Here is a 42,463-nt window from a genome sequence, read left to right on the forward strand (position 1 = left end):
GCTCTACACACTCGCTGTCGTCGGCAGCGTCAGTTGTGTATAAGAGACAGGGCGTCAGGTGGCCGGCAGCACCACGACCCGGTCGGGAGCGGCCGGATCGTACGCGATGGAGTCCCCCGGCCGGTGCCAGTGCAGCGCGAAGCGGTGGCCCGCCCGGTACGCCTCCAGCCCGGCCCGGCAGTAGGCGACCATGTCGTCGGGCAGCGCGTCCAGCGGGAACCAGTCGAGCTGCGAGCACTTGTCGGGCTCGGCGTTGACCGGCTCGCGCCCCTCCCCCGCCCACGCCTCGAAGAACCACCCCATCCGGGGATCCCCCGTCGGGGAGCGGTGCTGCATCACGAGGGCGACCTTCACGTCCCCGGGCGCGAGCCGCAGCCCGAGCTCCTCGTGCGCCTCCCGGATCATCGCCTCCCGCACGTCCTCGCCGTCCTCGGCGTGGCCGGACGGCGCGTTCAGCAGTCCGTCCGCGTAACCGGTGCCGGCCCGGCGCGCGAGCAGCACCTCGCCGCCGCGCCGCAGGACGAGATGGACGTCGACGACCTCGCTGTGCCGCCTTCTGCTCCACGGTCTCCTCATGCTCCTCATGGGGCGCGATCATCGCACCGGCCGCTGACAGCGGCGCCCCGCGGCGGGGCGTTCCTGTGGGGGCGCTCAACTCCGGCTCAACACCGCCATAAGGATCGGCCCGGCGGGCCGCGGAGCGGGGAATCGCCTGGTCACCGTGGTTAGCGTGCCGGTAGCCGGGGCCCGTTCGCGGGGGAGCGGCCCCGCCTCCCCGCGCATCCCCGCCCCCGTGGCCGAAGGAGAACCCCACGATGACCGTTCGCCGCAGGACCGCCGCCGCCCTCGCCGCCGCCGGGGCCGCGCCGCTCGCGCTGACCGCGCTGGCCGCCGGCCCCGCCGCCGCCCACGGCTCCCTGACCGACCCGGTCGGCAGGGTGGCGGCCTGCCACGCGGAAGGTCCGGAGAGCCCGAGGTCGGCGGCGTGCAGGGCGCTCGTCGCCGTCGGCGGGACCCAGCCGCTGTACGACTGGAACGAGGTCAACATCGGCGACGCCGCCGGACGGCACCGGGAGATCATTCCGGACGGGAAGCTGTGCAGCACGGGCCGCGACAAGTACAGGGGCCTGGACCTGCCGCGCGCCGACTGGCCCGCCACCCCCGTGAGCGCCGGGGAGCGCACCTTCCGGTACCGGGCGACCGCGCCGCACAGGGGCTCGTTCGAGCTGTACATCACCAGGGAGGGCTACGACCCGACCCGGCCGCTGACGTGGTCGGACCTGGAGCCGGAGCCGTTCGCGAAGGTCACCGACCCCGTGCTCCGGGACGGTTCCTACGTCTTCTCCGGGACGGTGCCCCAGCGGTCCGGCCGCCACCTGGTCCACGGCGTCTGGCAGCGCTCGGACAGCCCCGAGGCGTTCTACACCTGCTCGGACGTCACCTTCGGCGGTTCCGGGAGCGGCGGCGGCACGGCTCCCGCCGCCCCGACCGAGGAGCAGCTGGAGGAGGGCGCCGGGAAGTCCACCGTGAGCCACGGCGGGCACGGCGGCGACGGGCACGGTGAGGAACACGGTGACGGACACGGGCCCGCCGGGACCGGCGGGCCCGGCGAGTCAGGCGAGTCCGGTTCCGGGGCCTCCGCGCCGGCCGCCGGGCGGACCACCGGGCCGGCCGGGGCCGCCGCCCCGCTCCCCGGCGACGCCGAGGCGCCCGAGGGCGCCGGAAGGCCCGCCGCCGGCGGGGGCACCGCCCCGGCCGGCGAGCAGCCCATAGGCCTCGCCGACACCGGCGGCGACGAGGGCACCACCGCCGTCGCCCTCGGCGGCACCGCCGCCGTCGCCCTGGGCGGGGCGGTGCTGCTGGCGACCGCGCGCCGCCGCTCCCCGAGCCGCCGCCACCGCGCCTGACCGGCGCCCCCGGCCGCGCCGCCGTCGCCCTCACCCCGTCCGGGGCGACGGCGGCGCCGCGCGTCCGGACGCGGCGGGTACGCACGGGAGAAGCACCTCGGGGGAAGCGCCCGGAAGAAGGCGCTCGGGAGAAGGCGCTCAGGAGAAGTAGGACAGGCAGTTCACCGGCCGGGCGTTGGCCGGGTCGAGGGCGTTGGCCGTCAGGTGGAAGGTCAGCCGGTCGGACAGCGCGACGGCCAGGTGCTCGGAGAGGTCGACCGCGCACACGTCCTGGAGCAGGATGTTGCGGACGTTCGGCCCGTCGAGGAACTGCGTGCGCCAGGGCGTGACGACCTGGTCGTACCGGGTCGCGATCACGGTGTACGCCACGCCGGGCACGGTGTCGCCGCCCTCGTTGAGCCTCCGGAGGAAGTCGGAGCCGGCGATCTGGTCCCGCAGGGCGGGGGTGTGGGTGCCGAGCAGGTCCTCGGCGCCGGGGAAGTGGTCCAGCAGCCGGGTCAGGCCGTGCAGATCGGTGCCGTGGTTGCTCGGGGCGATGCCGACCAGGGCGTTCACCTTGCCGGCTCCGCCGAGGAACTTCAGGTAGTGGCGGGGCATCATCCCGCCCTGGGAGTGGCCGACGATGTCCACCTCCGCCGCCCCGGTCGCCTCCAGCACCCCGTCGACGTACGCGGCCAGCTGCCGGGCCGAGGCGTCGACCGGGCCGAGGCCGTGGAAGAGGGGCACGCCCGGCAGCCGGCCGTAGTCGAGGGAGAAGACGCAGTAACCGCGCGCGACCAGGTAGGGGGCCAGGCCGAGCCAGTTGTCGACGGAGTTGCCGAAGGTGCCGTGCACCAGCACCACGGGGCGGGGGTGCCGGGCGGAGGGGGTGCAGGAGTAGTCGTTCCAGCCGCTGCTGCCGGCCGCGGCGACGGCGGAGGCGGGGGCTGCGGCGGGGGTGGCGGCCTGGGCGGCCGTGGGCACGAGCGCGGCGGTGGCCGCGAGCACCAGCGCCGGGAGCAGTCTTCGTACGCGTTCCAGGGACGGCTTCATGGGGCCTCCTCGCCCTGTCTGCTATGTCCATGTCAACGTACTGGTGAGTAGGCGAGCTGCCCACCCCCCTCGCGGCACTTCGCCCCGCCGGAGACGACCGGAGGGGCCGGGCGCGAGGAGGCCGGGGGCGGTCCCCTCGCCCCCGGCCTCCTCGTGCGGCCCCCCGCGGCCCTGCCGGCCCCGGCCCCGGCCCGGCGTCAGCCCACCGGCGCCGGCAGGTCCACCAGGGCGGCGAGCGCGGCGCGGTGGCGGTCCGGGGTGCCCAGCGCGATCTGGTCGGCCTTGGCGCGCTTGAGGTACAGGTGCGCCGGGTGCTCCCAGGTCATGCCGATGCCGCCGTGGAGCTGCACGCACTCCTCGGCCGCCCGCACCGCCAGCTCGCCGCAGTGGGAGGCGGCCACCGCGACGGCCACCGGGGCGTCCGGGTCGCCGGTGGCGAGGGTGTCGGCGGCGTACCGGGCGGCGGCCCGCGCGCCCACCACCTCCAGCCAGAGGTCGGCGAGGCGGTGCTTGAGCGCCTGGAAGGAACCGAGCTGCCGCCCGAACTGCCGCCGCTCCGTGAGGTGCCCGACCGTGGCGGTCAGGCACCACTCGGCGATGCCGAGCTGCTCGGAGGCGAGCAGTCCGGCGCCGGTCAGCAGGGCGCGCTCCAGCGCGGCGGGGGCCCGCTCCGCCCCGGCCAGCCGCCGGGCGGCGGTGCCGCCGAAGGTCACGTCGGCCAGCGGCCGGGTGAGGTCGAGGGAGGTGCGCGGCACCACGGACAGGGCCGCGGCGCTCGTCTCGACCGCGTACAGCCCGGGTCCGTCCCGGCCCTCGGCCGGTACGAGCAGGACGTCGGCCGCCACCGCGTCCGCGACCGAGGTGACCGTGCCGGACAGGGTGCCCGCGCTGTCGGCCCGTACGGCGGAGGGGAAGGCTCCCGTCCCCGGCACCGCGGAGAGCGGCACCGCCGGCGCGGCGGTGCGCTCGCCGGCGGCGAGGGAGGCGAGCAGATCCGCCGCCTCGCCGCCGTCCGCGTCCTCCAGGGCGAGCAGGGCGGTGGTGGCCAGGACGGTGCTGCCCAGGTACGGCGTCGGCGCCGCCGCCCGGCCGAGCTCCTCCAGCACCACCGCGACCTCGCGGAGCGAGGCGCCGGCGCCCCCCGCCTTCTCCGGGACGGCGAGGGAGGCCGCGCCCAGGTCGCGGGCGAGGGTCCGCCACAGCCCCCGGTCGTACGGCTCGCCCGTCTCGCAGCGGGCCAGGACGCTCTCGGGCGGGCAGCGGTCGGCGAGCAGCGCGCGGACGCTCGCCCGCAGCTCCTCCTCGATCTCCGAGTAGAGAAGGTCCGTCATCGGGCGAGCTCCTTCCAGGGGACGTCCTTGTCGGTGCGGGGCTCGGCGGGCAGTCCCAGCACCCGCTCGGCGATGATGTTGCGCAGGATCTCCGAGGTGCCGCCCTCGATGGAGTTGCCCTTGGCGCGCAGATAGCGGTAGCCCGCCTCCCGGCCGGTGAAGTCCACCGCCTCCGGGCGGCGCAGGGTCCAGTCGTCGTAGGCCAGGCCCTCCTCGCCCAGCAGCTCGACCTCCAGGCCGCTGAGCTCCTGCGCCAGGCGGGCGAAGGCGAGCTTCGTCCCGGCGCCCTCGGGGCCGGGGTGCCCGGCGGTGAGCTGCTGGCGCAGCCGCTCGCCGGTGAGCCGGGCGACCTCCGCGCCGACCCAGCCCGCCAGCAGCCGCTGGTGGAGACCGTGGGTGCGCAGTTCGGGGCGCTCGCGCCAGGCGGCGGCGACCTTGCCGACCATGCCGCTCTCGCGCGGCATCCGCTGGCCGCCGATGGCGACGCGCTCGTTGTTGAGGGTGGTCTGGGCGACCTTCCAGCCCTCCCCCACCTCGCCGAGGCGGTGGGCGTCGGGGACGCGGACGCCGGTGAGGAAGACCTCGTTGAACTCCGCCTCGCCGGTGATCTGGCGCAGCGGCCTCACGTCGACCCCGGGGTCGGTCATGTCGCAGACGAAGTAGGTGATGCCGCGGTGCTTGGGAAGGCCCGGGTCGGTGCGGGCGATCAGGATGGCCCAGCGGGCGTTGTGCGCGCTGGAGGTCCACACCTTCTGGCCGTCGACCACCCAGGAGTCGCCGTCGCGCACCGCGCGGGTGGCCAGCGCCGCCAGGTCGGAGCCGGCGCCCGGCTCGCTGAACAGCTGGCACCACACCTCCTCGCCGGTCCACAGCGGACGCAGGAAGCGCTCCTTCTGCTCCTCGGTGCCGTACCGCAGGATCGTGGGCGCGGCCATGCCCAGGCCGATGCCGTTGCGGCCGGGGTCGTTGTCGGGGGCGCCGGCGGCGGCCAGTTCGGCGTCGACGACGGCCTGGAGCGCGCGGGGCGCGCCGAGCCCGCCGAGGCCGTGGGGGAAGTGCACCCAGGCCAGCCCCGCGTCGTAGCGGGCGCGGAGGAAGTCGAGCGGTTCGGTGACGGCCGGATCGTGCTCCGCGAGCAGCGTCCGGGTTCGGCGGCGCAGTTCGTCCGGATCGGTCACGGGGGCGTTCGCAGGGGGCACGGGATCTCCTTCGCGGGCCACGACTAAGCGCTTGCTTATACTCACGGCATACCGACCGGTACGTCAATGCCCCGGACGGCACGCCCCGCCGCCCGGGCGGGACCCCGGTCAAGGGCCGGTGATTTCACCGATGCGGAAGTCACCGCTCCGACTCCACGATGACGCCTGTCCGACCCCCCGGGAAAACCCTAGACAACGGGAGAAAACCCTCATGGAGCCGCAGCAGCACGAAGCGACCCCGAGCACGGCCGGAAGAGGGCGTGGGCGCACCCCCCGCCGCGTGACCAAGCTGGGCGTGGCGCTGGCGATGGTCCTCGGCGGCGTGGGCGTCGCCCTGCCCACCGCCCAGGCGTCCCAGTCCTCCCAGAACGCCGCCGCGTCCACCGCCGTGCAGGCGGCCGAGAACCCCTACGAGCGCGGCCCGGCCCCGACCGAGCGGAGCATCGAGGCCACCCGCGGCCCCTACGCGGTCTCCGAGGCCAGGGTGTCGTCCCTGTCCGTGACCGGCTTCGGCGGCGGGACGATCTACTACCCGACCACCACCAGCGACGGCACCTTCGGCGCGGTCGCGATCTCCCCCGGCTACACCGCCGACCAGTCCAGCATGGCCTGGTACGGCCCCCGCCTGGCCTCGCAGGGCTTCGTGGTCTTCACCATCGACACCAACAGCCGCTACGACCAGCCCGCCAGCCGCGGCGACCAGCTGCTGGCCGCGCTGGACTACCTCACCCAGCGCAGCTCGGTCCGGAGCCGCATCGACAGCAGCCGGCTGGCGGTCATGGGCCACTCCATGGGCGGCGGCGGCAGCCTGGAGGCCGCCAAGGACCGGCCGTCCCTGAAGGCGGCGATCCCGCTCACCCCCTGGAACCTCGACAAGACCTGGCGCGAGATCACCGTCCCGACCTTCATCGTCGGCGCCGACGGCGACAGCATCGCCTCGGTCAGCTCGCACGCGGAGCCGTTCTACGAGAGCCTGCCGACCTCCACGGACCGGGCGTACATGGAGCTCAACAACGCCAGCCACTTCACCCCGAACACCTCGAACACCGAGATCGCGAAGTACAGCATCTCCTGGCTGAAGCGCTTCGTGGACAACGACACCCGCTACGAGCAGTTCCTGTGCCCGCTCCCCCGGCCCAGCCTCGCCATCGAGGAGTTCCGCGGCAACTGCCCGCACTGACGCCGGCCCCCGGGGCCGCGCACGGGCCCCGGCACGAGGCGGCGGCCGCCGACGGCGGTCGCCGCCTCCGCGCGTCCCGGCGTCCCTCCCGCGCGCCTGCCGGGTGTGACGTGCGCCAAAGGGATTGGCGCCCGCGCGCCCGGCAAGGCAGGGTAGAGGGTTGACGCAGCGGGACACGCACGACAGAAGGAGCCCCATGAGAATCGGCATCGTCGGAGCCACCGGCCAGGTCGGCACAGTGATGCGCGAGATCCTGGCCGAGCGCGACTTCCCGGTGGAGCGGCTGCGGCTGTTCGCCTCGGCTCGCTCGGCCGGACGGACGCTGCCCTGGAAGGACGGCGAGGTCACCGTCGAGGACGCGGCCACCGCGGACTACGCGGGGCTGGACGTCGTGCTGTTCTCCGCGGGCGGCGCCACGTCCAAGGCCCTGGCCCCGAAGGTGGCCGCGGCCGGAGCCGTGGTCATCGACAACTCCTCCGCCTGGCGGCTGGACCCCCAGGTCCCGCTGGTGGTCTCCGAGGTGAACCCGCAGGCCGTCGCCGAGCGCCCCAAGGGCATCATCGCCAACCCGAACTGCACCACCATGGCCGCGATGCCGGTGCTGCGGCCGCTGCACGCCGAGGCCGGGCTGACCGCGCTGGTCGTCGCCACCTACCAGGCGGTGTCCGGCAGCGGTCTGGCCGGTGTCGCCGAGCTGGAGGAGCAGACCCGCAAGGCGGTCGAGGGCGACGCCGCCCGGCTGGCCTTCGACGGCTCGGCGGTCGAGTTCCCCGAGCCCGCCGCGTACGTGCGGCCCATCGCCTTCAACGTGCTGCCGATGGCGGGCTCCGTCGTCGACGACGGCCTGGGCGAGACCGACGAGGAGCAGAAGCTCCGCAACGAGAGCCGCAAGATCCTCGGCATTCCGGAGCTGAAGGTCTCGGGCACCTGTGTGCGCGTGCCGGTCTTCACCGGCCACTCGCTCCAGATCAACGCCCGCTTCGAGCGGCCGATCAGCGCCGAGCGCGCCCGGGAGCTGCTGGAGGGCGCTCCGGGCGTGGTCCTCTCCGAGATCCCCACCCCGCAGCAGGCCGCCGGCCAGGACCCGACCTACGTGGGCCGGATCCGCCCGGACGAGACCGTGGAGCACGGTCTGGCCCTGTTCTGCTCCGGTGACAACCTCCGCAAGGGCGCGGCGCTCAACGCCGTGCAGATCGCGGAGCTGGTCGCGGCCGAGTCCCGCTAGCCGCCCGGCGGGCCGCCGGACACGTACCGGTCAGCGTCGCCCGGTACGCGGCCCCTCACGCACCGCCCGGCCCCGGTCCCGCCTCGCGCGGGGCCGGGGCCTCGCCGTCGCTGCCGCCGTCGCTGCCGCCGGGCGGGGAGGCGGGTGAGGGTTCCGGAGGTCCGTGCGCGCCCGCCCCGGCCCGCCCACGCCGGGGCGGGCGGGCCGGGGCCGGACGGTCAGCCGAGCCGGGCGCCGTAGTCGCGCAGCGCCTCGGTCAGCGGCTGGTAGAAGGTCGTGCCGCCGGAGGAGCAGTTGCCGCTGCCGCCGGAGGTCAGGCCGTGGCCGGTGTCGCCGGAGAACAGCGGGCCGCCGCTGTCGCCGGGTTCGGCGCAGACGGTCGTCTGGATCAGGCCGTCGACCCTGCCCTGCGGATAGGTCACGGAGACGTTCAGCGCCGTGACCTCGCCGTCGCGGACCCGCGTGGTGCTGCCGCTGCGCCGCACCTCCTGGCCGACGATGGGGTCGGCCGCCCGGGCGATGGGCTGGCTGGACCCGTCGTACAGGTTCACCCGGCTCGGGTGGTCCGTACGGGCGGTGTACTGCACCAGGGCGTGGTCGTCACCGGGGAAGTCGCTCGCCACGGTGACGCCGGTGACCCTTCCGAACCGGGTCGTGGACCAGCCGTTGAAGAGCTCGGCGCAGTGGCCCGCGGTCAGGAAGTACGGCATGCCGTTCCGGACGACGTTGAAGCCGAGCGAGCAGCGCGCGCCGTCCCCGCGCCAGATCGCGTCGCCGCCGAGCGCCAGGGGCGCGAACCTCCCCTCCGAGCGCTTGAGGACGGCCGTGTCGCCCCGCTCGGCGACCCGCTTCCTCAGGTCGGCCAGGGCGTCGCCCCGCACCGTGCTGTCCGCGGTGACGACGACCTTGTTGAGCCGGTGGTCGACGGCGCGCGCGGTGCCGGGGACGCTCTTGGCCGCGAGGTCCTTCTGCACGGTGCCGAGCCGCGCGAGGGAGTACCGGACGATCCGGGGCTCGGCGCCGGCCCGCCGGACCTTCTCCGCCCCCGTTGCGCTGAGGACGTTGACCACCAGCGTGCGCGCCCCGGCGTCGTAGTAGGCCCCCGCCATGTCGTTCTTGAGGTCGCCCTCCAGGGTCGAGGCCAGTTCGCCCGCGGCGGCGGGGGTGAGCGGTCTGGGCGCGGGGGACGGGGTGTCCGCGCTCGCCGGGGCGAGGGGGCCGGAGAGGAGCGCCGCCACGCCCGCGCCCGCGATGGCGATGCGCCGTGTGAGTGTCCGTCGGTGTTTCAACACTGTGCCTCCCGTGGGGGTGGGACCCGCCCGCGAGGGCGCGGCCCCGGAGGAATGTCCGGCCCTGTCATCCTTTTCCTCCACCGACGGAGCTACACACCGAGAGTGTCCGTTCGATTTCGGAGGGTCACGGACTCGATGTCGGCCATCATCCCCGCGACGGCGCCGTCCGGCACCTCGGGCCCGCACTCCCGCGGCGCCCGCCCCGGCGCACACGGCGGAGCCCCCGCCCGGCGCGGCCGGACGGGGGCTCGTGGTGCGGTGAGGATCAGTGGACGTTCATGCCGTACGCGTTCAGCGCCTCCACGACCGGCTGGAAGAAGGTCGTGCCGCCGGTGCGGCAGTTGCCGCTGCCGCCGGAGGTGAGGCCGAAGGCGGTGGTGCCGTAGTACAGCGGGCCGCCGCTGTCGCCGGGCTCGGCGCAGACGTTGGTCTGGATCATGCCGTAGACGACGTCGCCGCCGCCGTAGTTGACGGTGGCGTTCAGGCCCGTGACGCGGCCGCTGTGGGTGCCGGTGGTGCTGCCGCGGCGGTAGACGGTCTGGCCCACGGACGGGTTGGCGGCCCGGGTGATGTCCTGGCTGCCGACCGTGCCGGGGCGGCTGACGGAGCTGGTGTAGCGGACGATGCCGTAGTCGTTCCCGGGGAAGCTGGTCCCGGCGGTCGAACCGAGGGTGGTGGAGCCGTTGGTCCAGGTGGAGGTGCCCTGGGTGCAGTGGCCGGCGGTCAGGAAGTAGTCCGCCCCGCTGCTGTTGCGGACGTTGAAGCCCAGCGAGCAGCGTCCGCCGCCGCTGTAGATGGCGTCGCCGCCGGAGATCAGCTTGTTGAACGTGCCGGGGGTGCGCTCGACGCGGATCGCGTCCGCGCCCGCGCCGGCGGTCCTCTTGATCTTGGCTATCTCGGCCTGGCTGACGGTGCTGTCCACCGTGACGACCAGGGTGTTGGTCGCCTTGTCGGTGTACCAGGCGGTACCCGCGACGTCCGCGGTCTTCATCGCCTTGTCCGCCATCGCGACCTGGGCCGCGGGCGAGGGCGTGGGGGCGGCGCTCGCCGAGGTCGGCAGGGCCATGGCGGCCGCGGCGACGACGGCGGAGGCCGCGGCGAGAAGACGGATGCGGCCTCGTCTGGCGGAAGCACCGTGGGGGGAGGTGCGCTGGGTCCTCACTGGCTGTTCCTCCTGTGAAGGATATGGGGGGAACCCGCGATGGGGGCGCGGGCGCAGAGGCGAGGGCAGGGACCCGCTGTGCGACGCGTCCCTGACAAACACCGGGACGGAGTATTCACACGTTCGTTCTGCGCGCGCAAGGGGGCCGTTGCGCCAAGTTGCATCGCTCAGCGCACCGGCCGCCCCGTATAGCGGACATGAGCGGACGTCAGCGGCGGCCTCAGCAGTCGCAGTTGCAGTTGCACCCGCCGCCGGAGCCGCCGGAACTCCCCGAACCGCCGGAGCTGTTGCAGCACTTGCAGCAGTCACCACAGCAACTGCAGCAGTCGCAGCACCCGGAGCAGTCGATGGAACGGCACAGCCCCTCGCGTCTGCGCCTCGACCAGGGGCCCTCGTACTCCTCGCGGCAGCAAATCTGACCGGTGCAGAACAGCCCCGTCCACACCGCGCAGCCCGCCAGCAGCCCCCGGCGCCGCGGCGGGCCGGGAAAGGGCGGGCCGGGGTGTCCGGGATGACCGGGGAGACCGGGATGCCCCGGACGTCCGGGGTGCGGCGGGCTGACGCGCGCCGCCGCGAAGGCCCGGTCCACCGCGTGCCGCAGCTCGTGGCCGAGCAGTACGCGCACCAGCGCGGCGCCCCCCTCGTCCCCGAACTCCACGTCCCGCAGCGCCAGCCGTACGCCGTGCGCGGCGTCGTCGCACAGCCGGCGCACCTCCGCCAGGGGCGTGCCGGTGACGGCTATCGGGTTCCAGGCGCCCGCCTCCTCGTCGGCGGCCAGGTCCTCCACGGCGTCCAGCAGGTGCGCCAGCCGGCCGAAGAGCCGGCCGGCCTCGGCCAGCGGCGCCGCGTTGCCGGGCCGCCCGGCCAGCACCGCGGTGTGGGCGAAGGCCGCGGCGGTGGCCGTCTCGGTCGGCTCGGTGACCGCGAGCAGCGAACCGCCCGGCCCCGTCGCGGCCTCCACCAGCGGCTGCCGTCCGACGGCCTCGGTCAGCACCGCGGTGTCGAAGCCCAGTTCCGCACCGGTGCGCGCCCCCGCCCGGTCCCAACCGGCCGCGACCCTGCGGGCCGCCGCCGCCACCGGGCGGCGCGCCATCGCGCCGTCCCCGTCGGCGACGTGGTCGCGCACCTTGGCCGAGGCCAGCACCAGGGAGACCGCCGCGGCCAGCCGGGCGCCCTCGCCGCGGGCCACGGAGGCGGTGCGCATCCCGCGCAGCGGGCACGGTCCGGCGGTGCGCCGCAGGCCGCCGGAGCCGCCGGCCGGGCGCGGCGTCTGCGCCTCGGTCAGCACGGAGACGACGAGTCCGTCGTAGTTGGTGACCACGCGCGCGAACTGGCCGTGGTCCCGGCGCAGCGCGAGGCAGAGCCCGCACAGGTGCGCCGTCCAGGCGGCCAGCAGTTCCCCGTTCAACCGGTGACGGCACGGCCTGACGATGCCGAACAAGTTTCCCCCCGTTACCCCTGACGCATGAGTGTCCGTCACGATACCGGGCACTTCACCCGTATGCCCTTGGTGACCACCCGTCCGGCGGGACCGCCCGGTTCCGCGCCGCGTCACCGCCCGCGCACGCCCCCGGCCCTCGCGCCGGGGGCGCGCCACGCGCCTCCTGTGCACCAGAACCGTCACGAATCCCGTGCGGAACGGGTAACTGTTTGGCGCGTTGTCAGCATCATGGACGACGATAGGGGTGCGGGCCCCGCGGCGGAGGCGCTGCCAGACACGGTGGACCGTGCATGTGAGAGGAGGCGTCCATGGGATCGGTGCGCAAGGCGAGTGCCTGGCTGGGCCTCGTCGACGACAGCGAGATGCGTTACTACGACGACGAGTACGCCGAGGGTTCCGAGTCCGAGGACGTCCGTGAGACCTGGGTCACCGACCCGCGCGTGCGCGTGACCGCCGAGACCGCCCAGGGGCAGGGCACCCGGATCGCGACGGTCACCCCCGACGGCTTCCGGGACGCCCGCGGCATCGGCGAGCTCTTCCGCGAGGGCGTCCCGGTGATCGTGAACCTCACGGCCATGGAGCCCGCCGACGCCAAGCGGGTCGTCGACTTCGCCGCCGGCCTGACCTTCGGGCTGCGCGGCTCGATCGAGCGCGTGGCCACCCGCGTCTTCCTGCTGACCCCTCCCGACTACCAGGTGATCAGCGGCGAGGAGCGCCGCAGCCCCGACGGCTTCTTCAACCAGAGCTGAGGCCCGGCCGCGCCCGGCCGGGCGCTCACCGGAACGCGTCGATGCCGGTGAGCGCCTTGCCCAGCACCAGCTGGTGCATCTCCACCGTGCCCTCGTAGGTCAGCACCGACTCCAGGTTCGTGGCGTGCCGCATCACCGGGTACTCCAGGGAGATCCCGTTGGCGCCGAGGATCGTGCGGGCGGTGCGGCAGATCTCGATCGCCTCGCGCACGTTGTTGAGCTTGCCGAAGCTGACCTGCTCCGCGCGCAGCCGCCCCGCGTCCATCCGCCGTCCCAGGTGGTGGGCGAGCAGGACGCCCTTGTGCAGTTCCAGCGCCATGTCGGCGAGCTTGGCCTGGGTGAGCTGGAAGCCGCCGATCGGCCGGCCGAACTGCTCCCGGGTGCGCGCGTACGCGAGGGCCGTCTCGAAGCAGGAGCGGGCCGCGCCCATCGCGCCCCAGACGATGCCGTAGCGGGCGTGGTTGAGGCAGCTCAGCGGGCCGCGCAGGCCGGTGACGCCCGGCAGCACCGCGTCGGCGGGCAGCCGTACGCCGTCCAGGACCAGCTCGCTGGTGACCGAGGCGCGCAGGGACCACTTGTGCCTGATCTCGGGCGCGGAGAAGCCCGGGGCGTCGGTGGGGACGACGAAGCCGCGCACGCCCTCGTCGGTACGGGCCCAGACGACGGCGACCGAGGCCACCGAGCCGTTGGTGATCCACATCTTGCGGCCGGTCAGCACCCAGTCGCCCCCGTCGCGCTTGGCGTGGGTGCGCATCCCGGCCGGGTCGGAGCCGTGGTCGGGCTCGGTGAGGCCGAAGCAGCCGATGGCCTCGCCGGAGGCCATGCGCGGCAGCCACTGCCGCTTCTGCTCCTCCGAGCCGTAGCGGTGGATGGCGTACATCGCCAGCGAGCCCTGCACCGAGACCAGCGAGCGGATGCCGGAGTCGGCGGCCTCCAGTTCCAGGCAGGCCAGCCCGTACTGGACGGCGGACGCCCCCGCGCAGCCGTAGCCCTGGAGCGACATGCCCAGGGCGCCGATCGAGCCGAGCTCGCGGGCCAGCTCCCGGATGCCGGGCAGCTCGCCGCGCTCGTACCACTCGGCGACGTGCGGCAGCACCCGGTCGGCGGCCCAGGAGCGGACGGTGTCGCGCACCGCCAGGTCCTCGGGCTCGAGCAGGTCGTCCAGGCCGAGCGGGTCGGCGGGGTCGAACGGGGGCGGGGCGGAGCTGGACACGGTGGCCTCCGGCTGGGGTTCCTCGAGGGTCGCGCCCGACGTTACGGCCGGGTAACCCCGGTGGACAAGAGGGGGCCGCCCTGCTGTCCGGGCAGCTCGGCGGGGGGCGCGGGGGCGTCCGCGCCGTCCCGGCCCGGCTTCCCGTCCGGCCCCTTTCCGGTCTCCTCGCCCGGCTCCACGGCACGCGCCCCGTCCCGCGCCCCGTCCCGCACCGTGGCCTCCACCGCGCGCGGCAGCCGCAGCGCGGCCAGCGCGCCGAGCAGCAGCAGCCCGGCGCTGACCAGCAGCGTCATCTGCAGCCCGTGGACGAAGGACTCCCGCGCCGCCGTGCGCAGCGCCTCGCCGGCCGGTCCCCCGAGCCGCTCGGCGACCTCGTACGCCTCCCCCAGCGAGTGGGCGGCGTCGCGCCCGGCCTCCTCCGGCACGCCCGGCGCCCGCCGCACCCCGGGGGCGTAGGCGGCGTTCATGACGGTGCCCAGGATCGCGATGCCCATCCCCGCGCCGAGCTGGTACGCGGTCTCGCCGATCGCGGCGGCGCCGCCCGCGTGCCGGGCCGGGGCCTCGCTGAGCATCGACTCGTAGGCGCCGAACAGCGTCGTCTCCAGCCCGAAGCCCAGCGCGACGAAGCCGCCGACCAGGAGGACGGGCTCGTCCCGCAGGCCGACGCCGGTCAGCGACAGCACGGCGGCGGCGGTGAGCAGGAAGCCCAGGGACACCATGGCGCGCGGCCCCAGGCGGCGCAGCATCCGGGAGCCGGCCAGCCCGGCGGCGATCGCGGCGAGGCTGAGCGGCAGCAGCCGCAGCCCGGTCTCCAGGGGGGTGAGGCCGAGGACCAGCTGGAGGTACTGGGCGGCGATCAGCGCCAGGCCCACCAGCGCCAGCACGGTCAGCACGATGCAGGCCACGGCCGTGCCGAAGGCGGGCCGGGCCAGGGTGGCGCAGTCCACCAGGGGATGCCGGCGGCGGAGCTGGCGGCGTACGAAGAGCGCGAGCAGCGCCGCTCCCAGCACCAGCGGCCCCAGCGTCCCGGCGTGCAGGACCTCGCCGCCGCCCGCCCGCTTCACGCCCAGGATGAGGGCGCACAGCCCGGTGGCGGCCACGAGGGCGCCGACCGCGTCCCAGGGGCCGTCGCGGTCGCCGGTGGACTCCGGCAGCAGCCGCCACCCGGCCGGGATGCACAGCAGCATCAGCGGGATGTTGACCAGGAAGACCGAGCCCCACCAGAAGTGCTCCAGCAGAAAGCCGCCGACCAGCGGCCCGACGGCGGCGCCGACCGCGGCGACGGCGCTCCACACGCCGATGGCCAGCGCCCGCTCGCGGCGGTCGGGGAAGACCTCGCGCAGGATCGACAGGGTGGCCGGCATGATCATCGCGCCGCCGACGCCCAGCAGGGCGCGCGCCGCGATCAGCGTCCCCGGCGTGTGCGCGTACGCCGCCAGCGCTGAGGCGACGCCGAAGATGGCGTATCCCCCCAGCAGCACCCTGCGCCGCCCCACCCGGTCCCCGAGGGTGCCGAAGAGGATCAGCAGGGAGGCGCAGACGAGCGGGTAGGCGTCGACGATCCACAGCAGCTCGATGGCGCCGGGCCGCAGCGCCTCGGAGACGGCGGGGACGGCGACGTGCAGCACGGTCGCGTCGACGGCCACCAGGAACAGGCTGACGCACAGGACGACGAGCACGGTCCAGCGGCTCGCGCCGCCGCCCCGGGCGGGGCCACCGCCCGTTCCGGCCGGCCGCCGCTGCCGTCCGGCCGTTCCCGTCCGTCGCGGTCCCTGCCGGGGGACGTCCGCCGCCCTGGTGGCTCCGGCCGTGGTCGTCCCGGACATGTACGCACCTCCTGTTGCGCTCGCGCCACCGCCGCCGTGGGGAATGCCGGGACGCCGGGGCAGCGTCCGGCCCGGTGGGGAGGGACGAGTAGTGCGCCAGCGTACGCGAGTCCTCCGCGCGGTCGCGTGGCTCACCTCACGTTGACACCGGCTCGGGATCCGCCCCGCCGCTTCTCCCCGGACCGATACCCTCCCCGTTCATGCCCGCGAGTGACACCGTGCCCCCCTTGCCCGCGCCGCGGGGACCCGCCCCGTCCACCGCCCTGCCCACGGCCCTGCCCGGGGTCCCGTCCACTGCCCTGCCTGGCGCCCTGCCCACCGCCCTGCCCCGGGCCCCGCTGCCGGCCGTCGGGCACCAGCCCGGTCCCCCGGGAGCCGGCCCCGGGGGCGGCCGGTCCGGGAGCCGGGGCCGTTCCGTCCGCGAGGCGGTCCGGTACGCGGCGCCCGCGCTGCTGGCCTACGCCGGGGTGCGGGCGCTGGGCCTGCTGGTGCTGGCCGCGTGGGCCGCGGCGGAGGGCGGGAGCGCGCACACGCTGCTGTCGGCCCGCTGGGACTCGCTGTGGTACGCCCGCATAGCGGAGGACGGCTACGGCTACACCGCCCGTCTGCCGGACGGCGGGGCCCATCCCGACCTCGCCTTCTTCCCACTGCTGCCCGCCCTGGAGCGGGGGGTGTCCGCCCTCACCCCGCTGGGCGCGCCCGACGCCGGGCTGTTCGTCAGCGCCGTCTCCTCGCTGTGCGCCGCGGCCGCCCTGTTCGCGATCGGCGACCGCCTCCACGGCAGACGGGCGGGCGTCACGCTGGCCGTGCTCTGGGGGGCCCTGCCCGTCGGGATCGTGCAGTCGATGGCCTACAGCGAGTCGCTGTTCACGGCGCTGGCCGCCTGGGCCGTGTACGCCGTGCTGACCGGCCGGTGGGTGTGGGCGGGCACGCTGGCCGCGTTCGCCGGGCTGACCCGCCCGGTGGGTGCGGCGGTGGTCGCGGCGGTGTGGCTCACCGCGGCCGAGCGGCTCCGGCGGGAGCGGCGGCCGGCGCCGCGCGTGGTGGCCGGGGCGGCCCTCGCCCCGCTCGGCTGGCTCGGCTACGTGGGCTGGGTGGGCCTGCGGACCGGCAGCCCCACCGGCTACCTGGAGGTGCAGGGGCAGTGGGGCAACGGCTTCGACGGCGGCCTGGCCTTCGCCGCCTTCATCGGGGAGCACCTCACCGGCTCGGTGGCCGGCGGCGTGGGACTGCTCGCCGGGGTGGCGCTGGTGGTCTGGCTGTACGTGCTGTGCGTACGCCGGGGGCAGCCGCTGCCGCTGCTGGCGTACGCGGGGACGGTCGTGCTGCTCGCGCTGTGCGCCAAGGGCTACTTCGGGTCCAAGCCCCGGCTCCTGATGCCCGCCTTCCCCCTGCTGCTGCCGGCCGCGGCCGTCCTGGCGCGGTGGCGCACGGCCGTCTCGGCGGCGGTCCTGGCCGCGGCCGCGCTCGGCTCGGCGGTGTACGGGGCGGTGTGGCTGCACGGCTCCGGACCGCCCTGACCGCGCCCGGCGGTACGCCGGTTAATGCCCGGTGGACTGCGCCCGTCTTTTGGGGAAAAGAACACGCAGAGCCACCTCGATAGCGGCCGGGGACGCGCCGGTCGGAAAATCCGCCGACTTCTCCCGGACGTGCGAGAACGGCCTCCTCGAGTACGCGCGGAAGACCGTTGCACATCACATAGGCATTACGAAGCAGGTGGCCGGTTCGGTGCCGCCCGTCACCGCCTGTAATCTCGTTGGAGTGCGTACCGACCGGATCTTCGCCCGCCTGGAACAGGAGCCAGCGAGGCCGCTCACTCCCCCGCCGGGGATGAGCGGCACCCGCAAGACGCTCTTCTTCACCACGCTGGGCCTCTACGCGACCATCGTGGCGGCGGTGCTGACCACCTCCCGGCTGGTCCGGCTGGACTGGCAGGTCATGCTCTTCCGCCCGTACAAGCAGTGGCCGGAGCTCCACGCCTTCCTCGACTACTTCGTGGTGCTCGGCCAGCGCGGCCCCACCGCGGTCCTGGTCGCCGCCTGGCTCGGCTGGCGCTCCTGGCGGCAGCGGACCCTGCGCCCGCTGCTGGCCCTGGGCACCTCCCTGCTGCTGCTGAACCTGACCGTGGGGGCGGCCAAGCTCGGCATGGGACGCGAGGGCCCGCACTACGCGAACCGCATCGGCGCGAACGAGATGTTCCTCAGCGGCGATATATTCCCCTCCGGCCACACGGCGAACGCCGTGGTCACCTGGGGCATCCTGGCCTACCTGGCCACCACGCCGCGGGCGAGGCGCTGGCTGTCGGTCGTCGCGGCGGTCTTCGCGCTCGGCGTCGGCGCCACCACCGTCTACATCGGCACCCACTGGGTCAGCGACGTGCTCCTGGGCTGGGCCGCGGGACTGCTCATCCTGCTGGCCCTGCCCTGGTTCGAGCCGCTGGTCACCCGTGTCGAGGCCTATCTGCTCAGCCGCTGGTACCGGCTCCGGGAGGGGGCCGCGTCCCTGCCGGGGCGCCTGTGGCCCGCCGGGGCGCGCACCTCGCCGGCCGCGCGGCTCGGCAGGGTGGAGGCGCGCCGGTCCGGCCGGTCCGAACCGTCCCTGTCCGCCCCGCTCCCCGCCGACCGGCCGGGCCGCGCGGCCGATCCCCGCTCCCACCACCCCGCCCACGCGCGGCAGCACTCGGTCCGCCCGGACCGCTCCCCCGCCACCCCCGGCGGCAGCCGCCGGCCGTACGGCGAGCGCACGGTGTCGCGGACCGCGCCGCTGGGACCGCGGAAGTGACGCCGCGGAAGTGAGGATGCCGTAGCGCCGTTCCGGCGCGCCGGGGGGGCGGACGGTACGCACCACTCTCCCCCTTCCCGCACGGCCCCCGCACGGCTCCCCCGCACGGCACGGCCCCCGCCGCCCTCCACGAGGGCGGCGGGGGCCGTCGTACGCGGTCAGCCCTTCCAGCAGCGGACCACGGTGCCGTCCTCCACGGTGAAGTTCAGCCGCCCCGACAGGTACTCCATGGTGATGACCGCGTCCGGCGGAAGGGACCTGACGGTGGTCCAGCCGCGGTCGCGGGCCTGCTGTTCGGCGGCGGAGGCGTCGAGTCCGACGTAGGTCTCGGGGTCGTCGTCCGGCGTGCGCGGGTTCGTGGGTACCGGTGCCATGCCAGCACCGTACGGTGTCGGCCGGGCAGCCGGAAGTTCCGGCCGGATCATGGCGCCGTCACGCTTGTGTCACAACGCTCCGCAGCGTGTCCGCCGCCGCCCGCACCGCCCGCGCGGGCCGTCCGCGGCGCACCGGATTCCGTCCGCCGGAATTCCCCTCCGCACGGCCGGAAACAGCTGGCAATCACAGGAAAGCGCTGGAAAAACGGTCCGCGCGCACGCGGGGAACACCGGACACCGATTCTCGAAAACCCTTCAATTCTCCTTCGCAACAGGCATGTTTACGGAAATCCTCTCGCGGTATCCGAGGGTGAGAGGAGCCTCATGACAGAGAAGACGAACGACGACAGCAAGCACGCGACGGAGGACACCCGCCGTCCGCTCCCGCTCGGCGAAGCGCTGCGCACGGCCCGGTCGGAGTTCACCGACCTCACGGGGCTGCGCGCCGAGAGCGTCTCCCGGTTCGAGCGGACCGGGGACGGCTGGGCACTGGAGGTGGAGGTCCTGGAACTCGAGCGGGTTCCGGACACGATGAGCCTGATGGCCTCGTACGAGGTGACCCTCGACGAGGACGGCCATCTCACCGGCTACCGCCGCGTCCGCCGCTACGAGCGCGGCCGGGCGGATCCTTCCCGCCGCGGCTGAGAGCTGCGACACCCGAGAGGAGTGGCTCCGTACATGACTACGGCAGTTCCCGCACAGCGGTCCACCGGAGGTGGAGGCGGCAGCAGCGGCCTCTACGACGTCCTGGAACTCATCCTGGACCGCGGACTGGTGATCGACGCGTTCGTCCGCGTCTCGCTGGTCGGCATCGAAATCCTGAAGATCGACGTACGCGTCGTGGTCGCGAGCGTCGACACGTATCTGCGATTCGCCGAGGCGTGCAACCGCCTCGACCTGGAGTCCGGGCCCAGGAAGTCGCCCGGACTGCCCGAGGTGCTGGAGAACGCCACCGAGAGCGGCGCCAGCAGCAAGACCAAGGGCGCCCTGGCCGGTGCCGCCGAGAGCATATCCGACGCCTTCCGCCAGGGACGCTCCGATGACGAGGAGCCGGAGTCCCGCAGGCGCCGCTCCTCCGCCCGTCGCAAGGAGGAGACGGAGTGAGCGTCTACGTCTACGGGATCGCGCGCTCGGACCACCCCGCGCTGCCCGAGAAGGCACCCGGGGTCGGCCAGCCGCCGCGCGAGGTCCGGATCGTCCGCGAGGGGGACCTCGCCGCGATCATCAGCGACTGCCCGGACGCCCTGCGCCCCAAGAGGCGCGATCTCCTGGCCCACCAGCAGGTGCTGACCGAGGTCGGCGCCAAGGGCCCGGTCCTGCCGCTGCGCTTCGGCAGCCTCTCCGAGGACGAGGGGACCGTGCGCGGGGTCCTCTCCGAGCACGCCGCGCACTACGCGCGGCAGTTGGAGGAGCTGGACGGCCGGTCCGAGTACAACGTGAAGGCCGTGCACCGCGAGGAGGAGGTGCTGCGCCTGGTGCTCTCGGAGGACACCGAGGCGCGGAGCCTGGCGGAGCGCAACCGGGCCGCCGGCGGCGGCTCGCACGAGGACAAGCTGCGGCTGGGCGAGCTGGTGGCCGGCGCCGTGCGCGAGCGCGAGGCGCTGGACGCCCGGCTGATCGAGGAGACGCTGGCCCCCCTGGCGGAGCGGTGCGTGCCGGGTCCGGAGGGCTCCGGCTGGCTGGCGAACCTCTCCTTCCTGCTCGGCCGCGAGGCGTCGGAGGAGTTCACCGCCGCCGTCGAGGAGCTGGGCCGCGGCAACCCCCACCTGGACATCCGCGCGACGGGCCCGCTGCCGCCGTACAGCTTCGTCGGCCGGCCGGACGAGGCCGGGCGGTCCGCCCGGGCCGTGTCCTCGCCCGCGGAGTGAGTGAGCCGGCGTGGGGCTGATCGGCGGGATCCTGAAGCTGCCCGCGGCGCCGTTCCACGGCGCCGGCTGGGTGCTGCGGCAGGTGGTGGCCGAGGCGGAGCGGCAGTACTACGACCCGTCGGCGATCCAGCGCGAACTCCACGCGCTGTCCGAGCAGTTGGACGAGGGCTTGATCGACGAGGAGGAGTTCGACCGCCGGGAGGACGAGCTGCTCGACCGGCTGGAAGCCGTGCAGGAGCAGAGACGGCGCGACCAAGGAGACTACTGAGATGACGAACCGGTCGGCACTGGCACTGGCCTTTGCCACGGGTTACGCGGTGGGCCGCAGCAGGATCAGACTGCCCCTCGGAGTGGGCGGGGCACTGCTGGTCAGGCGGCTCGGGCTGAAACCCGGCCAGCTCGGTGAACAGTTCAAGGAGAAGACCCCCCAGCTCGCCGAGGTCACCGGCCGGCTGCGGAACAACGTCAGGGAGGTCGGCAGGGCCGCCGGCGGCGTACTGCCCACCGAGCGCCTGGAGTCGCTGACCGGCGGCGTACGGGGACAGCTCGGCAGGGTGCCGTGGAAGAACGGCGGCGCCGACGGGGCGGACGAGCCGGAGGAGACGGACGGGACCGGCGGCAAGGGCGCCGCGGGATCCTCCGGTTCGGCCTCGCGGAAGAAGACGCAGAGTTCGGACGGCTCCGGCGGGAAGAGCACGGGCACCAGGGGCTCCCGGGCGTCCGGAAAGAGCGGGGGCACCGCCGCCCGGCGCGCCCCGGCGAAGAAGGCCGCGGCGCGGGGGGCCGCCAAGAAGACGGCCTCCGCACCCCGGAAGTCGGCCGGAACCGCCAAGAAGGCGGCGGGTACGGCGAAGAAGTCGGCCGGAAGCGGCGGGAAGACGACCGGCGCCGCCAAGCGCACGGGAGGCTCCGACCGTGGCTGACGGCACCGGTGGCCGGCTGAGGGCCGCCATCGGCGTCCCGGCCGTCGGCCGTCTCCAGGAGGCGGCCGGCGGCCGGGTCCCGGTGCGGGTCCGGCGCCTGCTGCGCGCCGCCGCCCGCGGGCTGGGCGAGGCCGGAGCCCGCGCCGGCGGCGCGCACCGGCCCGTGGCGGTCGGCGAGTCCGCCGACGTCGGCGTACCGGTGCGCGAGGCGTACGACCAGTGGCTGGAGTTCCTGGAGGCCGACGGCGACGGAGGACCGGGCCGCGCGAGGATCCTGTGGCCCGCGCGCGGCCGGAGGATCCGGGTCACCGACCGGATCCGGGACGACCTCGTCGCCTGGTCCGCGCGGGACGCCAGGGGCACGGCCCGGGGCGTGGCCACCTTCCACGGGCTGGCCGAGAACCTGACCCGGGTGCTGGTCGTCCTGGAGTACCGTCCCGGCGGCCTGCTGGAGAGGGCCGGGAACCTCTGGCACGTCCAGGCCCGCCGCACGCGCCTGGACCTCGCGGACTTCCAGCGTTCGGTGATCATGCGCGTCGAGGTCGACCACGGCGGCACGGACGCCGGCGGCCGGGAGGAGCCCGGGGACCCGGCCGGCGAGGACGAGTACGCGTACGAGGCGGACCGCGCGCGGTGACCGTACGGCCCGCCTCCCCCGGGCCTCAGCCCCTCCCCCCGGCCTCCCCGTCCGCCCGCCACGCCTCCGCCGCCCGGCCGAGGCGGTCCGCCAGCTCGCGGACGCGGTCGCCCAGCCCGGCGGGCTCGCGCACCTCGAAGTCGAAGCCCAGCATCAGGATGTGGACGGCCATCTCGTCCAGGGACCGGGCGCCGGTGCGCAGCACGCAGGTGTGCTCGTCGACCGGCTCCAGGACGCCGACCGTCGGCGCGATCCGCTCGGCGGCCCGGTCGGCCGGCACGTGCAGCAGCACGGTCGCGCGCTGGGAGTACGCCCCCGTGGAGACGCCCTCGGAGACATAGGCGGCCCAGTCCTCGGCGGGCGGCTCCCGGGGGGTGAAACGGGCTCCGTGCGGCGGGGTGAGGGTGAGGCGGTCGACGCGGAACGTGCGCCAGTCGGCGCGGCCGGCGTCCCAGCCCACCAGGTACCAGCGGTGGCTGCTGCACACCAGCCGGTACGGCTCGACGGTGCGGCACGAGTCGGAGCCGTCGTGGCCCCGGTAGGAGAAGCGCAGCCGGTACCGGTCGCGGCAGGCGTTCACCAGTTCGGTGATGGTGTCCACGTCGACGGCCGGACCGCGGCGGCCGCCGAGCGGGTCGGTGAAGGCGCTGAGGGCGCTCACCCGGCGGCGCAGCCGATGCGGCAGCACCTGCTCCAGCTTCGCCAGGGCGCGCGCCGAGGCCTCCCCCATCCCCTGCACCGCGTTGTCCGCGGCCGTGCGCAGCCCGACGGCGACGGCCACCGCCTCCTCGTCGTCCAGGAGCAGGGGCGGCAGCTCGGCGCCGGCGCCGAGCCGGTAGCCGCCTGCGGTTCCGGTGGTGGAGTGGACGGGGTAGCCCAGCGTCCGCAGCCGGTCGACGTCGCGGCGCACGGTCCGCGAGGTCACCCGCAGACGGTCGGCCAGTTCGGCGCCCGACCACTCGCGATGGGCCTGGAGCAGCGACAGCAGGCGCAGCAGTCGTGCCGATGTCTCCCTCATGCGGGCGAGTCTGCCACCCCCTGCGGACAGCCGCTGTCCTCGATCCGCGCGGGCGGCCGGTACCCGTGCCGCGCCCGCGGGGCCCGCGCCGGTACGGCGGGTCCCGCGGGCGGTCGCGCGGCCGGACCGGCGTCAGCCGCCGGACGGGTCGGCGCGCTCCAGCCGTACCGCCAGATCGTTGGCGCCGGTGTAGTACGGGCGGGCCGTCGGCGCCCCGTCCCCGCCCGGCGCCCCGTCCTTCCCGCCGGCCGCGACGGGGCGCGCCGGGTAGCGCAGGACCTTGTGCTTGTCGGCGATGTCGTCGAGGATGCGGGCGACGCGCACCGGTTCGGCGTCCTCGGCGGGGCGCAGCCACAGCTGCCAGTCGTCCGCCGCGCCGTCCTCCCGGAGCAGGTCGCCGTAGGCCAGCTTCGCCGTGAAGCCGTGCCCCTGGGCGGGCGTCCCGGTCGGGGTGACCTCGCCGGTGACGACCGGCGCCTCCCCGGTGTCCGGGGCCGCGGCTCGGCGGGGGCGGGCCTCCAGCCGCGCGGTGGGGGTCAGTTCGGCCCCGTACAGCCGCCCGTGGAGGGTCAGCCCGCCGTCCCGGGGCCAGAGGTCCCCCGCCTCGGCGTGCGGCCAGCGCAGCCAGGAGCGCACCGAGAGGTTGCCGTACTTGGTGGCGTACGGGATGCGCACGCCCAGCCAGGTCCGGTCGGTGCGCGGGACCCGGTCGACCAGCGAGCGCAGGTCGCCGCATCCGGGCAGCAGCCGCTGCGGCTCGCCCTCGCCGATCGCCAGATAGGCGTCCCAGCGCCCCTCGGCCAGCCGCACCGTGCTGGGCAGGACGGCGCGCAGCACGGAGTCGCCGGAGCCGTCCGCGCCGCCCGTCCCCTTCATGTCGTCCGTGCCGTCCGTGTCGTTCGTGCCGTCCGTGCCGTGGGAGAGCGGTTCCAGCGGCAGTCGCACCGACTCCTCCGGTTCGGAGTCGCGCAGGCGCAGCAGCAGGGCGGTGTCCCAGCGCTGCGCGGCGCCGGGCAGCGCGATGTCGAAGCTGAGGCCGCCCGCGCTGTCCGCCGTGCAGTCGGCTCGCGGCGCCGTCATCCCGGGGGTGTCGGGCGTACCGGCGGCTTTGCGGGTGGTCGCGGTCATGCGGTCCTTCCTCCTCTCAGGACGCCTCGGCGGGCGCGGACCAGGGCGTCCTTGGTGGCGTACGCCCCGCCGAGCAGGGCTCCTCGGGTGCGGTGCAGGGAGGAGCGCAGCCGACCGACCCCGGTCCGCCCGCCGCGGGCGACGAGTTCGGCGCAGAGCGTGGAGTACACCTCGCCGATCCGCGCGGGGTCGTAGCGGGCGGCGTCCGCGATCGCGGCGCGGCCCATCCGCTGCCGCAGCCCGTCGTCGTTGATCAGTTCCAGCAGGGCCGAGGCGATGGCGTCGACGTCGCCGGTGGGCACCAGCCGCCCGTCCACCCCGTCGGCGATGATCTCGCCCGGTCCGTGCGGGCAGGCGGTGGCCACCACCGGCAGGCCGCAGCGCATCGCCTCCACGATCGTCATGCCGAAGGACTCCAGGCTGGAGGTGACGGCGGCGACCGAGCCCTTGACCCACTCGGCCTCGATGGGGTGGGCCGGTCCCATCAGGAACGCGTGGTTGTAGAGGTCGAGTTCCTCCACCAGGGCCCGCAGCCGGGCCTCCTCGCGGCCGCCGCCGTAGAGCCTCAGCCGCCAGTCGGGCCGCTGCTCGACGACCTTGGCGAAGGCCCTCAGCAGGACGTCGTAGCGTTTGGCCGGGGCCAGCCGGCCGGCGGCGACCACCCACTTCGCGGTGCCGTCGGAGGGGCTCACCATCGGCGCCGGGACGCCGTTGGGCACCGCCTGCACCCGCACCCCGGGCAGGCGCATCATGCGCCGGTAGTCGCGCGCGTCGGCCTCGGTGACGGTGGTGAGGGCGTCCAGGCGCGGATAGGCGCCGCGCAGGGTCATCCGCAGGGCGCGCGAGTGGGTGGAGATCGTCAGGTGCTCCTGCCCCAGGCGCACCGGACCGGGCCGGGTGTGCAGGGCGAGCATGGTGTTGAGGCCGGGGCGGGTGCCGACGACGACGTCCGCGTCGGTGGTGGCCAGGTGCTCGGTGATCCGGCGGTCGGTGAGCGCGCTGTACTTGCGGTGGTTGCCGTCGGCGCGCGGGAACAGCTTGGACGGCCGGGCGTGCTCGGGGTCGTCCCCGTCGTAGTCCGGGCTGTGCCTGCGCATGTCCACCAGGTGGCGCAGGCGCACTCCCGGCCCGAGGTCGAAGACGGGACGGTCGCGGTGCCGGAAGACCGAGACGATCTCGACGTCGTGCTGCTCCGCGAGCGCGCACGCGAGGTTGTAGGTGGTCCGGATCGTTCCGCCGATGCCGTACCCGTGATGCAGAAGGAAAGAGATGTGCATCCGTCTCCATGTCCCACGGAAGCGCGCGGACAAGCCGTTCCCGGTGTCGCGGTTCCTGATGTCGCGTTCCACCGGGGAAGACTCCGGACGGCCGCCGGTGGTTGGGTCGTTTGACCACCTCGTACCCGAATGGTTCGCTCATCGTGAGCGTTCTCCGGGAACCCGGTGGCCCGGTCGGCCGTCCCGGCGGCGTCGGCGGCCCGGCCGGGGCCGGGCGGCTCGAACGCGCTTCCGCTGTTCTTCACCGGCGCGCGCGCCGTCCCGCCAGGTCCCTCGCCCGCTCCCCGCCCTGGCGGACGGCGGCGCGGAAGGGGCCGGACGGGGCGGCGGCGCCCCTGAGGATCAGTGCGTGGTCGTCGGGGACGGCCGCCGGCGGCGCCGGCCGCCGCGCGTCCCCTGTCGTGTGGGCCCTCTGGTCGGGGAACGCCTCCCCTGGCGGGAACGTACCCCGGTTCTCGCGGATCTCCCTCCCGGCCGCCTCCGTGTCCTCGGGCACGCCGGCGCGGTGGCCCCGGCGGCGTCGGACGGTACCGCGCCCGTCGCCGGTCCCGGACGGCCACGCGACCGCCGCTCCGCGGCGGCCGGCTCCGGTGGAGCGGCGCGGCGCGGGGCGGGGACGGAGGCGGCCCGGGAGCCGAGACGCGTGTGCGACACCACTCCACGCTAGGCCCGCACCGCCGCACCACCGGCGCAAACGCGCCAGGGCCGGAGGCGGTCCCCACCCGGTCGGCGGACCGCGCCCCGTGTTCCGCGCGCCCTCCCGCCGCCGTCGTCCCGCCACGCTCTCACGCTTCCTGGCGAGCGGTGGAACGGACCGGCGCGCGCCGCTCCCCACGCATCCGCCCGTGCGACCTGGCTCCCCCCGGCTCGTGACCACGGCCCCCGGTCCCCCGTTGTGCATGTGAACCAGAACCGAACGCCAGGAGTTCACCCGTGTCCCCCATGCTCGATGTCAGCGACGACGTCCGCGCCGAGATCGGCGAGGAGGAAGCCGCCCGGCTGATCGCCGGTGACAGCGCCCCCGGCAGCTACGACTGCACCTCGTGCCGCGCCCCCGGCGACCCCGAGCAGGAGCGCACCAGCACCGTGCTCTTCCTCGGCGGGGAGACGGCCGTGCTCGCCTTCGCCCACGCGAGCTGCATCCCCTCCCAGGTCGTCCCGGTCTCCGAGGAGCAGCTCAAGGACGCCGTGCGCACCATCACCGGCGACCGGCCCGGCGACGCCCCCGCGCCGGCCGGCGCCTCCCCGTCGTCCGTCCCCGCCGGCGCGCCCTCCGCCGGCGCCCGGCCCGCGCCCTCCTCCCGCCAGGCCGTCCTGGGCGTGACCTGCGGCCAGGTGCTCATCGACGACCAGCTCCACCCGGCCCTCGTCGTCGAGCCCACCGCGCCGATCGCCCGCCCCGGCTCCGACGGCCCCGGCGACGACTTCCTGCCGCTCCTCATCGAGCAGGGCTTCCTGCCGGTCCTCGACGTGGCCCGGGCCCCCCTCCCGGTCGCCGGCTGGTCCGTCCTGCTGGCCATGGGCCGGCTCCACGCCATCCTCCAGCCGGGCGCCGCCGGCGGGCAGCCGACCTCCTGGTGGCAGGCGCACCAGCCGCTGCCGGTCACCGACGACTGGCGGACGGCGGCCGGCCGGACGCGGACCGTCTACGTCTACGCCGCCCCGGTCGGCACCATCGGCCAGCAGCCGCGTGAGGACCTGCTGCGCGAGGCGCTGGAGAAGGCCGCCGCCGGCGGCGTCCTGGTGGCCGCCGCCATGCCGCTGGCGGGCACCTGAGGAATCCGTGATTCCGTTTCCCCCTGCCGGGCCCGCATCCGCCGGGCGGCGTGATCGTTGGCACTGACGTGCAGCCTTACGAACCTTCCCGCACCCACAACGCGCACCTCAATCGCGGCCAGATCCCGGGGATGCGCGTCCCCCACGAGCCCATGTCGGGCCACTTCTCGGCCACCCCGATCTACGACGCGCTGTACGCCGAGTACCGGCGCCTGTTCCGGGCCCTGCCCGGGGACCGGAGCGGTGAGGAGGAGCTGCGGTTCACGGGCTTCGGCACCGGGACGGCCCACTGGGACGGCGGGCGGCGGATCGGCGGCTTCCTCCCCGCCGTCCCCGCCGTCCTGCCCCCCGCCCCGCGGGACGGCCGCTCCTACGAGCGGTGAGGCCGTGCCCCGCGGCGGGACACGGCCTCACCGGCCACGACGGGCGACCGGGCCGGAGTCCTCCTCCGGCCCGGTCGCCCGCGGCCCGTCTCACCTCACTTCTTGCGCCCGCGCTTCTCGCGCACCCGCACCGAGATGTGGATGGGCGTCCCCTCGAAGTCGAACTCCTCGCGCAGCCGCCGCTCGACGAACCGGCGGTAGCCGGCCTCCAGGAAGCCGGAGGCGAAGAGGACGAAGCGCGGCGGGCGGGTGCCCGCCTGGGTGCCGAAGAGGATGCGGGGCTGCTTGCCGCCCCGGACCGGGTGGGGGTGGGCGGCGACCAGCTCGCCCAGGAAGGCGTTGAGGCGGCCGGTCGGCACCCGGGTCTCCCAGCCGGCCAACGCGGTCTCGATCGCCGGCACCAGCTTCTCCATGTGGCGTCCGGTGCGTGCCGAGACGTTCACCCGCGGCGCCCACTTCACCTGGCCGAGGTCGGTCTCGATCTCGCGCTCCAGGTAGTAGCGGCGCTCCTCGTCGAGGGTGTCCCACTTGTTGTACGCGATGACCAGCGCGCGTCCGGCGTCGACCGCCATCGTGAGGATGCGGGTGTCCTGCACGCTGATCGGCTCGCTGACGTCGATGAGGACGACCGCGACCTCGGCCTTCTCCAGGGCGGCGGCCGTGCGCAGCGAGGCGTAGTAGTCGGCGCCCTCGGTCAGGTGGACGCGGCGCCGGATGCCGGCGGTGTCGACGAACTTCCAGGTCTTGCCGCCGAGCTCGATCAGCTCGTCCACGGGGTCGCGGGTGGTGCCCGCCATCTCGTTGACGACCACCCGGTCCTCCCCCGCCAGCTTGTTGAGCAGGGAGGACTTGCCGACGTTCGGGCGACCGATCAGCGCCACCCGGCGCGGGCCGCCGACCCCGGCGCCGAAGGTCTGCGGCGGCGCCTCGGGCAGCACCTTCAGCACCTCGTCCAGCAGGTCGCCGGTGCCCCGGCCGTGCAGGGCGGAGACCGGATGGGGCTCGCCGAGGCCGAGCGACCACAGCATGGCGGCGTCGGCCTCGGCGGAGGGCCCGTCGACCTTGTTGGCGCACAGCACCACGGGCTTGCCCGCCTTGCGCAGCAGCCTCACCACGGCCTCGTCGGTGTCGGTCGCGCCGACGGTGGCGTCCACGACGAAGACCACCGCGTCGGCGGCCTCGATGGCGAACTCCGCCTGGGCCGCCACGGAGGCGTCGATGCCCAGGACGTCCTGCTCCCAGCCGCCGGTGTCGACCACCTTGAAGCGGCGGCCCGCCCACTCGGCCTCATAGGTGACCCGGTCCCGGGTGACGCCGGGGCGGTCCTCCACGACGGCCTCGCGGCGGCCGAGGATGCGGTTGACCAGGGTCGACTTGCCGACGTTCGGGCGGCCGACGACGGCCAGCACCGGCAGCGGGCCGTGCCCGGCCTCGCCGAGCGCGCCCTCGACGTCCTCGGCGTCGAACCCCTCCTGCGCGGCGAGCTCCATGAACTCCGCGTACTCGGCGTCGCCGAGCTCACCGTGCCCGTGCTCGTCGCCGACGTGGGTCTGCTCGTCCATGAGTCTCCTAGCGAGGGAACCACCGGATCCGACCGGTGGGGGAATCGCTTCCCTGGTTCGTGGTGCTTTCGGCCAGTCCCGCAAGGGATCGGACCGGGCCGGGCCGCGGCCTCCGGGCCGGGAGCCCCCTCCCCGCGGAGGGGGGCGGAGTCACGAAGCGCCGTCCCCGCTTCCGCGCCCCGCCCCGCGCGGAGCCCGCACGGGAGTGCCGGGCGGGAGTGCCGGGCGGAGCGCACCGCACCGCCGGGGCGTGGTGCGCAAAAGCCCATTATCTCCTAAGCGCGGCCGGTGCTGCGCCGGGCGTCGTCCAGGTGGGCCGTCAGCCGCTTCCGGATCAGCACCGTCGCCTCGTCCAGCGCCGCCCGTGTCCGTCTGCCGCTTCCGTCGCCCGCCTCGAAGGGCTCGCCGAACACGACGTCGACGCGGGCGCGCAACGGGGGCAGCGCGGGTATCGCCCGCCCCCGCGTCCCCGCCGTCCCCAGCACCGCGACGGGGACGACGGGCGCCCCCGACCGCAGCGCGAAGTAGGCCAGGCCCGAGCGGAGCGAGGCGAAGTCGCCCTCGCCCCGGGTGCCCTCCGGGAAGATCCCCAGCACGCCGCCGTTCCCCAGCACGGCCAGGGCCCGGGTGATGGCGTCGCGGTCGGCCCTCTCCCGGTCCACCCCTATCTGGCCGATGCCGGTCAGGAAGGGGTCGAGGGGGCCGGTGAACGCCTCCTTCTTGATCAGGAAGTGCACCGGCCGGGGGGCCGTCCCCATCAGCAGCGGGCCGTCCACGGCGTGCGTGTGGTTGACGGCGAGGATCAGCGGTCCGGCGGCCGGGACCCGCCAGGCGCCGAGCACCCTCGGCCGCCACAGCCCGTACATCAGGCCGATCCCGATGCGGCGCCCGACCGCGGCGCCCCGCGCGCTGGGCACGCCCGGAGCCCCGCCTCTGTCCTCCCTGCTCACCTGGCCTGCTGCTTCTCTTCGACCAGGGTGACGACGCACTCGATGACCTGCTCCAGGGTCAGCTCGGTGGTGTCCACCTCCACCGCGTCGTCCGCCTTGCGCAGCGGGGAGGTCTTGCGGCCGGCGTCGGCGGCGTCCCGCTTGAGCAGCGCCTCGCGGGTGGCGTCCAGGTCGACCGGCTGGTTGCCGCTGCTCTTCAGCTCGCCGCCGCGGCGGGCCGCGCGGGCCTCGGGCGAGGCGGTGAGGAAAATCTTCAGGTCGGCGTCGGGCAGGACGGTGGTGCCGATGTCCCGGCCCTCGACGACGATGCCGGTGGGGGCTCCCGCGGCGATGGCGCGCTGGAGTTCGGTGATCCGGCTCCGCACCTCGGGCACCGCGCTGACCGCGCTGACCGCCGCGGTGACCTCCTGGGTGCGGATCGGGCCGGAGGCGTCCGTGCCGTCCACGGTGATGGTCGGCTCGGCCGGGTCGGTGCCGGAGAGGATCTCGGGCCGGTCGGCGGCGGCCGCGACGGCCGCGGCGTCCCGGACGTCGACGCCGTGGGTCAGCATCCACCAGGTGATCGCGCGGTACTGCGCGCCGGTGTCCAGGTAGCTCAGGCCGAGCTTCGCCGCGACGGCCCTGGAGGTGCTCGACTTGCCCGTGCCGGAGGGGCCGTCGATGGCGACGATGACGGGGACCGGGGCGTCCGGGGACACGGAGGACGCCTGCCGGGAGGTTGCTGCCACGGTGTCGGGCACCTTTCTCGAACTGCTCGGAGCACGGGTCGGGACGCGGGCGCGGGGGCACCGGCGCGGGGGACGCCGGCACGGCCTCCCCGTCCGGCACCAGGCTACCGCCGGCCGGAACCCCCTACTGCTGCCGGATGGCCCAGCCCCTCTCGCGCAGCGCCGCCGTCACGACGGGGGCGGCGCTGGGCTCGACCATGAGCTGGACGTGGCCGGCCTGCTGGCCGGTGGCGTGCTCGATCCGGACGTCCTCGATGTTGACGCCGGCCCGCCCGGCGTCGGCGAAGATGCGGGCCAGCTCGCCCGGCCGGTCGCTGATGAGCACGGCCACGGTCTCGTACGCGGCCGGGGCCTGCCCGTGCTTGCCCGGGATCCGGGCGCGGCCGCTGTTGCCGCGGCGCAGCACGTCCTCGATGCCCGCCGCCCCGTCGGTGCGCTTGGCGTCGTCGGCGGACTGCAGGGCGCGCAGCGCCCGCACCGTCTCCTCCAGGTCGCCGGCCACGGCGGCCAGGACGTCGGCCACGGGGCCGGGGTTGGCGGAGAGGATGTCGATCCACATGCGCGGGTCGGAGGCGGCGATCCGCGTCACGTCGCGGATGCCCTGGCCGCACAGGCGCACGGCCGTCTCGTCGGCGCCCTCCAGCCGGGCCGCGACCAGGCTGGACAGCAGCTGCGGGGTGTGCGAGACCAGGGCGACGGCCCGGTCGTGGGCGTCGGCGTCCATCACCACCGGGACGGCGCGGCAGAGCGAGACCAGCTCCAGCGCGAGGTTGAGCACCTCGGTGTCGGTCTCCGGGGTGGGCGTGAGCACCCAGGGGCGCCCCTCGAAGAGGTCGGCGGTGGCGCCCAGCGGGCCGGAGATCTCGCGCCCGGACATCGGGTGCGTGCCCAGGTAGGTGGTCAGGTCACAGCCCAGCGCCTCGGCCTCCCGGCGCGGTCCGCCCTTGACGCTGCCGACGTCCAGGTAGCCCCGGGCCGCCTTCCGGCGCTGGGCCGCGGCGAGGACGGCGGGGATGTGCGCGGGCGGCACGGCCACGACGGCGAGGTCCACCGGCCCCTCGGGCGGCTGGTCGGTCCCCGCGCCCAGGGCGGCGGCGGTACGGGCCTGGTCGGCGTCGTGGTCCTCCAGGTGCACCCGCACCCCGCGCCCGGCGAGCGACAGTGCGATGGACGTGCCGATCAGTCCGGTGCCGATGACGAGGGCGGTCCTCACTGGGCGACGTCCTCGCGCAGGGCCGCGGCGGCGCCGAGGTGGACGTGGGAGATCCCGGCCTTCGCCGGCGCGGTCTCGACGTGGGCGGGGACGCGGACCACGCGCGGCATGGCGCCGGTGACGTCCATCTCCTGCGCGCAGATCAGCGGCACGTCCACGATGCCCGGCCTGCGGGCCGCGGCGGCGGGGAAGTCGCTGCGCAGGTCGGGGGTGGCGGCGAACCAGACGCTGGTCAGGTCCTCGGCCGTCAGCGCGTTGCGCTCCAGGATCGCGGTGAGCAGTTCCGAGACCCGCTCGTCCGTGTGCCCGGCCTCGTCCCTGTCCAACTGCACGGCGCCCCGCACCGCTCGTACCGTCACCTGCTCGCTCCCCTGCGTCCGCGGCTGTGCTGCTGTCCCGACCAGCGTAGGGGCGTGCCGCGGCTGCCGTGTCCACCGCCCGCCCTGCGAGACGGCCGCGCGTGCCACAATCGCGGCCGTGTTCCCCGCGTCCTCCGCGTCTCCCGCGTCCTCCGCGTTCCCCGCGTCCGGCGTGCCCTCCGCCCCTCCGGCTCCCGCGCCGGCCGTCGTTCCGCACGACCTGGTGCGCGACCACACCGTCTACGCCTGCGTGATGGGCTCGCGCGCCTTCGGGCTGGCGACCGAGGACAGCGACACCGACCGGCGCGGTGTGTACGTGGCCCCGACGGCGCTGTTCTGGCGCCTGGACAAGCCGCCGACGCACGTGGACGGCCCGCGCCCGGAGGAGTTCTCCTGGGAGCTGGAGCGCTTCTGCTCGCTGGGGCTGCGCGCCAATCCCGGCATCCTGGAGTGCCTGCACTCCCCCCTGGTCGAGCGCGTCGACGACACCGGCCGGGAGTTCCTCGCCCTGCGCGGCGCCTTCCTCTCCCGGCAGGCGCACGGCACCTTCACCGGGTACGCCGAGGGACAGCGCCGCAGGCTGCGGGCGCGTCTGCGGACGCACGGCGAGGTGCGCTAGAAGCAGGTGACGCACCTGGCGCGACTGCTGCTGTCCTGCCGCGACCTGCTGCGCACCGGCGAACTCGTCCTCGACGTGGGCGCCCACCGCGACCGCCTGCTGGCGGTCCGGCGCGGCGAGGTGCCCTGGCCCGAGGTCGAGTCCTGGCTCGCCCGCCTCCGCGAGGAGGCGGACGGGGCCGCGGCCCGCAGTCCGCTGCCCGCCGAGCCGGACCGCGCCCGGGTGGAGGACTTCCTGGTCCGCGTCCGCCGCGCCCGCGTCTGAGCCGCCTGCCCGGCGGCCGTACGGGCGCGTACGGCCGGGGGCGGCGCTGCCCGGCGAGGGCGGGGCGCGGGTCGGGGAGACCGGCGGCCGGGACGGCCATGCCGCCCGTCCCGGCGGGCGCCCGGCGGCCCCGGCCAGGGATGTCCGGGGCCGGGGCCGGAAGCCGGGCGGGGCTGAACGGCGTTGGGACTAGAGGTCGACCTCCCGCATCAACATGCCGACCTCGGTGTTGGTCAGACGGCGCAGCCAGCCGGACTTCTGGTCGCCGAGCGCGATGGGGCCGAAACGGGTGCGCACCAGCTTGTCGACCGGGAAGCCGGTCTCGGCGAGCATGCGGCGGACGATGTGCTTGCGGCCCTCGTGGAGGGTGACCTCGACGAGGTAGTTCTTGCCGGTGTTCTCCACGACCTTGAAGTGGTCGGCGCGGGCGTAGCCGTCCTCCAGCTTCACGCCGTCCTTGAGCCGCTTGCCCAGGTCGCGCGGGATGGGGCCCTGGATGGCGGCGAGGTAGGTCTTCTGGACGCCGTAGCGGGGGTGGGTGAGGCGGTGGGCCAGCTCGCCGTGGTTGGTGAGCAGGATCAGGCCCTCGGTCTCGGTGTCGAGACGGCCGACGTGGAAGAGCCGGGTCTCGCGGTTGGTGACGTAGTCGCCCAGGCACTGGCGGCCCTCCGGGTCCTCCATGGAGGAGACGACGCCGGCGGGCTTGTTGAGCGCGAAGAACAGGTACGACTGCGTGGCGATCGTCAGGCCGTCGACCTTGATCTCGTCCTTCTCCGGGTCCACGCGCAGGCCCTGCTCGGTGACGATCTCGCCGTTGACCTCCACGCGGCGCTGGTCGATCAGCTCCTCGCAGGCGCGGCGCGAGCCCATGCCGGCGCGGGCCAGGACCTTCTGCAGCCGCTCGCCCTCCGCCTCGCCGAAGGTCTTGGGGAGCTTGAGCGCCGGCTTGGCGTGCCGGGCGCGGTTGCGCTCCTCGATCTGCGCCTCGTACTCGCGGGGGCGGGACGGGGCCGAGCGCCCGCGGTCGCCGCTCCGGGCGCCGCCCTTGCCTCCGGCTCCGGGCCCCCCGGTCCTGGCTCCGGGCCTGCCCCCGGTCCCGGCCCCGGACTTGGCCCCGGTCCTGGGACCGCCCTGGGAGGCGCCCCTGGGCGCCTGTCCCTGTCCCTGCCCTTGTCCCTGCCCCTTGGGCCTGCCGGGCCTGTCGGGTCCGCCGCCGGTGCCGGCGTCGTACCGGCGCTCCTCGGGGCGGGGGCGTCCCGCGCGCTTCTGCCTGTCGTCGCGGCTGTTGCCCGCGCCCCGGTAGTTCCGGTTGCTGTTCCTGCCGCTGCTTCGCATCAAGGTTTCCGTCTAACTGTCTCTACGTCTGGGAATCGCCGCTGTCGTCCACGTCGAACGACGGCACACCCTCCTGGCTCTCCGCCTCGACCGCGTCCGCCTCCGGGAGGAAGGGCGCCAGCTCCGGAAGCTCGTCCAGACCGCGCAGGCCCATCCGCTCCAGGAAGTAGTTCGTCGTCCTGTACAGGATCGCACCTGTTTCGGGTTCCGTGCCCGCCTCCTCGACCAGACCGCGCTGGAGGAGGGTGCGCATGACCCCGTCGCAGTTCACGCCGCGCACCGCCGAGACCCGCGAGCGGCTGACCGGTTGACGGTACGCGACCACGGCCAGGGTCTCCAGCGCGGCCTGGGTGAGCCGGGCCTGCTGGCCGTCCAGGACGAAGCCCTCGACGGCGTCGGCGTACGCGGGGCGGGTGTAGAACCGCCAGCCGCCCGCGACCAGCCGCAGGTCGAAGCCGCGGCCCTGCCGGGTGTACTCGTCGGACAGCTCGCGCAGCGCCACGGCGACCGCGCGGCGGGGCCGCTGGAGGACCCTGGACAGGTGCTCCTCGGTGGCCGGCTCGTCGACGACCATCAGCACCGCCTCCAGGGCGGGCTTGAGGTCCAGCTCGGCGACGGCGGAGGCACCGGTCGGCGGGCGGGGCTCCTTCCCCGGCGTCCCCGGCACCCCTGACACCCCCGGTTCGCCCGTGTCCGTGCCCGTGCCCGTGCCCGTGTTCATCTGCGGCCGTCCTTCCCGTCGCCGTCGCCGTCGCCCCCGTCTGTGCCGTCGCCCGCGTCGAACTCGTCGGTGACCAGCGGTCGCGTCTCCTCCCCGCCGCTCCAGCGCACGGTGAGGGTGCCCAGGGCCTCCTCCTGGTCGAGGACGACCACGCGCTCCCGGTACAGCTCCAGCAGCGCCAGGAAGCGGGCGACGACGGTGAGGGTGTCGCCCGCGTCCTCGGTGAGCGCCGCGAAGCTCGCCTCGCCCAGCTCCCGCAGCCGGGCCACCACGATCTCCGCCTGTTCGCGCACGCTGACCAGGGGGGCGTGGATGTGGTCGACGTACACCTGCGGTTCCGGTCTGGGCTGCATCGCCTTGACCGCGAGCCGGGCGAAGCCCTCGGGGCCGATGCTGATGACCACCTCGGGCAGCAGTTCGGCGTGGTGCGGTTCCAGTCCCACCGTACGGGGGTGGCGGCGGGACTCGGCGGCCAGGCGCTCGCCGAAGACCGCGGCGACCTGCTTGTAGGCGCGGTACTGCAGCAGCCGGGCAAAGAGCAGGTCGCGCGCCTCGAGCAGGGCGAGGTCGGCCTCGTCCTCGACCTCGGCGGCGGGCAGCAGCCGCGCGGCCTTCAGGTCGAGCAGGGTGGCGGCGACGACCAGGAACTCGGTGGCCTGGTCCAGGTCCCAGTCGGGGCCCATGGCCCGGATGTGGGCCGTGAACTCGTCGGTGACCTTCGACAGCGCCACCTCCGTGACGTCCAGCTTGTGCTTGGAGATGAGCTGGAGGAGCAGGTCGAAGGGGCCCTCGAAGTTGTCCAGGACGACCTTGAAGCGGCCGTCGTCCGGCTCGGCCCCGCCCTCGGCGGGGCCGCCGCCGGGATCACCGCCGGAATCGCCACCGGGATCGCCACCGGAATCACCGCCGGGTTCCGCGGGCTCCGGGACGCGCCCGGCCTCGGGAGGGCTCTCCGGCCGCTGTTCCGGCGCCGCTACGGGCTCCCCCGTTGCCGGCTCGGGCACGGGCCCGGGACCGGCCGGTCCGGCCGTGTCCGGCTCCCCCGCCGGTCCGCGCTCGGGCACGGGCTCCGGTGACGGTGGCGGTGGCGGCGGGGCGGCGGGGGCGGCCGGTGCCGCCCCCGGCCCCCGGCCCAGTGGGCGGCGGGAGCGCCGGGGGTTCGGCACGGGGTCGTCGGCGGTCGGCATCGCGGGGCAGGCTACCGCCCCGCGGATCAGCGCCCGCGCAGGCGGCGTACCAGGATGCTCGCGTCGCCGCGCGACTCCAGGTCGGCGAGGACCACGGCGACCGCCTCGCGGACGATCCGGCCGCGGTCCACGGCCAGGCCGTGCTCGCCGCGGAGCACCAGCCGGGCGTGTTCGAGGTCCATCAGCTCCTCGGCGGAGACGTAGACCGTGATCTTCTCGTCGTGGCGCTCGCGTCCGCTGGGGCGCCGGGCCGCGGGCCTGCCGCGCCGGGGCGCCGCCGCACCCACCGCCGTACGGCCCCGGGCCTGGCCCCGGGCGCCGCCCGCGGCGGGCTGGGCCGGAGGCTGGGCCGTGCCCCGGCGGCCCTCGGCCGCGTCGCGGCCGTCGCCGCGCCCGGCGTTCTGGCCGGGCACCGGGGCCTGGCGGGGGCCGCGGCCGCTGTGGCCGCCGGCGTCCGGGGCGTCGGCGGTGTCCGCCGCGCGCTCCGGGCCGTCGCCGTCGCCCGCCGGGGCGTGTTCGCCCGCGGTGCCCTGCCCGCCCGCCGGAGCGGGGAGCCGGGAGGCGGCGGAGGAGTCGCCGCCGGTGTGCTGGTGGGGGGTCGACGGCTGGACCGGGGACCCCCCGGTGGAACGGAACAGTTCGTCGGCTGCCGGGAGACTCACTCGGCGTGGCACCGGGCGAGCACCTCCCTGGCGAGCTGGCGGTAGGCGGCGGCGCCGACGGAGTTGGAGGCGTACGTGGTGATCGGCTCGCCGGCGACCGTGGTCTCCGGGAAGCGGACCGTGCGCCCGATGACGGTGTGGTACACGTTGTCGTCGAACGCCTCGACCACGCGCGCGAGCACCTCCCTGCTGTGCACGGTGCGCGAGTCGTACATCGTCGCCAGGATGCCGTCGAGCTCCAGCTCCGGGTTGAGCCGCTCCTGGACCTTCTCGATCGTCTCGGTCAGCAGCGCCACACCGCGCAGCGCGAAGAACTCGCACTCCAGCGGCACGATCACCTTGTGCGCGGCGGTCAGCGCGTTGACGGTGAGCAGACCGAGGGACGGCTGGCAGTCGATGACGATGAAGTCGTAGTCGGGCAGCAGCGGCGCCAGGGCGCGCTGGAGCGTCGACTCGCGGGCGACCTCGCTGACGAGCTGCACCTCGGCCGCGGACAGGTCGATGTTGCTGGGCAGCAGGTCCATGCCCGCCACCGCCGTCTTCAGCAGCACCTCGTCCGCCGACATGCCCCGCTCCATGAGCAGGTTGTAGACGGTCAGGTCCAGCTCCATCGGGTTGACGCCGAGGCCGACGGAGAGGGCGCCCTGGGGGTCGAAGTCCACCAGCAGCACCCGGCGGCCGTACTCGGCGAGCGCGGCGCCCAGGTTGATGGTCGAGGTGGTCTTGCCGACCCCGCCCTTCTGGTTGCACATCGCGATGATCTTCGCCGGGCCGTGCTCGGTGACCGGGCCGGGGATCGGGAAGTACGGCAGCGGACGGCCCGTGGGGCCGATGCGCTCGCGGCGCTGCCGCGCGGCGTCGGGCGCGAGGGTGGCCGCGTACTCGGGGTCGGGTTCGTACTCCGCGTCGGGGTCGTAGAAGTGCCCCTCGGGGAGTTCTTCGTACCGGGGTTCCGCGTGGTCGGCCGGCCGGCCGGTCTCGCCGCCCCGGTGGTCGGCGGCCATGGCGTTCGCTTGGTGGCCGTCCATGCTCTGATGGGCTGTCATGCTCGCCTGGTTCTGGTGGGCTGCGAAAGTCTGGACAGCGACGGAGCCGACGGCCTTGAGTCCCGAGGGGCCGTGGCCCCGCGAAGGCATTCCTGGTTGACCACCCCGGGGAGTAAATGTCGACTCATTCACAAGTCGTCCTACCTCCTTGGTGACCAGGAAACTTCTAGACAGGTCAGCGTGGCACCATGCCGATGATTGGCGACTCTATGGCGTGTCGGCGGTCCGCAGCAACACAATCCGCCGTAGACGGCCGGATGTGTCGGCGACCATGTACCCGTCTGTCAAGGGCGTAACAGCCGCGCGGGCAGGGTCGCACAGAGGCGCGAAAGGGGCAAAGGGCGACGATCGCGGCGAGTTGACGGCGCGTCGGCCGCGTCGAGCCGGGTCGGCCCGGGGCCGGCGGGCGTACGGGAGAGGCAGCCGGCCGGAACCCGGGGGCGCCCGGGTTCCGGCCGGTGATGCGGCGGTGACGGCGTTGACGGGTGACGTTGACGTACGCCGTTGACCGTCACCGGCGCTCCGTATGACGACTTGTCTACCGGATCGTCAGCCGAGCAGCGTGCCCGGCTCGCGCGCCGGAAGCCCGTGCGCCTCGGCGACCGGACCGTAGGTGATCTCGCCGTCGTGGACGTTGAGCCCCTTGGCGAGCGCGGGGTCGCGGCGCAGGGCGTCGCGCCAGCCGCGGTTGGCCAGCTCGACGATGTAGGGCAGCGTGGCGTTGGTGAGCGCGTAGGTGGAGGTGCTCGGCACCGCGCCGGGCATGTTGGCCACGCAGTAGAAGACCGAGTCGTGGACGGTGAAGGTCGGCTCCGCGTGCGTGGTGGGGCGCGAGTCCTCGAAGCAGCCGCCCTGGTCGATCGCGATGTCGACAAGGACACTGCCCGGCTTCATCCGCGACACCAGCTCGTTGGTGACCAGCTTCGGCGCCTTGGCGCCCGGGATCAGCACGGCGCCGACGACCAGGTCGGCGTCGAGGACGGCCCTCTCCAGCTCGTACGCGTTGGAGGTGATCGTCCGCACCCGGGTGCCGAAGATCCGGTCGGCCTCGCGCAGCTTGCGCACGTCCTTGTCGAGCAGGGTGACGTGGAAGCCCATGCCGATCGCGATCTGGGTGGCGTTCCAGCCGGAGACGCCGCCGCCGATGACCACGGCCCGGCTCGGCGCGACGCCCGGCACGCCGCCGGGCAGCACGCCGCGGCCGCCGGCCGAGCGCATCAGGTGGTACGCGCCGACCTGCGGGGCGATCCGGCCGGCGACCTCCGACATCGGCGCCAGCAGCGGCAGCGCGCGGTCGGCGGTCTCCACCGTCTCGTAGGCGATGGCCGTGGTGCCCGAGCGCAGCAGGGCCTCGGTGCACTCGCGGGAGGCGGCCAGGTGGAGGTAGGTGAAGAGCGTCTGGTCCTTGCGCAGCCGGTGGTACTCCTCGGCGACCGGCTCCTTGACCTTCAGCAGCAGGTCGGCGGTGGCCCACACCTCGTCGGCGGTGTCCAGGATGACGGCGCCGGCGTCGGTGTACTCCCGGTCGGGGATGGAGGAGCCCAGACCTGCGCTCCGCTCCACGTGGACCTGGTGCCCGTTGCGTACGAGCTCGTGCACACCGGCCGGGGTGATGGCCACGCGGAACTCGTTGTTCTTGACTTCGCGGGGGATGCCGACCTTCACGTCGATCACGGTCCTTGTCTCATGGGGGTGTCATGGGTTGCGGAGTGGACCGGGGCACACTCCGCCGCACCAGCACATGGGGGTAGATGTCGGATGCGAGGGAGCAGCCGCAGCTCGGCCAGTTTAATGAAGGGTTTCGCCCTGTCCAGCCTTGCAAAGGGTCAATTTTTACGAGGATCGCTGTCTATTTCGCAGGCAGGCCTGCCGCGGTCGGCAGCGCCCGGCACCTCTTCCAGCATCCACCGCGCCGCCGTACGGCGCGAGCGGGCTCCCAACTCGCCCTCCAGCGGCCCGCGCACGTCCCGCGGGCCCCCTCCCGGCCGCTCCTCCCGGCCCGTACCGGGACGCGCCCAGCGCAGGGCCCGGCGGCGGGTGCGCAGCGCCTCCTCGGCACGGCCCGCGTACTCCTGGACCCTGGCGACCTCCTCCAGCGCCCGCGCGTACGCCTCGCCGTCCCGCAGTCTCCGGCAGGCCGCGGCGGCGGCCCGCCACGCGCGCAGGGCCTCCTCCCAGCGCCCCTCGCTCAGGTGCCCGGCGCCGATCAGCCCGTTGAGCCGGGCCTCGTCCGCCAGCCCGCCGCGGGTCTGGCTCAGCGCCAGCGCCCGGCCGTACCAGTCGCCGGCCCGCTGCCGGTCGCCCAGGCGCGCGTAGGTGTCGCCGAGGGACTCCAGCGCCCGCGCCGCCGTCCCGACGCTCCGGCCGCCGCCGCGTGCGCCGTCGGCGCGGGCGGCCTCCAGGGCGGTGCGGTAGCGCGCCAGCGCCCGGTGCGGGCGGCCCGCGCGGGCGTCCAGGTCGCCGAGGTCGAGCAGGAGCGCGGCGTGCTCGCCGTGCAGGCCCCGCCGCTCGGTGACGGTCAGCAGCAGCTCGTGGAGCCGGTAGAGCTCGGGGGCGGCGGCCTCGGGGCCGAGGTGCGCGGTCAGCGCCCCGGCCAGGGCGGCGGCCAGCCGCCGGGCGAGGGTGTCCAGCTCCCCGTCCGCCACGGCCGCGCGGGCGGCGGCCCGCAGGGCCGGCAGCCGGGAGCCGAGCCAGGCGGCAGCGGCGGCGCGGGTCTCGAAGCGCAGGGCGCGCGGCAGCTCGGCCGCCGCCCTGCGCGCCGGTGAGCCGGGCGGTTCGGCCGCGGCCCGGCAGGACCGCAGCAGCCGCACCGACCGCTCCAGCGCCCTGGCCCGCGCCAGCCGTGCCTCGGCGGGGCGCTCCCACCGCGCCAGTACGGCCGCGAGCACGGGGGCGAGGCAGCCCGGGACGGCGTACAGCCCGGGGGTGGCGGTGGCGCGCAGCAGACCGAGCCGGCCGAGGCCCTCCAGCACGGCGGCGGCCTCGCCCACCGGGCACCCGGCCAGCGCCGCGGCGGTGTGGGCGTCGGCGAGGCCGGCCGGGGCGAGGGCCAGCAGGCGCAGGAGGCGGGCGGCGGGGGGCGGCAGGGAGCCGTGGACCAGGTGGAAGGCGCGGACCAGCGGCCGGGTGACCTCGGCGGGACGCGTACGGGGCCCGGGGACGGCGGCGGGGAAGCCCCCGGGCACCCGCCCCGACGCGTCGTCGGGGACTCCGGCGTCGTCCGCCGCGCCGCCGGGCAGGTCGTCGGGGAGTTCGCCGAACCGCCGGGCCGCCTCGGCGACGGACGCCGTGGGGTGGGCCGCCAGCCAGCCGCCGACCAGGACGAGCGCGGCGGGCCGGCCGCCGCACGCCTCGGCCAGTGACTCGGCGGCGCGCGGGTCGACGGTGACGCGGGGGGTGTCCCCGGCCCACCGGTCCAGCAGGGTGACGGCCGAGGCGGTGTCGAGCCCGCCGAGCGTGCAGGGCAGCACGTCCGGGACGCCGGTCAGCGGTCCCCGGGAGACGGCCAGGACGAGGCAGTCCCGGCTGTCGGGGAGCAGCTCGTGGAGCTGCTCGGGACCGGCCACCTCGTCCAGGAGCAGCAGGACGCGGCGGCCGGCCAGGGCGGCGCGCAGCGCCTGCGCGAGCTCCCCGTCCCCCGCCCCGGCGGGAGGGGCGGGAACGGAGCCGCCGGCCGCGCCGAGCAGGTCCCGGACGGTGCGCTCGGTGGGGACGGGGGCGCCGTCCGGATCGGTGAGCCGGGCGCGCAGGACCCCGTCGGGGTAGCCGGCGGCCACCCGCCGCGCGAACTCCTCCGCCAGCGCGGTGCGGCCGGAGCCGGGGCGGCCCGCGACGAGCAGGACGCGGCAGCGGGCGGCGGGGCGGCCGGAGAGGGTGGCGAGCCCGGCGCGCTCGATGTCGGCGCACAGCTGGGCCAGCTCGCGCCGCCGCCCGACGAAACCGCCCGCTGCCGCGCCCCCGTCCACGGCTCCGGCGGACGGGGCCGGTCCGCCGGAGTGCACCGCCTGATCCGTCACGGCTGGAAGGGTAGTTCACACCGGACGGTCCGCACCGGGGCCTGAACGCGCTCCGGGCGCCGGGCCGGCCGTCCGGCGC

The 42,463-nt window shown here is 75.2% G+C and carries 39 protein-coding genes and 2 pseudogenes; 15 read left to right on the forward strand and 26 right to left on the reverse strand.

Going from position 1 to position 42,463, the window contains the following annotated elements; translation table 11 throughout:
• Positions 1-54: 54 nt before the first annotated feature.
• Positions 55-552, reverse strand: a pseudogene (locus QC029_RS24590) (NUDIX domain-containing protein); the annotation flags it as partial.
• A 263-nt stretch (positions 553-815) separates the two neighbouring features.
• Between QC029_RS24590 and QC029_RS24595 the strand changes: the two are divergent.
• Entirely contained in the window at positions 816-1,907 is a 1,092-nt protein-coding gene (locus QC029_RS24595; protein WP_279557966.1) for a lytic polysaccharide monooxygenase, read from the forward strand.
• Positions 1,908-2,045: 138 nt separating this feature from the next.
• Here QC029_RS24595 and QC029_RS24600 read toward each other — a convergent pair whose 3' ends face one another.
• From QC029_RS24600 to QC029_RS24610, 3 genes are all read right to left on the reverse strand, one after another.
• Positions 2,046-2,939 (reverse strand): triacylglycerol lipase, encoded by an 894-nt coding sequence (locus QC029_RS24600; protein WP_279557967.1) that lies wholly within the window; start codon positions 2,937-2,939, stop codon positions 2,046-2,048.
• 197 nt (positions 2,940-3,136) lie between these two features.
• Positions 3,137-4,270 carry an acyl-CoA dehydrogenase family protein gene (locus tag QC029_RS24605; RefSeq protein WP_279557968.1) on the reverse strand — a complete coding sequence of 378 codons (1,134 nt, stop codon included), beginning with the start codon at positions 4,268-4,270 and terminating at the stop codon, positions 3,137-3,139.
• The gene (locus tag QC029_RS24610) at positions 4,267-5,448 is read right to left on the reverse strand and encodes an acyl-CoA dehydrogenase family protein (protein ID WP_279558000.1); all 1,182 of its coding nucleotides are present in this window, start codon (positions 5,446-5,448) and stop codon (positions 4,267-4,269) included. The genes QC029_RS24605 and QC029_RS24610 overlap by 4 nt, the downstream gene beginning before the upstream one ends.
• Before the next feature lie 301 nt (positions 5,449-5,749).
• On the opposite strand from QC029_RS24610, the gene QC029_RS24615 reads away from it, so the two are divergent.
• Entirely contained in the window at positions 5,750-6,649 is a 900-nt protein-coding gene (locus QC029_RS24615; protein ID WP_279557969.1) for an alpha/beta hydrolase, read from the forward strand.
• 196 nt (positions 6,650-6,845) lie between these two features.
• Entirely contained in the window at positions 6,846-7,874 is a 1,029-nt protein-coding gene (locus QC029_RS24620; protein ID WP_279557970.1) for an aspartate-semialdehyde dehydrogenase, read from the forward strand.
• A 218-nt stretch (positions 7,875-8,092) separates the two neighbouring features.
• On the opposite strand, the gene QC029_RS24625 is transcribed toward QC029_RS24620, so the two are convergent.
• The 3 genes from QC029_RS24625 to QC029_RS24635 all read right to left on the reverse strand — a co-directional run bounded on the left by QC029_RS24625 (position 8,093) and on the right by QC029_RS24635 (position 11,769).
• Positions 8,093-9,163: a S1 family peptidase gene (locus QC029_RS24625; protein WP_279558001.1), complete on the reverse strand. Its 1,071-nt coding sequence runs from the start codon at positions 9,161-9,163 to the stop codon at positions 8,093-8,095.
• 268 nt (positions 9,164-9,431) lie between these two features.
• Positions 9,432-10,328: a S1 family peptidase gene (locus QC029_RS24630; RefSeq protein ID WP_279557971.1), complete on the reverse strand. Its 897-nt coding sequence runs from the start codon at positions 10,326-10,328 to the stop codon at positions 9,432-9,434.
• Between the two features lie 220 nt (positions 10,329-10,548).
• The gene (locus QC029_RS24635; RefSeq protein ID WP_279557972.1) at positions 10,549-11,769 is read right to left on the reverse strand and encodes a DUF5685 family protein; all 1,221 of its coding nucleotides are present in this window, start codon (positions 11,767-11,769) and stop codon (positions 10,549-10,551) included.
• Positions 11,770-12,077: 308 nt separating this feature from the next.
• Between QC029_RS24635 and QC029_RS24640 the strand changes: the two genes are divergently transcribed.
• Positions 12,078-12,518, forward strand: coding sequence for a cell division protein SepF (locus QC029_RS24640; protein ID WP_279557973.1), 441 nt, complete (start codon positions 12,078-12,080; stop codon positions 12,516-12,518).
• A 25-nt stretch (positions 12,519-12,543) separates the two neighbouring features.
• Here QC029_RS24640 and QC029_RS24645 read toward each other — a convergent pair whose 3' ends face one another.
• The gene (locus QC029_RS24645) at positions 12,544-13,731 is read right to left on the reverse strand and encodes an acyl-CoA dehydrogenase family protein (protein WP_279557974.1); all 1,188 of its coding nucleotides are present in this window, start codon (positions 13,729-13,731) and stop codon (positions 12,544-12,546) included.
• A gap of 41 nt (positions 13,732-13,772) precedes the next feature.
• Positions 13,773-15,557, reverse strand: a complete 1,785-nt coding sequence (locus QC029_RS24650; RefSeq protein WP_279557975.1) for an MFS transporter — start codon at positions 15,555-15,557, stop codon at positions 13,773-13,775.
• A 200-nt stretch (positions 15,558-15,757) separates the two neighbouring features.
• Here QC029_RS24650 and QC029_RS24655 point away from each other — a divergent pair, with 200 nt between their 5' ends.
• The gene (locus tag QC029_RS24655; protein WP_279557976.1) at positions 15,758-17,077 is read left to right on the forward strand and encodes a mannosyltransferase family protein; all 1,320 of its coding nucleotides are present in this window, start codon (positions 15,758-15,760) and stop codon (positions 17,075-17,077) included.
• 241 nt (positions 17,078-17,318) lie between these two features.
• The gene (locus QC029_RS24660) at positions 17,319-18,338 is read left to right on the forward strand and encodes a phosphatase PAP2 family protein (protein ID WP_279557977.1); all 1,020 of its coding nucleotides are present in this window, start codon (positions 17,319-17,321) and stop codon (positions 18,336-18,338) included.
• A 158-nt stretch (positions 18,339-18,496) separates the two neighbouring features.
• Here the strand turns inward: QC029_RS24660 and QC029_RS24665 are convergent, their stop codons facing one another.
• Positions 18,497-18,712 (reverse strand): I78 family peptidase inhibitor, encoded by a 216-nt coding sequence (locus QC029_RS24665; protein ID WP_279557978.1) that lies wholly within the window; start codon positions 18,710-18,712, stop codon positions 18,497-18,499.
• A gap of 324 nt (positions 18,713-19,036) precedes the next feature.
• Here QC029_RS24665 and QC029_RS24670 point away from each other — a divergent pair, with 324 nt between their 5' ends.
• Genes QC029_RS24670 through QC029_RS24695 form a run of 6 tightly spaced genes read left to right on the forward strand, consistent with a single transcriptional unit; the run spans position 19,037 to position 22,140 of the window.
• The gene (locus QC029_RS24670) at positions 19,037-19,357 is read left to right on the forward strand and encodes a gas vesicle protein (protein ID WP_279557979.1); all 321 of its coding nucleotides are present in this window, start codon (positions 19,037-19,039) and stop codon (positions 19,355-19,357) included.
• 33 nt (positions 19,358-19,390) lie between these two features.
• Positions 19,391-19,816, forward strand: coding sequence for a gas vesicle structural protein GvpA (locus tag QC029_RS24675; RefSeq protein WP_279557980.1), 426 nt, complete (start codon positions 19,391-19,393; stop codon positions 19,814-19,816).
• The gene (locus QC029_RS24680) at positions 19,813-20,580 is read left to right on the forward strand and encodes a GvpL/GvpF family gas vesicle protein (RefSeq protein WP_279557981.1); all 768 of its coding nucleotides are present in this window, start codon (positions 19,813-19,815) and stop codon (positions 20,578-20,580) included. Before QC029_RS24675 ends, QC029_RS24680 begins: the two co-directional genes overlap by 4 nt.
• A gap of 10 nt (positions 20,581-20,590) precedes the next feature.
• Complete coding sequence (locus tag QC029_RS24685) at positions 20,591-20,848, forward strand: gas vesicle protein GvpG (RefSeq protein ID WP_279557982.1); 258 nt, start codon at positions 20,591-20,593, stop codon at positions 20,846-20,848.
• Between the two features lies 1 nt (position 20,849).
• A complete protein-coding gene (locus QC029_RS24690; protein ID WP_279557983.1) occupies positions 20,850-21,503 on the forward strand; it encodes a hypothetical protein in 654 nt (217 codons plus the stop codon).
• The gene (locus QC029_RS24695) at positions 21,496-22,140 is read left to right on the forward strand and encodes a hypothetical protein (RefSeq protein ID WP_279557984.1); all 645 of its coding nucleotides are present in this window, start codon (positions 21,496-21,498) and stop codon (positions 22,138-22,140) included. The genes QC029_RS24690 and QC029_RS24695 overlap by 8 nt, the downstream gene beginning before the upstream one ends.
• A gap of 25 nt (positions 22,141-22,165) precedes the next feature.
• On the opposite strand, the gene QC029_RS24700 is transcribed toward QC029_RS24695, so the two are convergent.
• The 4 genes from QC029_RS24700 to QC029_RS24715 all read right to left on the reverse strand — a co-directional run bounded on the left by QC029_RS24700 (position 22,166) and on the right by QC029_RS24715 (position 26,059).
• A complete protein-coding gene (locus QC029_RS24700; RefSeq protein WP_279557985.1) occupies positions 22,166-23,158 on the reverse strand; it encodes a YafY family protein in 993 nt (330 codons plus the stop codon).
• A gap of 132 nt (positions 23,159-23,290) precedes the next feature.
• Positions 23,291-24,286: a hypothetical protein gene (locus QC029_RS24705; protein ID WP_279557986.1), complete on the reverse strand. Its 996-nt coding sequence runs from the start codon at positions 24,284-24,286 to the stop codon at positions 23,291-23,293.
• Positions 24,283-25,563 carry a glycosyltransferase family 4 protein gene (locus QC029_RS24710; protein ID WP_279557987.1) on the reverse strand — a complete coding sequence of 427 codons (1,281 nt, stop codon included), beginning with the start codon at positions 25,561-25,563 and terminating at the stop codon, positions 24,283-24,285. The genes QC029_RS24705 and QC029_RS24710 overlap by 4 nt, the downstream gene beginning before the upstream one ends.
• A 241-nt stretch (positions 25,564-25,804) precedes the next feature.
• Entirely contained in the window at positions 25,805-26,059 is a 255-nt protein-coding gene (locus tag QC029_RS24715; RefSeq protein WP_279557988.1) for a hypothetical protein, read from the reverse strand.
• Between the two features lie 446 nt (positions 26,060-26,505).
• Here QC029_RS24715 and QC029_RS24720 point away from each other — a divergent pair, with 446 nt between their 5' ends.
• Entirely contained in the window at positions 26,506-27,339 is an 834-nt protein-coding gene (locus tag QC029_RS24720) for a hypothetical protein (protein ID WP_279558002.1), read from the forward strand.
• Between the two features lie 68 nt (positions 27,340-27,407).
• On the forward strand, positions 27,408-27,722 hold the full coding sequence (locus tag QC029_RS24725) for a hypothetical protein (RefSeq protein WP_279557989.1): 315 nt from the start codon (positions 27,408-27,410) through the stop codon (positions 27,720-27,722).
• 95 nt (positions 27,723-27,817) lie between these two features.
• Here QC029_RS24725 and der read toward each other — a convergent pair whose 3' ends face one another.
• The 5 genes from der to aroH all read right to left on the reverse strand — a co-directional run bounded on the left by der (position 27,818) and on the right by aroH (position 32,534).
• Positions 27,818-29,284, reverse strand: coding sequence for a ribosome biogenesis GTPase Der (gene der / locus QC029_RS24730; RefSeq protein ID WP_279557990.1), 1,467 nt, complete (start codon positions 29,282-29,284; stop codon positions 27,818-27,820).
• Positions 29,285-29,559: 275 nt separating this feature from the next.
• Positions 29,560-30,150, reverse strand: coding sequence for a 1-acyl-sn-glycerol-3-phosphate acyltransferase (locus tag QC029_RS24735; RefSeq protein WP_279558003.1), 591 nt, complete (start codon positions 30,148-30,150; stop codon positions 29,560-29,562).
• Positions 30,151-30,230: 80 nt separating this feature from the next.
• Positions 30,231-30,962 carry a (d)CMP kinase gene (gene cmk / locus QC029_RS24740; protein ID WP_279557991.1) on the reverse strand — a complete coding sequence of 244 codons (732 nt, stop codon included), beginning with the start codon at positions 30,960-30,962 and terminating at the stop codon, positions 30,231-30,233.
• Positions 30,963-31,086: 124 nt separating this feature from the next.
• Positions 31,087-32,175 (reverse strand): prephenate dehydrogenase, encoded by a 1,089-nt coding sequence (locus QC029_RS24745; protein WP_279557992.1) that lies wholly within the window; start codon positions 32,173-32,175, stop codon positions 31,087-31,089.
• Positions 32,172-32,534, reverse strand: a complete 363-nt coding sequence (gene aroH / locus QC029_RS24750) for a chorismate mutase (protein ID WP_279557993.1) — start codon at positions 32,532-32,534, stop codon at positions 32,172-32,174. Before aroH ends, QC029_RS24745 begins: the two co-directional genes overlap by 4 nt.
• A 172-nt stretch (positions 32,535-32,706) precedes the next feature.
• On the opposite strand from aroH, the pseudogene QC029_RS24755 reads away from it, so the two are divergent.
• A pseudogene (locus QC029_RS24755) lies at positions 32,707-33,417 on the forward strand (nucleotidyltransferase domain-containing protein).
• 189 nt (positions 33,418-33,606) lie between these two features.
• Here QC029_RS24755 and QC029_RS24760 read toward each other — a convergent pair.
• From QC029_RS24760 to QC029_RS24790, 7 genes are all read right to left on the reverse strand, one after another.
• A complete protein-coding gene (locus tag QC029_RS24760) occupies positions 33,607-34,752 on the reverse strand; it encodes a pseudouridine synthase (protein WP_279557994.1) in 1,146 nt (381 codons plus the stop codon).
• A 22-nt stretch (positions 34,753-34,774) separates the two neighbouring features.
• Positions 34,775-35,473: an SMC-Scp complex subunit ScpB gene (gene scpB, locus QC029_RS24765; RefSeq protein WP_279557995.1), complete on the reverse strand. Its 699-nt coding sequence runs from the start codon at positions 35,471-35,473 to the stop codon at positions 34,775-34,777.
• Positions 35,470-36,660 carry a segregation/condensation protein A gene (locus QC029_RS24770; protein WP_279557996.1) on the reverse strand — a complete coding sequence of 397 codons (1,191 nt, stop codon included), beginning with the start codon at positions 36,658-36,660 and terminating at the stop codon, positions 35,470-35,472. The genes scpB and QC029_RS24770 overlap by 4 nt, the downstream gene beginning before the upstream one ends.
• Positions 36,661-36,686: 26 nt before the next feature.
• Positions 36,687-37,322, reverse strand: a complete 636-nt coding sequence (locus tag QC029_RS24775) for a hypothetical protein (RefSeq protein ID WP_279557997.1) — start codon at positions 37,320-37,322, stop codon at positions 36,687-36,689.
• Complete coding sequence (locus QC029_RS24780) at positions 37,319-38,458, reverse strand: ParA family protein (protein WP_279557998.1); 1,140 nt, start codon at positions 38,456-38,458, stop codon at positions 37,319-37,321. Before QC029_RS24780 ends, QC029_RS24775 begins: the two co-directional genes overlap by 4 nt.
• 459 nt (positions 38,459-38,917) lie before the next feature.
• On the reverse strand, positions 38,918-40,033 hold the full coding sequence (gene ald / locus QC029_RS24785; protein ID WP_279558004.1) for an alanine dehydrogenase: 1,116 nt from the start codon (positions 40,031-40,033) through the stop codon (positions 38,918-38,920).
• A gap of 161 nt (positions 40,034-40,194) precedes the next feature.
• The gene (locus QC029_RS24790) at positions 40,195-42,384 is read right to left on the reverse strand and encodes an NB-ARC domain-containing protein (RefSeq protein WP_279557999.1); all 2,190 of its coding nucleotides are present in this window, start codon (positions 42,382-42,384) and stop codon (positions 40,195-40,197) included.
• Positions 42,385-42,463 lie beyond the last annotated feature (79 nt).

It is taken from the genome of Streptomyces sp. DH37 (assembly GCF_029813835.1).
Classification (GTDB): Bacteria; Actinomycetota; Actinomycetes; order Streptomycetales; family Streptomycetaceae; genus Streptomyces.

What these genes read in the sequence shown, in the direction of transcription:
- QC029_RS24665 (WP_279557978.1), bottom strand. Translation starts at nt 18,712, where the DNA reads ATGGCACCGGTACCCACGAACCCGCGCACGCCGGACGACGACCCCGAG.
- QC029_RS24600 (WP_279557967.1), bottom strand. Translation starts at nt 2,939, where the DNA reads ATGAAGCCGTCCCTGGAACGCGTACGAAGACTGCTCCCGGCGCTGGTG.
- QC029_RS24705 (WP_279557986.1), bottom strand. Translation starts at nt 24,286, where the DNA reads ATGACCGCGACCACCCGCAAAGCCGCCGGTACGCCCGACACCCCCGGG.
- QC029_RS24710 (WP_279557987.1), bottom strand. Translation starts at nt 25,563, where the DNA reads ATGCACATCTCTTTCCTTCTGCATCACGGGTACGGCATCGGCGGAACG.
- QC029_RS24700 (WP_279557985.1), bottom strand. Translation starts at nt 23,158, where the DNA reads ATGAGGGAGACATCGGCACGACTGCTGCGCCTGCTGTCGCTGCTCCAG.
- QC029_RS24605 (WP_279557968.1), bottom strand. Translation starts at nt 4,270, where the DNA reads ATGACGGACCTTCTCTACTCGGAGATCGAGGAGGAGCTGCGGGCGAGC.
- QC029_RS24655 (WP_279557976.1), top strand. Translation starts at nt 15,758, where the DNA reads ATGCCCGCGAGTGACACCGTGCCCCCCTTGCCCGCGCCGCGGGGACCC.
- QC029_RS24735 (WP_279558003.1), bottom strand. Translation starts at nt 30,150, where the DNA reads ATGTACGGGCTGTGGCGGCCGAGGGTGCTCGGCGCCTGGCGGGTCCCG.
- QC029_RS24675 (WP_279557980.1), top strand. Translation starts at nt 19,391, where the DNA reads ATGACTACGGCAGTTCCCGCACAGCGGTCCACCGGAGGTGGAGGCGGC.
- QC029_RS24770 (WP_279557996.1), bottom strand. Translation starts at nt 36,660, where the DNA reads ATGCCGACCGCCGACGACCCCGTGCCGAACCCCCGGCGCTCCCGCCGC.
- QC029_RS24690 (WP_279557983.1), top strand. Translation starts at nt 20,850, where the DNA reads ATGACGAACCGGTCGGCACTGGCACTGGCCTTTGCCACGGGTTACGCG.
- QC029_RS24650 (WP_279557975.1), bottom strand. Translation starts at nt 15,557, where the DNA reads ATGTCCGGGACGACCACGGCCGGAGCCACCAGGGCGGCGGACGTCCCC.
- QC029_RS24670 (WP_279557979.1), top strand. Translation starts at nt 19,037, where the DNA reads ATGACAGAGAAGACGAACGACGACAGCAAGCACGCGACGGAGGACACC.
- QC029_RS24640 (WP_279557973.1), top strand. Translation starts at nt 12,078, where the DNA reads ATGGGATCGGTGCGCAAGGCGAGTGCCTGGCTGGGCCTCGTCGACGAC.
- QC029_RS24595 (WP_279557966.1), top strand. Translation starts at nt 816, where the DNA reads ATGACCGTTCGCCGCAGGACCGCCGCCGCCCTCGCCGCCGCCGGGGCC.
- der (WP_279557990.1), bottom strand. Translation starts at nt 29,284, where the DNA reads ATGGACGAGCAGACCCACGTCGGCGACGAGCACGGGCACGGTGAGCTC.
- QC029_RS24720 (WP_279558002.1), top strand. Translation starts at nt 26,506, where the DNA reads ATGCTCGATGTCAGCGACGACGTCCGCGCCGAGATCGGCGAGGAGGAA.
- QC029_RS24620 (WP_279557970.1), top strand. Translation starts at nt 6,846, where the DNA reads ATGAGAATCGGCATCGTCGGAGCCACCGGCCAGGTCGGCACAGTGATG.
- QC029_RS24780 (WP_279557998.1), bottom strand. Translation starts at nt 38,458, where the DNA reads ATGCCTTCGCGGGGCCACGGCCCCTCGGGACTCAAGGCCGTCGGCTCC.
- scpB (WP_279557995.1), bottom strand. Translation starts at nt 35,473, where the DNA reads ATGAACACGGGCACGGGCACGGGCACGGACACGGGCGAACCGGGGGTG.
- QC029_RS24760 (WP_279557994.1), bottom strand. Translation starts at nt 34,752, where the DNA reads ATGCGAAGCAGCGGCAGGAACAGCAACCGGAACTACCGGGGCGCGGGC.